This is a genomic window from Paraburkholderia sp. J67 (genome assembly GCF_905220265.1).
Lineage (GTDB): Bacteria > Pseudomonadota > Gammaproteobacteria > Burkholderiales > Burkholderiaceae > Paraburkholderia.
Genome location: NZ_CAJMZK010000002.1, coordinates 457,385 through 514,312, shown reverse-complemented (window position 1 = coordinate 514,312; position 56,928 = coordinate 457,385). Strand labels below are relative to the sequence as shown.

Genomic DNA, 56,928 nt, shown 5'->3' with positions numbered 1-56,928 from the left:
TTCGATGTGATCCTGCAGGTGCTGCGCGATGAGCTGGGCTACGACGTCCACTATCGCGTGATCGACGGGCGTCATTTCACGCCGCAGCATCGCGAGCGCATCATCATCGTCGGCTTTCGCGAGCCGGCGCCGTTCACATGGGATGCGCTCAGCCTGCCCGAAGAAGGCCCGCGCCTCGCCTCGATCCTGCATCGCACCGACGGCAGCGAGCCGCTCCTGCCGTGGGACGGCGATCGTTTCTTCGATCACACGGCGCGCCGCGTGCAGCCGAAATACACGCTCACGCCGGGTCTGTGGGCCTACTTGCAGCAATACGCCGAAAAGCATCGTGCGGCCGGCAATGGCTTCGGCTACGGCCTCGCGTTTCCGGAGAGTGTCACGCGCACGCTTTCGGCGCGCTATCACAAGGACGGCAGCGAAATTCTCGTGTATCAGGGCGAAGGCGTGCGCCCGCGCCGCCTCACGCCGCGCGAGTGCGCGCGCCTGATGGGCTTTCCCGACACCTTCCGCATTACCGTGAGCGACACCCAGGCGTACCGCCAGTTCGGCAACAGCGTGGTGATGCCGGTGATGCGCGAAGTGGCGCGCACGATGATGCCGCATCTCGATGCGGCGCTGGCCCGCGCCCCTGCCGCCACGAAAGCGAAAGCGGCAGGCAAGCGCCGTACGAGCGGCGCGAAGGCAGTAAAGACAGTGAAGGTCGAGAAAGTCGCCAAGGTCGAGAAAGTCGCCAAGGTCGCGAAAGTGACCAAGACGGCGAAAGTGGCCAAAACGGCCAAAGCGGCCAAAGACGAAGCGGCGCTCGCCGCCTGACACCTCATGGTCGACGTCGTCGACAGCGCGACCCGCAGCCGGATGATGTCCGGCATTCGCGGGCGCAACACGAAACCCGAGATCCTGATCCGCAGCCTGCTGCACCGTCGCGGGTTTCGTTTTCGCCTGGACGTGCGCGAGCTGCCTGGCCGCCCCGATATCGTGTTGCCGCGCTATCGCGCCGTGGTGTTCGTGCACGGCTGCTTCTGGCACGGCCACAACTGCGCGCTCTTCAAATGGCCGTCGACGCGGCCCGAATTCTGGCGCGCCAAGATCGGCCGCAATCGCACCAACGACGCGCGCGCGCTCGCCGCACTGGCCGCTCAGGGCTGGCGCGTCGCCGTGGTCTGGGAATGCGCTCTGCGCGGGGCGTCGCACGATCCGCAAGCCGTCGTCGACCGGCTCGCGACGTGGCTCAAGGACGATACGTCGGGCTGGTTCGAGGCCCGCGCGTGAAGGCGCCTGGGCCGATCGAACCGCTACCGTTCGCGCTTTGCCGGCCGGCCTGAGCGCGCTGCGCCACGGTGCTACACTCGATTGAGCCAATGAGCGTTGGCGGTGTGTTTCCCGCCTGACGCCTCCGTGCCAGAACGCATGAGAAAGGAGACAAGCGATGGCTGACTTTCGACTCTGGTCCGACGACTTTCCGGGTAACGGCTTCATGCCGAAGGCGCAGGAGTTCGATGATCGTGCCTTCGGCGTCGATGGCGAGAATCTCTCGCCCGCGCTCCAATGGGACGCGCCGCCGCCCGACACCCAAAGCCTCGCCCTGACCGTCTACGATCCGGACGCGCCCACGGGCAGCGGCTTCTGGCACTGGGTGGTCGTCAACATCTCGCCTGACGTGCGCGCGCTCGCGCGCAACGCCGGCCGCGCCGATGGCAGTCTGCTGCCGCCCGGCGCCGTGCAACTGCGCAACGACTACGGCACGGTGGGCTTCGGCGGCGCCGCGCCGCCGCGCGGGGACAAGCCGCATCGCTACATCTTCCGCCTTCACGCGCTCAAGGTGCCGCAACTGCCCGTCACACCGGACACCACTAACGCCGTTGCGCGCTTCATGACGCATCTGAACGAACTGGACTCGACCACCTACGTCGGGCTCTACGAACTCAAATAAGGACTGAACCCGCAACAACAGTCCGACCCGGCGACGCGCGTGGCAACACGACGCCACGCGCGCGCCAACTTCTCACCCGATCTATCCGACAGCGCGCCAGGAGATGCGCGCCGTCCCACTTTTCGATGCCCACACGCACGCTCTTCGCCACACCTTCCCCCGCCACGCCGACCGCCGATCCCAACGATCCCGACAGCGGCCTGCCCATCCCGCAACGCTATTACGCGATCCTCGTGCTCGCGCTCGGCATCACGCTCGCCGTGCTCGACGGCGCGATCGCCAACGTCGCGCTGCCGACCATCGCGCATCATCTGCACGCAAGCGCCGCCAACTCGATCTGGATCGTCAACGCCTACCAGCTATCGGTGACGATCTCGCTCTTGCCGCTCTCCTCGCTAGGCGACCGCATCGGCTACCGGCGCATCTATCTGTGGGGGCTCGCGCTCTTCACGGTGGCCTCGCTCGGCTGCGCGCTCGCGACCTCGCTGCCCGCGCTCGCCGTCGCGCGCATGGTGCAGGGCTTCGGCGGCGCGGGCGTGATGAGCGTCAACACCGCGCTCGTGCGCATGATCTATCCGCGCGCGATGCTCGGGCGCGGCGTCGCCATCAACGCGATGGTCGTGGCCGTGGCCTCGGCCGTCGGCCCGACGCTCGCCTCGGGCGTGCTGTCGATCGCGTCCTGGCCGTGGCTCTTCGCGATCAACGTGCCGATCGGCATCGCCGCAATTGCGCTAGGCCTGCGCGCGCTGCCCGTCAACGAGCGGCATCCCGCACCCTATGACTATCTGAGCGCGCTGCTCAACGCGCTGGTGTTCGGCCTGCTGATCTTCGCCGTCGATGGTCTTGGCCACGGCGAAAACCATGCATGGATCGCGCTCGAATTCGTCGGGGCGATCGTGATCGGCTGGTATTTCGTGCGCCGCCAGCTGAGCCAGAGCGCACCGCTGTTGCCCGTCGATCTGCTCGCGAATCCGCTGTTCGCGCTCTCGATCAGCACCTCGGTCTGCTCGTTCTGCGCGCAAATGCTTGCGTTCGTGGCGCTGCCCTTCCTCTTGCAGGACACCTACGGATTTTCGCAGGTGCAGACCGGCCTGCTGATGACGCCCTGGCCGCTCGTGATCGTCGTCGCCGCGCCCGTCTCGGGCGCGCTCTCCGACCGCTATCCTGCGGGGATCCTGGGCGGCGTGGGGCTCGCGCTGTTCGCGCTCGGTCTGCTGTCGCTCGCGACGTTGCACGGGCAGCCCACCGACCTGGATATCTGTTGGCGCATGGCTTTGTGCGGCGTGGGCTTCGGCATTTTCCAGTCGCCCAACAACCGGCAGATTCTCTCCTCGGCACCGCGCGAGCGCAGCGGCGGCGCGAGCGGGATGCTCGGCACCGCACGACTGTCGGGGCAGACGCTCGGCGCGGCGCTGGTCGCGCTGGTCTTTGGCGTGGCGCCCCAACATGGGCCGACCGTCGTGCTCTATGTGGCGACGGCGTTCGCGGCGGCCGCGGCGGTCGTGAGCCTGATGCGACTCGTGCCGGGCCGCGCCACCCGGGCGCGCGGCTGATCCCGATCCGTTCCCACCGACACGGGCCGCCTCGTTTTTGCGGCCCGCACGCACTACCATGGGTTAACGGCGTGCCGCCTTCAGTCCGCCTGCTCTGGCGGCTTACGTCTGAGCACGCGTCGATGGCGACGGCGCCGCTGTCCTGTTCTTCTGGCGAGCCAACCCTCGCAAAGGGGGATTCCCATGTCCCTGATCGTCGCTGGCCGGTTCACGACCTTTCCCGCCGCCGAAGCCGTTGCTGAGAAGCTGTTCTCGCGCGGTTTCGTCGAAGAAGACGTCAACCTCTTTTTCGTCAATCCGCGCGGCCAACACGCGCGCCATACGCCCCATCCCGTGCATAACGCCGTCGCACCGCCGCATCGCGTGCGCAATCTGACGGCGGGCGCGGTGGCCGGCGCTGTCGTGGGCGTGGCGTTGTTCGGCGCGCTGCTGTCCGCTTCGCTGCCCTCGATCGTGATCGCGGCCGGCGTAGGCGCATGGATTGGCGCACGTATCGGCGCGGGCTGGCAGCGGCCCGCCGAGCACGAGGCGCGTGTCCATCACGAAACGCGCCAGTCGGGCGTGCTGCTGGCCGTGCATGTGAGCGCGGAGAATCAGGCGCTCGCGGCCGACGTGCTGCGCGAATCCGGCGCCGATGACGTCGAACGCGCCTCGGGCCAATGGCACGCAGGCCACTGGGCCGATTTCGATCCGACCGAAGCGCCGCATCCCTACGCCGAAGCGGGCGTGCAACGCGCCTGAGGCGCGCGGCGCGGGCAAAAAAACGGCGACTCGAAAGTCGCCGGGGGGTGAATCGTTGCGTCTCGCGCGCGCTGCATGGTTGGCACCGCGCGCATCCTCGAAACAGACTCAACTCGCCTTGCTGGTCGTACTGGGCGCTTTGTTCGCCTCGTCTGCGTTCGTCACGGCGGGCTTATCGGCCTTGGCGGCGGGCGCGGCGCTGCGCGCCTTCGCGGTAACCGACGCGGCCGTCGCCACGCTGCGCAGATCCGCCAGGAACGTATCGCGCCAGATCGAAAGATTGTTCTCGCGCAGCGACGCCATCATGTCTTCGTAGCGCGAGCGACGCTCCGCATGCGGCATCGACAGTGCACGCTCCAGCGCTTCGGCGGTCTGGTTCAGATCGTAGGGATTCACGACGAGCGAGCCCGGCATCTGCTCGGCCGCGCCCGCGAACTGCGAGAGCACCAGCACGCCCGGATCGTCGGGATTTTGCGATGCCACGTATTCCTTCGCGACCAGATTCATGCCGTCGCGCAGCGGCGCGACGTAACCCACTTGCGCCTGACGGAATAACGCCATGAGCAGATTGCGCTCGTATTTGCGGTTGAGGTACTGAATCGGCGTCCAGTCGAGTTGCGCAAAGCGGCCATTGATGCGCCCGGCCTCCCCTTCGAGATTGCGGCGGATCGTCTGATACGTCTGCACGTCGGAGCGCGTCGGCGGCGCGATCTGCAGCAGCGAGACGCGGCCATGCCAGCCCGGCCCGTTTTGCAGCATGCGCTCGAACGCCTGGAAGCGCTCGGCGAGCCCCTTCGAGTAGTCGAGGCGGTCGACGCTCATGATGAGCTTGCGCCCGCGCATGGCGTCGCGCAGGCTGCGCACCGGCTTGCGGTCGGTGAACTGCGTGGCCGCTTTCGCAATGGCGTCGGGATAGATGCCGATCGGGTACGCGCCCACTTTCAGGAAGCGGTCCCACGCGTGGACCATGCCGTCGTCGCTCGACGTGCCGTGGCCGCCGCGCTCGATGTAGTCGAGAAAGGCCTGGCGGTCGGCATCGGTCTGGAAGCCCACCACGTCGTAGTGGCACAGGAACTTCATCAGTTCTTCGTGCGGCGGCACCGAGCGCATGACTTCGGGCACTGGCAGCGGAATGTGCAGGAAGAAGCCGATCGGGTTCTTCACGCCGAGGTCGCGCAGGCAGCGCGCGAACGGGATCAGGTGATAGTCGTGGACCCAGATGATGTCGTCGGGCTCGATCAGCGGCTGGAGCTGGCGCGCCAACGTGACGTTCACGCGCAGATAGCCGCCGTACTCCTGACGCTCATAGCGCGCGAGGTCGTTACGGTAGTGGAAAGTCGGCCAGAGCGTCGTATTTGAGAAGCCCTTGTAGTACTGGTCATAGTCACGTCGAGTCAAACCGACCGTCGCGTAAGTGACGCTGCCCTGCTGTTCGATGGTCGGCGCAGCCGGTTCCGCGACAGTCTCGCCGCTCCAGCCAAACCATACGCCACCGGTTTCCTTGAGCGCGTCCAGCACGCCGACTGCGAGCCCGCCAGCGGCGGGACGCCCTTCCTGGGTCGGTGCAACGCGATTCGATACCACGATCAGTCTGCCCATTGCGGGTCTACCTCCTGTTTCGTTGGGTCCGGGGACGGTGCACTGTCATGTCACGCAAGATGCATGCCTCGGCGTTCCGATCTGGAGCGAAAATTTGTTTTGCGCGGCGCGCAAGCGAGAAAAAACTTCGCGAAATCCGGCGGGAACCGGTTCAATCGCGTCGCCAATTTCCGGGCTGCAGGGTGCTACGCGAGACACGGCGCCATGACGAAATCAGGCGTCCTGCTCCGAGCCGAGATCGCGCTGATATTCGATTCCCTCGGCGCGCGCGCCGCCCTGGTTGTGCTCGCCATCGGGCGGCACACCGGGCGCTGGGCGATTCTGCCCGGCCGGGTCATGGGCGTGGGAACTGGGCAGACTGCCAGCGTCGGGGGCGAAGTCGGCCGGATCGCTGGCCGGATTGCTGCCCCTCGCTTCACCGTCGCGCGGGCCACGTTTGCTCGAATGACGGCCGGATCGGCGCAATGCGGGATGTCTCATGTCGATGCCTCCAGCGGCAAGGCCGCCACGCGGCGGTGGGGTTTTTATAGTCTAGGGTTCGCCGCGTGAATTTGCCGGTAAATATGGCCAGGCGTTTGTAACCCGTACATAAAAAACTCGGGGCTCAGGCGCGGGACAGGCGACGGGCGCCGCGAGGGTCGGATGCTGCGTCGCCGCACGAGCGCTGTCCCGGGATATCGGCGAGCAGTGACGCGGCGAAACCGCGGTGACACGCCCAGCCGACCCAGCGCGCCCATCGCGCCCAGGCAGCCCGGCCTGCGCGCTGGGCCGTTCGTGCGACGTGCGCCCATTCTTCGCGCGCCTGCGCATGGGCAGCGATGCGTATCGCCGGATACAGACGCGGATCGACCGAGCGCGGCACTTCGCCCGGCTGCGGCGGCGGATCGCCAACCGGTGGCACGTCGGGCGGCATGGGCTGATCGGGCGGCGGATCGTCGGGTTGCGGGGTATGCGCGAGCCAGGGCTTCACGCGCAACGGATCGGATTGACCGGATGGTTTGTTGCTCGGCATCGCTCGCTCCTCGAAAGAGTCCAGGGAGAACCATGCAAGCGACATACCAGCGTGCGCCGCCCGGCGCGCGAGGCACCCGGCGGAGACAGGAGAAAACAGCGAGGGAAAACAGACAGGTGCGATTTACATCGCATGCAAGCAAGCGCCGCAGGACGGGCGCAGGCTTGCTTTCGAACGATGGCCGTTGCGTCAGCCCGCCACACGCGCGGGCGCTTCGCCCTTGCCGCCGGGGCTGCCCGACTCGTTGCCGTACTCGACGAGACGGTTGTAGAGCGTCTTCAGACTGATGCCGAGGATCTCCGCCGCACGCGTCTTCACGCCGCCACACTGATCGAGCGTGGCGAGAATCAACTGACGGTCGGCGTCGGCGAGCGAAGTGCCGAACGGAATCGTCACCGCCGTGCCGGCCACCGGCTTCGACAGCGAAATCTGCAACGGCACCGCCGCCGTGAGATCGCCGTCGTTGCCGGCCATGATGTGCGCGCGCTGCACGTAGTTCTTCAGCTCGCGCACGTTGCCGGGCCACGGATAGGAAGCCAGCGTCTCGCGCACGGCGTTGGGGAATTGCTTCTTCGTGCCGTGACGCTCGTTGAGTTCGTCGAGGAAAGCCTGGGCGAGCAACTCCACGTCCTTGCCGCGCTCGCGCAGCGGCGGCAGGTTGATCGGGAACACGTTCAGGCGGTGATAGAGGTCCAGGCGCAGCTTGCCGTCGGCGACGGCCTGCTCCGGGTCGCGGTTGGTCGCCGCGATCAGGCGCACATCGGTCTCGATTTCCTTGGTCGTGCCCACGCGCATGAACATGCCGGTTTCGAGCACGCGCAGCAGTTTCACCTGTAGCTCGATCGGCATTTCGGTGATTTCGTCGAGGAACAGCGTGCCGCCGTTCGCGCGCTCGAAATAGCCCTTGTGCTGGCGATCCGCGCCGGTGAACGAACCGCGTTCGTGGCCGAACATTTCCGATTCGATCAGGTTGGGCGAGATCGCACCGCAGTTCACGGCGAGGAATTCGTGCTTGCGGCGCAGGCTCAACTGGTGGATGGTCTGCGCGGCCACTTCCTTGCCGGTGCCCGACTCGCCCACCAGCATCACCGAAGCGGGCGTGACCGCCACGCGGCTGATCTGGTCGTAGACGTCCTGCATGGCCGGCGAATTGCCGAGCATCAGGCCGAAGCGGCCCATGCGGCGCAATTCGCCGCGCAGCGTGCCGATTTCGGCCTTGAGATCGCCCGCGCGCGGCAGGCGGTTCAGGATCGCCTTGACGCGCTGGAGATTGATCGGCTTGACCAGATAGTCGATCGCACCGTTCTTGAGCGCGTCGACGGCCGTCTCGACGGTCGCATGGCCCGTGATGACGACGAGCTCCACGCCCGAGCGCGGATCGAGATCCTGGAACAGATCCGTGCCGCTGCCGTCGGGCAGCTTCAGGTCGGTGAAGACGACATCGGGCATCTGCCGGATCAGCTGGATACGCGCCTCGCGCAGATCGCCCGCCTGTGCGGTGGTGAGCCCGTCTTCGCCCACCACGGCGGCCAGCGCTTCGCGGGTTTCTGCGTCGTCATCGACAATCAATACATGTGGCATCGCGTCTCGTCAGCCCTGAAAGGTGAATGGCTCCCATGCGCGACACGCACCGCGCCGCGAGCATGAGGGATGCGCCGGACGATTTCGCCCGACGCCGCAAGCTGGCGGCGCAACCGATTGCGCAGTGGAGTACGAAACGGTCGGGTACGTTCAAGACGGTGAGCGCACGGTTTTAGCTGCACTATCGCAACAATCCAGCGATCAACACGCAACCCGAACCTCGATTGTTGTAAATATCACTATTATAGACTTATTCGAGATAGCCCGGCACGCCGTTTGGTTGGCACGCCTCGACCCGCGCGTCTCGATTCACCGCGCATGACACGCGCATCATGCCCGACGCCACCCGCGACGCTCGCGCATTCGGGCGAGCGTCGGGCGGCGCAGACGTCAATGCCGCGTGGCGGAATCCGCGTCGCTTTGCGGGAAGGGCCAGGCGCCGTTGGCGTCCTCGCTCGCGCCCGGTGCGCCACGCCCGTGCATCGCCGCCTCGTCCATCGGCTTGCCCGCCGCCGCGCCGAATGCGCCATTGGCGCTCTCCGACAGCGCCCCGCCCTCGTCCTCCCAGCGACTCAGGTCACGGTGCATATGCTGCCGCTGCGCGCGATGGCGCTGCGACCAGCGCAAGGCCAGCATGCCGGCCGTCGCGCCGAGCGCACCCACGGCCATCAGCGTTCCGAATAGTCCAGGCTTGCTCTTCGACATATCGACTCTCCCAGTTTCGTCGCCCGACCTGCCGCGCTCCAAGGCGCGGCGCGCCCGGCGTTCCGGTTCGGCGCGATGCGTCCACGTCGTGCGCCGGGTCCAGGACCCGCGGGACATCGCCAATGCCCCACCTTTCCCTGCGCTATAACATAGACGCTCGCGCGCTACGCGAGTTGCGCAGCACGAGGCGTGCCAGCTGCGCACAAAATCGTCCGGCCTCGGCGAGAAGGTCGCCAGACGCCCATCCGCATGGGTCGGCGGCCCCTGCGATCCGGGCACGTCCATTGCCCTGTGGTGCGTCGCAGTGGTTAAATGTTTACGAGATGGAAACACTGCGACCGGCGGCGCGGCATCGGCCACGCCAGTCTGACCGGCCGCCGCCCGTCCTGAGCCGATTTTGAAGCCCGCGCACGAAGGCTGGTGCGCGCAACACCGCCGTACGTGAGCGCGCAGGCAGCAAACCGCGCGCAGGCGTGACGGCCTCGGGCCACTTACTCACTTTGCAGGACGAATACGCTATGGCGTCAATCGAGCCGGGCTCGCCCGCCGCCGAACGAGATGAACCGCGCGCCACGCGTGACGAGGGCGTTGCGCGCCGCAACGAGAAGGCCACCGCAAAAGGTAACGCGAAAAGTCGTGAATCGAGCCCTCAGGCAAGCCATGAAGCCAGCGCAGAACCGCGCGTGCCCGGCTTGCAATCGTACGGTCTGCTGTACGGTTCGTCGGCGATCATGCAGGAGCTCTATGCGCAGATCGAGCGCGTGTCGGTCACCGACGCCACCGCGCTGATCGTCGGCGAATCGGGCACCGGCAAGGAGCTGGTGGCCCGCACGATCCACGATCGCAGCGAGCGCCGCGACGGTCCCTTCATCGCCGTGAACTGCGGCGCGATCCCCGACGAACTGATCGAGGCCGAGCTGTTCGGCCACGAGAAAGGCAGCTTCACGGGCGCCGTGCAAGCGCGCGCCGGCCACTTCGAGCACGCGCGCGGCGGCACGCTGTTCCTCGACGAGGTCACCGAGATGTCGCTGTTGCATCAGGTGAAACTCCTGCGCGCGCTCGAATCCGGCGAGTACTTCCCGGTCGGCAGCAACGAGGCGATTCGCGGCGACGTGCGCATCATCGCCGCGACCAATCGCGACCCGGTCGTGGCCGTGAAGGACAACGCACTGCGCGAGGATCTGATGTATCGCCTCGCCGTATTCCCCCTGCGCGCGCCGCCGCTGCGCGAGCGCGAGCGCGACCGCGAACTGCTCGCGCAACTCTTTCTCACCGAGCTCAACGACGAGAGCGGCACGCAGAAGGTGTTCAGCAAGCGCGCGCTCGAAACCGTGCGCAACTGGTCGTGGCCCGGCAATGTGCGCGAGCTGAAGAACGCCGTGTACCGCGCCTTCATCCTCGCCGAAAAGCACGTAGAGATCGCCCATCCGCAACTCGTGCCGAAGGTGAAGAAGCCGGTCACCCAGGGCGACGCGATGAGTGTATGGATCGGCACGCCGCTCGCCGATGCGCAAAAGCAGATCATTCTCGGCACGCTCAAATACTGCGGCGGCGACAAGCGGCTCGCGGCACGCACGCTCGGCGTGAGCCTGAAGACGCTCTATAACCGGCTCGGCAGTTATGGCGCGGAGGACGGTGCGCAGGACAACGAAGCGCCTCTCATCGACGATGGTGAGAACGACGCCGAAGCGCGCGACGCGAGTTGATCGGCGCACCTCGATCCCACGCGATTTACGCTAAAAATGCGCAAAAAGGTCGTGTGCGCAATCATGTAATACGGTGAGGCGCACGACCTTTTGCAATTTCTTGCATTTTCCCTATCCCCTTTGTAAAGCTCATCCTGCACAATCCGCAGCACGAAATAGCGCCTGAGGTCATCACTCGAAGGCGCATCAAAACGTGCTGGAGCGTCGCGCTGGGCGGCCTTCAGCCGCCAGCGGCAGGGAATGAACATGCAAGAACAATGTGCCTTGGCGTGCAATGCGCCATCGACGGCACCGCGCAGCGCGCCTTCCAACGGCGCGGCACGGTCCCGCGGAAACCTCGCGGCCGCAGGCTGGCGACGCAGCGCAGCGCTCACGCTGCTCGTGGCCGCCGCGAGCCTCGCCTGCTCCGCGTGCGGCTCGCTCTACTCCGAAGGCGCGACGACGGGTGCCGGTATCGCCGGCGCGGCGATCGCCTCGAAGGTCACCAGCAATGCCTCGGTCGCAACCGGCATCGGTCTGGGCGCCGTGGCCGCCGCCAAAGCCGGCGTGCAGTACTCCGAGCGCGTCGTGCACCGCAATACCCAGGACAGCATCGCCAAGGCCGCCGGCCCGCTCGATGTAGGCGGCGTTGCGCCCTGGTCCATCGTCCATTCGTTTCCGATCGAAGACGACGAACACGGTCGCGTGACCGTGAGCCGCGCAATCAGCACCGGCGAGCTGGACTGCAAGGAGATCGTGTTCTCCGTCGATCACGACGCAACCAAGGACAAGGCCGCGACCAGCGCGTTCTACGTGGCGTCGGTGTGCCGCGACGGTCAGACGTGGAAGTGGGCATCGGCCGAACCCGCGACCGACCGCTGGGGCGCGCTGCAATGAGCGGCACGCTGAGCACTGCCCCCATCGGCACGCGCTCGCCTCGTGCGCGCCTCTTTGCCTGCACGGCGCTCGCGGCATTGTGCGTAGGCGTTGCGCTGGGCTCGAGCGGCTGTACGTCGATTGGCGCCGCCAGCGGTGCGGCGGCGGCGGCCGCTACCGGCATCGTGACGGCGAATCCGGCCATCGGCGTGGGCGTCGGTATCGCCGTGCAGGCGGCCACCGACGAAGCCGTCGCCCGCTTCATGAAGAGCATGCACGCCGACCAGCAGGAGATGATCGCCGAGACCGCCGGACGCCTGCCCGTGGGCGGCACCGACAGCTGGCGCATCAAGCACAAGCTGCCGGTGGAGAACGGTCACGGCCAGGTGCGCGTGACGCGCGCGTTCGCATCGGCGCTCGCGTTGTGCAAGGACTTCGCGTTCTCGGTCCAGGACGGCGAAGCGGCCAACGCACCCGAGCAGTGGTACACGGCCAGCGCCTGCCAGGACGATGGCGGCTGGAAGTGGGCCACGGCCGAGCCTGCCGTGGAGCGCTGGGGCGCGCTGCAATAAGCCCCGCCCAGAAAAAACGGTCGCCAAGGCGACCGTTTTTCATTGCCGGCGCGTAAAAATCATCGCACCGATTCGACGAGTTAATCAGGACTCCACGTCTTCCAGGCTGAAGATTTCCGACTGGTCGTTGTACGAGAAGATCTCGCCATAACGGCCCCAGTCGATCACGGTGTCGAGCGTCTCTTCAGCCGCGCCGTCCGAGAGGAAGTCTTCCAGCTCCTGCTCGAAGCGCACGCGCGGCGCACGATGGCCCGGACGCTCGTTGAGCACCTTCTTGATCCGCGCGGCGAGCGGCACGTGGCGCAGCAGATGTTCCGCGAACATCATCTTGCGCTCCTGGGTGCCGAATTCCGCGAACACGCGCGCGGGCGGCGTGAGCAGCACATCGCCTTCGCGCACGTCCGCGAAACCGAGGTACTGGAGCACTTCCGCGATCGGGAACAGATCGTCCACTTCCAGATGCAGCGAGCGGGCGATTTCCGGCATGTCGGCGCGACCGTGGTACGGCGCGGTGGCGAGCGTTTCGATCAGACCGGCCATCAGGTTGGTCGAGACGCGCGGCAGCCAGCTACCCAGCTCCAGCCCCTTCTTCGTGGTCTCGCCGGTCTGACGCGCGGTCATCTTCGCGTAGATGTCGTCGACCAGCTTGCGGAACGCCGGGTCCAGACGATTGCGCGGATGCTTGAACGGCACCTTGATCTCGGCGACCACGCGGCCAGGATTGGACGACAGCACGAGGATGCGGTCGCACATGAACACCGCTTCCTCGATGTTGTGCGTGACGATCAGGATCGACTTGATCGGCAGGCGCCCTTGCGTCCAGAGGTCGAGCAGGTCGGTACGCAGCGTTTCGGCGGTCAGCACGTCGAGCGCCGAGAACGGCTCGTCCATCAGCATCAGGTTCGGATCGACAACCAGCGCGCGCGCGAAACCGACGCGCTGGCGCATGCCGCCCGAGAGTTCGCGCGGATAGGCGTTTTCGAAGCCGTCCAGACCGATCAGGTCGATCGCGGCCAGCGCTCGCTCGCGGCGCTCGCGCGCACCCACGCCCTGGGCTTCGAGGCCTGCTTCCACGTTTTGCAGCACCGTGAGCCAGGGGAACAGCGCGAAGGTCTGGAACACCATCGCCACGCCTTCGGCCGGGCCGTCGAGCGGCTTGCCGCGCCACGTCACTTCGCCCGCCGTCGGCTCGATCAGCCCGGCGATGATGCGCAACAGCGTGGACTTGCCGGAACCGGAGCGGCCCAGCAGGCCGACGATCTCACCTTCGCGCAGCGACAGATTGGCGTCGTCGAGCACCAGCAGTTCGCCCTGGTTCTTGTTGAAGCCCCGGCACACGTTCTGCACGCGCAGGAGTTCTTCGCCGATGCGCGGCGGATTCGGAGCCGTTTGCACGTCGCCGTGCGCGGTGCTGAGAGTCTTGGGGTTTTGCATCGCCATGCCTTCGAATTTTTGATCGGTTTCGCTCAATCCAGCCGCAGCCGCGACTCGGCATGCGTATAGAGCGGACGCCAGAGCACGCGGTTGAACAGCGTGACGAACAACGACATCACCGCGATGCCGAGAATGATCTTGGGATAGTCACCTGCGGCGGTCATCTGCGCGATATACGCACCGAGCCCGTGCGCGGCGACCTTGGTGTCGCCCCACTGCACGAACTCGGCGACGATGCTCGCGTTCCATGCGCCGCCCGACGCCGTGATCGCGCCCGTGATGTAGTACGGGAACACGCCCGGCAGCATGATCTGACGCCACCACTGCCAGCCACGGATGTGGAAGTTCTTCGCCGCCTCGCGGTAATCATTGGGGTAGGCGCTCGCCCCCGCGATCACGTTGAACAGGATATACCACTGCGTCCCCAGGACGATCAGCGGCGACAGCCAGATGTCAGGGTTGAGGTGAAAGCGCACGATCACGATCACGAACACCGGGAACAGCAGGTTCGCGGGGAACGCGGCGAGGAACTGCGCGAGCGGCTGGATCTTCTCGGCGAGCGCCGGACGCAGGCCGATCAGCACGCCCAGCGGCACCCAGATGACCGAGGCAATCGCGATCAGCAGCACCACGCGCAGCAGCGTGATCAGGCCGAGCACGAGCACGTGCCAGACTTCGTCGAGCGTCACGCCGGTGCGCACATAGACCGCCACGCGCCACACCACGTAGACCGTCAGCGCGATCACGAACACGGCCCAGAGCGCATCGCCGAGCTTCGCGCGCAGGCCGCCTTGACTACCCTTCGCGGGCGCGGCGCTCTGCACGACCGGGAACGAGGGCAGCGCAAACGGCAGACGCAACGGCACGCGGGCGGCCTTGGAGAAGAACCAGCCAAGCGGCACCAGCAACCGATGAATCAGGTGCGTGCGGCGGATCAGGTCGAGCAGCCACGATTCCGGCGCATCGCCCGAACTCGTGTTCTCCATGCGGAATTTGTCGGCCCAGGCGACCAGCGGGCGGAACAGCAACTGGTCGTAGGCCAGGATCACGACGATCATCGCCAGGATCACCCAACCGATCGCGTGCATGTTCTTTTCCGTGATGGCCTGGGCCAGATACGCGCCAATGCCCGGCAGCGTGATCGTGTTGTTGCCCACCGTGATCGCTTCGGAGGCCACCACGAAAAACCAGCCGCCCGACATCGACATCATCATGTTCCAGATGAGGCCCGGCATCGAGAACGGCACTTCGAGCTTCCAGAAGCGCTGCCAGCCGGTCAGGTGGAAGCCCTTCGAGACTTCGTCCAGATCGCGCGGCACCGTGCGCAGCGACTGGTAGAAGCTGAAAGTCATGTTCCAGGCCTGGCTCGTGAAGATCGCGAAGATCGCCGCGAGTTCGGCCCCCAGCACGCGCGAGGGGAACAGCGCGAGGAAGAACGTGACGGTGAACGAGATATAGCCCAGCACCGGCACCGACTGAAGGATGTCGAGGATCGGCACGAGCACGAGGCCCGCGCGGCGGCTCTTGGCCGCGAGCGTGCCGTAGCCCAGCGTGAAGATCAGCGAGGCGACCATCGCCGCCAGCATGCGCAGCGTCGTGCGCATCGCGTATTCGGGCAGGTTCGTCGGATCGAGCGAAATCGTCTGCGTCTTGAGCGTGGCAATGGGCGCCATCGTTTCGTGGAAACCGACGGCCGCCATCGCGATCAGGCAGATGATGAGCGGGAACGCGACGAAGTCCCAGCGATTGGGCAGCACACGCCACGCCGAGACGTTGGCCGTGCGATTGAGGTTGAAGCTGAAGTCCATTCAGGCGCCCTCACCGCGTTGCGGCAGACGAACACAACAAACAACGGCACTGCGCGAGCGCGCGCAGCGAGGAACGGCGAAGGGGAAAGGCAAGACGCATGGACTCGGTAATTCGTTAGCGTGGATGACGCGCCCAGGCCAGCGCCGCAGGCCTGGCTTGCTCAGGAACGGCACGACACTACTACAACAATCGTGACACATTCAACCTTGCACCCCGTTCTGTACAATCCGCCCGAAAGCCCCGCCAGACGGGGCTTTCGGGCGGCTTTCGACGGCATTCCTGCGACCTTCCAGCCCGGGATGCCCATTTCGTTGCGACCACCGCAATCCGGTATGCAAAGCGCACCAAAACAGCGCGCTGTCGCGCGTTGGCGCACCGTTTCCAGCTTCTCCCCCGGCATTCGGGAGTTAAAATCGTGTCGCGGCAAGGCTCGCTGACGTAAGACGCTCTCACAGGATGCCGCGCCACGACGCCGGGCTACCCGCCCGCCCACCATCGCACTCACCCACCAGAAGGCCGATGAACAGGAGACTCTTGCGTCAGGCTGCCGGACCCGTCGGGGTCGTGGTGGTCGCGCTCGTCTGCTGGTTGTGCGCGGGCTGGCTCGCCGACCGCATGGTGCGTCAGGAACTCGACGCCGCACTCGCCTCGCAGCGCCAGATGACCCGCTCGGTCGTCGACAACATGGCCGAGGTCATCGCCAGCGATCTGTCGATGTCGCGTGCCATCCCCGCGACGATGGCCGAAACCCACATCGTTCAGCAGGCGCTCACCACGGCCGCGCATTATGCCGCCTCGCGCGCCTCGACGGAACTGGCGCGGCGCGAAGAGCTGCAGCACGTGGGCGGCCTCGTCGACGTCAACCGCTTCCTGCATGACGCCCAGGGCTTCTCCGGGCTCGACGCCATCTGGCTCGTGAACGCCAACGGCATCTGCATCGCGTCGAGCAACGCGATGGAAAAGATCTCCTACGTGGGCGTGGACATGCGCCCGCGCGCCTATCTGAGCGACACGCTGCTGGGCGCCTTCTCCGAAACCTACGGCGTGGGCACCTCCAGCGGCGAGCCCGGTATCTTCGTGGCCGCGCCCGCCTACGACGACGGCCTGCTGGTGGGCGCCGTGGTCGCCAAGGTCAGCATCGCGCGGCTGCGGCACTGGGTCACGCATCCGGGCACTTTTGTGTCGGACAGCAACGGCGTGATCGTGATGGCGCACGATAGCGGCATCGAAGGGCTCGCGATGCCGGGCTCCCATGTCGAAGAGATGAACGCCGTCGATCGCGTGAACACCTATCTGCGCGAGCGCTTCAACGAGATTTCGCTACAGAGCGCCGCGCACGCGGCGACCACCCAGGCGCCGTGGATGCCCGAGCAGGCTGCGCAGTCGCTCGTCGATTTGCCTGGCCAGCGCGGGCCCTCGCTGTATGAGGAGCGCGGCGGGCTCAATTCGGGGCTGTCGGCCCATCTGGTCGATCCGCTCAGCGCGTGGCCCGAGTTGCTCGCCAATCATCGGCGCGACCGTCTGCTGATCTTCCTGACGCTCGCGGGCTCGGCGGCGCTCGCGGCCGTGATCTCGATTTCATGGGTGCGCGAGCGACGGCTGCACCGCGCGAGTCGCGATCTCGCCGGGCAGTTGCAGGCCGCCAATGCGCTGCTCGCTGCCGAGGCGCGCCATGACGCGCTCACGGGCGCACTCTCACGCCGCTATTTCCTCGACCTGCTGCGCCGCGAGATCGACACCGCCTACGCAAGCGGCAAGCCGCTGTGCATGGCGATCGCCGACCTCGACCACTTCAAGCAGATCAACGACCGTTTCGGCCACCCGGCCGGCGATCGCGCGCTCCAGCATTTCGTGGAGACGTGCCGCGCCGAACTGCGCTCGGACGACGCGGTCGGGCGTCTGGGCGGCGAAGAATTCGGCATCCTGCTGCCCGCCACCGCGCTGCAAACCGGCCACGATGTCATCGAACGGCTGCGCCGCGAAGTGAAGGCGAGCCGTTGCGCCGGGTTGCCGGCCGACGCCAACCTGAGCGTGAGTATCGGCATTACCGAGCTTGCGTCCTCCCAGGATCAGCCCGAGCGCCTGATGAGCCGCGCCGATCTCGCGCTCTATATGGCCAAAGCGGGCGGTCGCGATCGCTGCGAGGCGATGACCGCCGATGGCGCCGTGCCGCCGCGCACCGCCGCCGAGACGTGGTGAAAAAAGCGCTGATGCCGTAACACGCGGAAAGCCGCGGGGCATGGTGCAGTGCAGGACTCGGCCAGGGCTTTGGCCTCCAACGCGGTATCATCGGTCAAACGGGGTGCGCAAGCCGTCGACATTTGCGCGCGCTGCATCATGCGGCGCGCGTGCCGATGCACGTGAAGGCACGCGTGGATTCACGCATGAAGCGACACGTGCCGCGCACCGTAGTCACAGCACATTGAGGAGGCATGCATGAAGGGAAATCTGGTCATCGTCTGTCGCGATCAGGATGCTCTCGCGTTCGACCAGTTGATGGTCGAATACGGGGCGTTTCAAACGCGCCTGTCATCGACCGCGTGGTACCTGAAGCTCGAAGCCGCGCCCGAGTTGGTACAGGAAGAGATTCTGGCCCGCCTCGGCAAGTACACGACGCACTACATCTTCGAGGCCGGCAGCGTGACCTACAACACCGTGGACAACGAGGCCGCCGCGGCGCTCGATACGCTGTTTTCGGTTTGATACCGCGTTGATGCTGTATTGATTTGATGCTGCGCCCGCACGACGCGGGCGTTTCCAGCACCCTCTCCCCACCGGCGCTTCAGTCAGAAGCGACCTCTCCAGCAAAGCGCCGCGAGGCGCTCACCAGATCTGCGCCGCCTCGGCGACCGTGCGCTCGACGACTTCGAACGGAAACGTCATGCGTACCGCAAGGCCGCCGCTCTCGCCGTTGCCGATGACGATCTCGCCACCCGCGCGACGCACCAGCCGCTCGACGATCGCGAGCCCAAGGCCACTGTGGCCATTGCCGCCGCGCGCCGGATCGAGCCGCACGAACGGCCGGCTCGCCTGCGTGAGATCCTGATCGGAAATCCCTTTGCCGTGATCGCGCACGCACAGCGTGAAGCCGTCCGCGCCCCGCGACGTTTCGATCACCACGGGCGGCGCGCCGTAGGCGTGCGCGTTGTCGAGCAGATTCGACACCACGCGGTCGAGCGTGGCCGCGGGCAGCCGGAAATCGGGCCCCGCCTTGAATCGGCGCTCGATGGCGAGCGTTTCGCCGCCCACCGTGCGGTAATTACGCGCGATGCGCTCGCATTGGTCGTCCACCTCGCGCGGCTCGCTGCGGTCCGCGCCATCGTGCGCGAACACCAGGAACTGGTCGATGATGTGGGCCATCGAGTCGACGTCGCGCACCACGCCATCACGCACCTTCTGCTCGTCCATCATCTCGGCGCGCAAACGCAGACGTGCGAGCGGCGTCTTGAGGTCGTGCGCGACGCCCGCGAGCATCACGGCGCGATCCTTGTCGGTCTGCTCGACTTCCTTGACCATCGTGTTGAAACCGCGCGTGAGTTGACGCAGCTCGCGCGGCCCGCGTTCGGGCAGCGGCGGCACCGGCTGGCCGCGGCCAAAGCGCGCGACTCCGTTGGCGAGCGCCCGCAATGGCTTCTGCACCATCCACGCCGCCACCAGCGCAGCCGCCAACGCCGCCGTGAAGATGATGACGAACCACGGCGCGCGGTCCATTGGCCGCATCATGCGCAGCGGCTGGCCCGGCACCACGATCCAGCGGGCGTCGCCCGGCCCCTTGACCCACAGCGTGGGCGGACGGCCCGGCAGACCCGCGCGCACCTCGGTGCCCGGCGGCATGCGATCGCGCATGTCGTCGATGAAGCGACGCAGCGGCTCGGGATAGTCGCTGCGCAGCGCGGGCACGTCGGGGCTATCGGGTGCGATCACCTGCACGCGCGACGGCAGCGGCTGGTCGGGCTCGCGCTCGACGTGCTGACGCACCGCATCGACGAGGAACATGGCCTCTTCGACCGCGTAACGCGTTTGCATCTGGTCGCGCTCGAGGCGCATGAGCGCGAACCACGCAACGTGGGAGAGCAGCAAAACGCCGATAAAGAGCAGCGCGAGCCGCCCGAACAGCGAATCAACCGGCTGGCGCATGACTGCCCTGTTCACCGTCCGGCACGAACACATAGCCGCGGCCGCGTACGGTCTGAATAAAGCGCGGCGTGGACGGATCGGATTCGAGGATGCGGCGCAGACGCCACACCTGCACGTCGATGCCGCGGTCGGTGCCGTCGTACTCGGGACCGTGCAGCAGTTCGAGCAGGCGCTCGCGCGTGAGCGTGCGCATCGGATGATTGACGAAGATCTTCAGGAGCGCGAATTCGCTGCCCGACAGCATGATGGGCTTGCCTTCCTGCTGCAGCGTGCGCGACTGGAAGTCGAGCGTGAAGCGGCCGAACGAGAACGGCTCGCGCTGTTCGGGCGCGGCCGCCGACGGCACCGTGCGGCGCCGGCGCAGCACGGCCTGCACGCGGGCCAGCAGCTCGCGCGGGTTGAAGGGTTTGCCGAGGTAATCGTCGGCGCCGAGTTCGAGACCGACGATGCGATCCACGTCGTCCGCGCGCGCGGTCAGCATGATCACGGGAATGTCGTCGCCCGACGCGCGCAGCTTGCGCAGCGCCGTGAGCCCGTCCACGCCCGGCATCATCAGATCGAGCACGATCAGATCGGGACGCTCTCGCTCGAGGCGGCGCTCGAGCGAGCCCGCGTCGTGCAGCACCGACACTTCCATGCCTTGCCGAGCCAGATAGTCGCGCAGCAGATCGCGCAGTTCGACGTCGTCATCGACGACCAGAATTTGAGTAGCCATGGGACGAAGTTTAACGCGCGGGTGAGGGCCGTTTGCTTACACGGGGCGGCTTTGGGTTACGAGAAGTTACCGCGAAAGGCGCGTGTAATGTCGCGTAATCACAACGGGGCGAGCCGTAACACGCGGGGCGCGACCGGTCTATACGCTAGGGACACCGGTTGCGGACGCCCGCATCTTTCGCAAAGGCGCCGTGCCTTACCGGACCAAACCTTCAAGGATTTGTCAGGAGCATCACCATGTACAAGACCCCTTCGCGCCTTCTCGCGATCGCCGCTGCCTCGCTCGCTCTTACCATCGGCGCCACGGCGGCCCACGCCCAGACGCCTCCGCCGCCCCCGGGCGGTCCCGGCATGATGCACGGTCCGCATGGCGGCCCGGGCATGCACGGCGACTTCATGATGGGCGCCAAAAAGCTGCACGACAAGCTCAACCTGAACGCCGCGCAGGAAAAGCAATGGCAAGCCGCCGTCGACACGATGAAGCAAAACGGCGAAGCCATGCGCAAGAACCATGAGCAGGTCAAGCAGCAGTTCGATGCGATGAAGAACCAGCCGATCCTCGACCTGAACGCGATGCACAACACGCATCAGCAGATCGAACAGCAGGAAGCGCAACTGCGCGAGCAGACCGCGCAAGCCTGGCTCGCCTTCTACAACGGCCTGAACGATCAGCAGAAGACCACCGTGAGCTCGGCGCTCAAGGAGCACTTCGCGAAGATGGAGCAGCGTCACGAGAAGATGCACCAGCGCTGGGAACAGCATCGCAAGGGCCCGGCTTCGGCACCGGCTGCGCAATAAGCGGCAACACGCTGCAATGCGCCGCAATAAGCGTCTGACCGTTTGAGACGCGTTGAGCGGACGTTGGCGGACAAAAAAACCGCCGCGGGACTCACATCCCGCGGCGGTTTTTCTTTGGCGGCGCTTGTTGTTGCGCTCAGGCCGTGACGCTCAAGCTACGTCGAACAGCAGTACCTCGGCTTGCTCACCGTGTGCGAGCGTCACCGTCGCTTCGGCGTCGATCATCGCCGCGTCGCCGGCGTTCAGGCGCTCGCCGTTGATCTCCAGCGTGCCGCGCGCGACGTGCACATAGGCGCGCCGCCCAGCCGCCAGCGCGTAGTCCGCGCGCTCGTCGCCGTCGATCAACGCCGCGTGGATCGACGCGTCGGTCTGCACCGTCACCGAGCCGTCGCGCCCGTCGGGCGAGGCGATCACGCGCAGGCGGCCGCGCTTGTCGGCGTCGTCGAAACGCTTTTCCTCGTAGCCAGGCGCCCCACCTCGTTCGGTCGGCAAGAGCCAGATTTGCAGCAGGTGCGCTTCTTCGTCCTTCGAGGCGTTGAACTCGCTGTGCATCACGCCGGTTCCCGCACTCATGCGCTGCACGTCGCCGGGGCGGATGGTCGAGCCGTTGCCCATGCTGTCGCGGTGCGCGAGCGCGCCCGAGAGCACATAGGTGACGATCTCCATATCCCGATGGCCATGCGCGCCAAAGCCGCGCCCGCCCGCGATGCGGTCGTCGTTGAGCACGCGCAGCGCGCCGTAGTGAACGTGCGCTTCGTCGAAATAGTCCGCGAACGAGAAGCTGTGATACGAGTCGAGCCAGCCGTGGTTGGCATGGCCGCGTTCGTCGGCGCGTCGGATGGTGAGCATGGGGATTCTCCGGTCAATCATGTCGATGCCCCAAGGTAAGGGCGAAGTGCCGCCAGGACAATCCGCGGCAATGCACCGGATCGTTTCGCCAGCAACATCAATCGGGGCGCAATTGGCGCGATTGCGCCGGGATTGCGGCATTGACCCACCGGCGCGCGAGCGTCTGTCAGAGAGAAGCCACAGGCGATGGGAGAACGAACCGCGCGGGCGTGCGCTTCGGGTAAAATACCGCGCTTTTCGGCCGGCGCCACCGTCCGCGCCCTCGCGCGGCCCTACGCACCAGCCGGACGCATGCCGGTCGAGCGACACCACGCGTGTCCGACCCGCATTTTTGATCGCCTAGAATACGGCGGCGCCCGGTCAAGAGCCGGCCCGTGGGCGAGCAGCCCGCGCCGCGCCGGCATCGCTGCCGGCGCTCGCCAGACGGTTTCTTCGCCGCACCCACGCGAATAGCCGCGCCCGTATCAGCCATGCATGGGACCGAAGTGCGTGCTACAGCACGCGCCCGGGCTCGACAGGAGAAAGATGAAGAAGTTTGCAGTGGGCGTCGCGCTCGCCCTGGTTGCCGTGAGCGCCGCAGCCAAAGAGTGGAAAACTGTGCGCATCGGCGTCGACGCGAGCTATCCGCCGTTCGAATCCAAGGCCACCAACGGCCAGATCGTCGGTTTCGACGTCGATCTGACCAAGGCGCTGTGCGCGCGCATGAACGTGAAGTGCGTCTGGGTCGAAAACGACCTCGACGGCATCATTCCGGCGCTCAAGGCGCGCAAGTTCGACGCGATCATTTCGTCGCTGACGATCACGCCGCAGCGCCGCCAGCAGATCGACTACTCCGACAAGATGTTCGACGCGCCCGCGCGCATGATCGCGCGCACCGGCTCGCCGCTGCTGCCGACGCCCGAGTCGCTCAAGGGCAAGAACGTCGGCGTCGAACAGGGCTCGACCCAGGAAGCGTATGCGAAGGTTCACTGGGCGTCGAAGGGCGTGAACGTGGTCTCGTATGCGAACCAGGACCAGGTGTATCAGGATCTGATGTCGGGACGTCTGGACGCGACGCTGCAGGACGAAGTGCAGGCCGACTACGGTTTCCTCAAGACGCCGCGCGGCAAGGGCTTCGGCTGGGCCGGCCCGGAAGTCGAGGATCTCGCGACGATCGGCGACGGCACGGCCATCGGCCTGCGCAAGGACGACGCCGACCTGAAGGCGAAGTTCAACGTCGCACTCGCCTCGCTGCACAAGGACGGCACGTTCGACAAGATTGCGAAGCAGTACTTCGACTTCGACATCTACAAGGGTAAGTAAGCCGGGCGGAACGAAGGCAAGAGCAGGCAAACGCGGGCCAAAGCGCGCCAGCCGCATGCGTTCACGGGGGCCTGCCCCGATAGACCGCGCGAAGCCTTCGTATACAGTGGCAGCCACGCGCCCCCCGGGGCTTCGGACAGCACCACGCACTAACCAGCGCACCAACGGGAACGCGGCCAGCCATGCCGGCCGCGCATGAACGGCAATTGAACCGCGGCAGCGACTGCCGCGTCTTTCGCGGGACGCGCTCCACGTTTTCGAGGGCGCCCGTCAGGGACTCACCTATGTTTCTTCAAGGCTACGGCCCGCTGATCCTCGCCGGCACCTGGCAGACCGTCAAGCTCGCCGTCCTCTCGCTCGTGCTGTCGTTCGTGCTCGGTTTGCTCGGCGCGGCGGCGAAGCTCTCGAAAAACCGCATCGTGCACGGCGCGGGCACGGCCTACACCACGATCATTCGCGGCGTCCCCGATCTCGTGCTGATGCTGCTGCTGTTCTACAGCATCCAGATCTGGCTGAACATGGTCACCGACCACTTCGGCATGGACCAGATCGACATCGACCCGTTCCTCGCAGGCGTGATCGTGCTGGGCTTCATCTACGGCGCCTACTTCACCGAGACCTTCCGCGGCGCGTTTCTCTCGGTGCCGCGCGGCCAGCTCGAAGCGGGCCACGCCTACGGCATGACCAACTGGCAGGTGTTCACCCGCGTGATGTTCCCGCAGATGATGCGCTTCGCCCTGCCCGGCATCGGCAACAACTGGCAGGTGCTCGTGAAATCGACGGCGCTCGTCTCGATCATCGGTCTGGCCGATGTCGTGAAGGCCAGCCAGGACGCCGGCAAGGGCACGCTGCGGTTCTTCTTCTTCACGTTGCTCGCGGGCGCAATCTATCTCGTCATCACGACCGTCTCGAACTTCGTGCTCATCTATCTCGACAAGCGCTACTCCACCGGCGTGCGCAAAGCGGATCTCTGAAGCGACTCAGGCACAGGACAAGGCCAACGACAATGCAAGACCTGATCCAGCTGATCCAGCAATACTGGCGCAACTATCTCTACACCGACGGCTATCACTTCACCGGCGTCGCCATCACGGCGTGGCTGCTGGTGATTTCGATCGGCCTGGGCTTCTGCCTTTCGGTGCCGCTCGCCGTCGCGCGCGTCTCGAAGAAGAAGTGGCTCTCGGGCCTCGTGTGGCTCTACACGTATATCTTCCGCGGCACGCCGCTCTACGTGCAGTTGCTGCTCTGCTACACGGGCCTCTATAGCCTCGACATCATCCGCAATCACGAGCTGACGAGCGCGTTCTTCCGCAGCGGCATGAACTGCACGCTGCTCGCGTTCACGCTCAACACCTGCGCGTACACCACCGAGATCTTCGCGGGCGCCATCAAGGCCACGCCCTATGGCGAGATCGAGGCCGCGCGCGCCTACGGCATGTCGCCCTTCACGCTGTATCGACGCGTGATCCTGCCGTCGGCGCTGCGCCGCGCACTGCCCTACTACAGCAACGAAGTCATCCTGATGCTGCACGCGACCACCGTGGCGTTCACGGCTACCGTGCCCGACATCCTGAAGATCGCGCGCGACGTCAATTCGGCCACGTATCAGTCGTTTGGCGCCTTCGGCATCGCCGCCATGCTGTACCTGATCATTTCTTTCACGCTCGTGTGGCTGTTCCGCCAGGCCGAGCGCCGCTGGCTCGCATACCTGCGACCGCAAGGCAAGTGAGCCATCGAGGTCCTAGATGAATTCCCAGAAGCAAAAACTTTTCGTCGATTCCATCCACAAGCAATACGGCGACAACGAAGTCCTTAAAGGCGTTTCGCTCAAGGCGAACGCGGGCGACGTGATCAGCGTGATCGGCTCGTCCGGTTCGGGCAAGAGCACGATGCTGCGTTGCATCAACTTCCTCGAGCAGCCGAACTCGGGCCGCATCTTCGTCGATGGCGAAGAGGTGCGCACCAAGGCCGACAAGCGCACGGGCGCGCTCCAGGCCGCCGACGTCAAACAATTGCAGCGCGTGCGCACCAAGCTCGCCATGGTGTTTCAGCACTTCAACCTGTGGTCGCACATGAGCGTGCTCGAGAATGTGATCGAAGCGCCGGTGCATGTGCTCGGCCTCTCGCGCAAGGAAGCCGAAGACCGCGCGCGCGTCTATCTGGAGAAGGTCGGTCTCGCGCCGCGCGTGGAGAAGCAATATCCCTCGCACCTCTCGGGTGGTCAGCAGCAGCGCGTGGCGATTGCGCGCGCGCTCACGATGAACCCCGACGTGATGCTGTTCGACGAGCCCACCTCCGCGCTGGACCCGGAACTCGTGGGCGAAGTGCTCAAGGTGATGCAGAAGCTCGCCGAGGAAGGCCGCACCATGATCGTCGTCACGCACGAAATGGGTTTCGCGCGCAACGTGTCGAACCATGTGATGTTCCTGCATCAAGGCCGCGTGGAAGAGGAAGGCGTGCCCGCCGAGGTCTTCGCCAACCCGAGCAGCGACCGTCTGCGGCAGTTCCTTTCGGGCAGCCTCAAGTGACCCACCCATGAGCGGCTACGCCATGTAGTCGACTACATCCGCCAACTTGCGATGTAGTAAAAGTAGTATTTCAAGGCGCTTTCAGCGCCTTTTCTTTTGCCCTTCAATACCATCGTCAAAGCCCGGTTTTTGACGCCGAAATCACGCTTTTCGCATTACTCCTCCCTGTACCGCCCGTCAATAGTGGCAATCCTGAATCGGCCCCATCAAGATCCATGTGTGCCTTGTCCTACAAGGATTTAGACATACTTTTCAGATTGCCCTGACCACCATCCAGGAAGCACGTATGGCAATTTGACGACACCCGCCAAGCCGCGCGCGATTTCGTTCGCCAGCACGGACCTTTTTTGCTAAATTAGTAACCAAAGTAGCAAAACAAAGTTCATTAAAAGTAGTTTCACTTCAAATAAGAACGGGAGATGCCAGTCAACCAGGGGATCTGCATGACGACTCGAACAGGTTGTCCTGCTCGCATCGTTCCGTAATGCCGATCCCTCGGGTCACACTCCCTTACGCGACTATTTCTGTCCGCAGCACCCCGAAGGCGCGCGGACGTCTTTCGCAGTACTAAGGTTGACTCTTTGACAGGGTATGGAGGAGAAGATGAAGAAAGCATTGCTCGCCGCAGCACTGATGTCGGCTGGCGTCCTCGCGCATGCGCAAAGCAGCGTGACGCTCTATGGCCGCCTCGACGCGGGTATCGCATACATGAATGGCGTTGGCACGGGCGGCGGCACGGGCGCTGCGACCAGCGGCAAGAGCCAGGTTCAGCTCGAAAGCGGCTACTGGGGCACCAGCCTCTGGGGCATGAAGGGCGTTGAAGACCTCGGTGGCGGCAACAAGGCGCTCTTCCAGTTGGAAGGCAGCTTCAGCACGGCAACGGGTCAAGGCCCGGGTAACGGCGGTCTCTTCAATCGTTGGGCAACCGTCGGTATGGCCAACGACAACTTCGGTACCCTGCTGCTGGGTCGCGAACTGTTCATCTCGAACGGCATTTGGGACTTCGACCCGTTCGGTCAGTCGAACTGGTCGTCGGCGTCGCTCGTGCGTGGCCGCAACTGGCCGCAGTCGAGCAACAACATTTCGTACCAGTCGCCGAAGTTCTACGGCTTCGACGTGTACGGCCAATACTCGTTCTCGAACGCCACGAGCTGGAACGGCAACGGCACGACCACGCAAGGTCGTGAAGACGGTATCCAGCTGACCTACACGAACTCGCTGTTCCAGGTTCGCGGCCTGTACGACGAAATCCGCAACCCGAACAACGGCACGCTCGGCGGCGCTTACGATCCGACCGGCGTGAACTCGGGCAACACCGGACAAGGCGTGTTCGCGTTCTCGCGTGACTACATGGCGATGGTCAACGTGTTCCTCGGACCGTTCAAGGTTCAAGGCGGCTACGAAGCGGTTCGCTCGGCCGGCATGACGGGTCAGCTGATCGGCCAGCCGACCACGCTCGATCACGAATGGGGCGGTGTGACGTGGCAAGCCACGCCGGCAGCCGCGCTGATCGCGGCGGTCTACCACGTCAACGCGAACAACGGCGGCGGCAACGCCACGCTGTACACGGTTGGCGGCTCGTACAACCTGTCCAAGCGCACGCTGCTCGACCTGCAGGTTGCCACGGTGCAGAACAGCAAGACGGCCAACTTTGGTCTGAATGCCAACAACTACGGTACGTCGGCTGCAACGGGCAACCCGCTCGTCGGCCACAGCCAGACCGGCGTGTACGCAGGCATTCAGCACTCGTTCTAAGCGTCTGCCTGGTGTAGATGCTTCAACGAGTGTAGACAGAACAGCTACATCGACGTTTTCACGCTGCTGCGAGAGGCGCGTATCGGTGCGGTGTCCGAAAGGATATCGCACCGTTTTTTATTGTGGGGACGGGCCGTGCGAGCGGTGCCGTCCCCTTCTTTCATTTGAGCTTCCTGAACGACGGCTTAGACCGCCGCTTCGTTCTCTTCGCCGGTACGGATGCGGATCACGCGCTCGACGTCAGTGACGAAAATCTTGCCGTCGCCGATCTTGCCGGTACGGGCCGCGCCGATGATCGCGTCGATCACCTGGTCGCTCTGGTCGTTCGCGACCACCACTTCGATCTTCACCTTGGGCAGGAAGTCCACCACGTATTCGGCGCCACGGTAGAGCTCCGTGTGGCCCTTCTGGCGGCCGAAGCCCTTGACTTCCGTGACGGTCAGGCCCGTGAGGCCCACTTCGGCGAGCGCCTCGCGCACTTCGTCGAGCTTGAACGGTTTGATGACGGCGGTAATGCGTTTCATGGCGATCCTCGTCTGGTATCGGGTTATCTGCGTGAATAAGTAAAAGCGGCTATGGCGTCATTCTACGCTGTGCGCGCGAGCGTCCCGGCGCGCGTCAAGCCGCCGGCTCCTGCGAGGGCACGCGATCGAGATCGGCGAGCCACACCGCGCTCTCCGAATCGCTCGGCGCGCGCCAGTCGCCGCGCGGCGAAAGCGAGCCGCCCGAACCCACCTTCGGCGCATTCGGAATGCAGGTGCGCTTGAACTGGCTGGTACGGAAAAAGCGGTCGAGGAAAATGCGCAGATTGCGCTTGATCGCCGCGAGGTCGTACGCGTTGCGCGCGACCTTGGCGTTCTCGGGCCATGCGCCCGCCTCGCGATCGCCCCACGCATGACGCGCGAGGAAGGCGACCTTGGTCGGCGCGAACCCGAAGCGCAGCGTGTAGTAGAGATTGAAGTCCTGCAGCTCGTACGGCCCGATGGTGCTTTCGGTCTTCTGCTCGGGCGCGCCGTCGGTCTTGCCGGGAATCAGTTCCGGGCTGATGTCGGTGGCGAGGATCGCTTCGAGCACGTCCGCGCCACTTTCGCCGTTCTGGCCGATCTGACCGGTTTCCGCGACCCAGCGCACGAGATGCGTGATGAGCGTCTTGGGCACGCTGGCGTTCACGTTGTAGTGCGACATGTGATCGCCCACGCCATAGGTGCACCAGCCCAGCGCCAGCTCGGACAGATCGCCCGTGCCGATCACGATCGCGTGATTGAAGTTGGCGAGGCGGAACAGGTGATTCGTGCGCTCGCCGGCCTGCACGTTCTCGAAGGTGATGTCGTAGGTTTCCTGCCCTGCCGAATACGGATGGCCGAGGTCTTCGAGCATCTGCATGCAGCTCTGGCGGATGTCGATCTCGCGCGCCGTGCAGCCAACCAGATTCATCAGCTCGCGCGCCTGGCGCAGCGTGCGCTCGCTGGTCGCGAAGCCCGGCATGGTGTACGCAAGGATATTGGCGCGCGGCAGCCCGAGGCGGTCCATCGCCTTCGCGCAGACGAGCAGCGCATGCGTCGAGTCGAGTCCGCCCGACACGCCGATCACCACCTTCTTGATGCCCGCCTGTTGCAGGCGCTGCACCAGCGCCTGGACCTGGATGTTGTAGACCTCATTGCAGCGTTCGTCGCGGCGCTTCGGATCGGCCGGCACGTACGGGAAACGCTCCACGCGCCGCTCGAGCGCGAGCGTCTCGCGGGTCCACGCACCCTGCCCCGCCAGCTCGCAACGGATCACGCGGAACTTCCCGATTTCATCGGCATAGCGGCGGATCGAATCGCCGAACGTGGTCTGGCGGATACGCTCCTGCTGGAGCCGTTCGAGATCGACGTCGGCGAAGATCAGGTGCGAATCGTCGAGAAAACGCTCGGACTGCTTGAGCAGTTCGCCGTTCTCGTAGACCAGCGCCTGGCCGTCCCATGCCATATCGGTGGTCGATTCGCCCTGACCCGCCGAGGTATAGAGATAAGCGGCCAGACAGCGCGCCGATTGCTGCGACACCAGTTGATGGCGATAGCCAGCCTTGCCCACCACCACATTCGAAGCCGAGAGATTCACGAGCACCGACGCGCCCGCGAGCGCCGCGAACGACGACGGCGGAATCGGCACCCAGACGTCCTCACAGATCTCGACGTGAAAGCGCAGCCCCGGAATCTGCGCGGCCTCGAACAGCAGCGAGGCGCCAAACGGCACTTCCGCGCCCGCGATGCGCACGCTGTCGACGCTTGCGCTATCGGCGGCGCTGAACTGGCGCGGCTCGTAGAACTCGCCGTAGTTCGGCAGGAAGCTCTTCGGCACGATGCCCGCGACACGACCGCCCGACACCACGGCGGCGCAATTGAAGAGCGCATGCCCCACGCGCACCGGCAAGCCGACGATCATCACGAGCGGCAGTTCGGCCGACGCTTCCACGATCTGCGCGAGTGCGCGCTCGCAGGCATCGAGCAGCGCCTGCTGATGGAAAAGATCGTCGCAGCTGTAGGCCGACAGACCCAACTCGGGGAACGCGACCAGCGCCGCGCCCTTCGCCGCGGCTTCGCGCGCGAGTGCGAGCGTCTGTTCGGCGTTGAAGGCCGGATCGGCCACGCGGCAACGCGGCACGCCCACGGCCACGCGTGCGAAACCGTGCGAGTAGAGATTGAAGAAGCGCTCTTTCATTTCGATAACCGATAAGCGTTAGCTCGAAGGCGTGGCGGCATAGGCGCCCACACGGAAGATCAGGGCAAGGGCGGCGATGCGGCGGCCCTCACCCGTTCGGGTCGTTTGCTTTACCATGACCGTTTGCCGCGGCGCCGTTCAATTCGTTCAGCGAGTTCGAAGCTGATGCGAGCCATGCGCCGCGCACAGACCGCAACATCGGTCGCAGCATCGGTCAATTCGCACAGAATCCGCACAGCCAGGCAAACACGGGCACGCCAGTTGGACAAGGAACATTTCGATTATCGCACGGGCATTATCGGCTCACCGTCCGAGCTGGACGCAGCCGAATGGAACGCCCTGCTCGCGCGCCAGGCCCAGCCGACGCCGTTTCTGCGCCATGAATTCCTCACGGCGCTCGACGCGACCCGCTGCGCCGCGCCCGAAGCGGGCTGGGCGCCGCAGTTCGTCACCCTGACCGACTCGCGCACGGGGCGCCTCGCCGCCGCCGCGCCCGTCTACCTCAAGGGCCACTCATACGGCGAATACGTGTTCGACTGGGCCTGGGCGGACGCCTACAAGCGCAACGGCCTCGAGTACTACCCGAAGCTGCTGTGCGCGGTGCCGTTCACGCCGGTCCAGGGCACGCGCCTACTGGCCGCCGACGAGACCGCGCGCCGTCACCTGGCCGCCACGCTGCTCGCCTTCGCTGAGCAGGCCGATGTGTCGTCGCTGCACGTTCTCTTTCCGACCGAAGACGAAGCGAGCGCGCTCACTGAGCTTGGCATGATGCAGCGCGAAGGCGTGCAGTTTCACTGGCTCAACGACGGCTATCGCGATTTCGAGGACTTCCTGTCGACGCTCGAGCAAAAGAAGCGCAAGAACATCCGCGCCGAGCGCCGCAAGGTGCGCGACGCGGGCGTCACGCTCAGGCGCATTCGCGGCGAGGACATCCGCGACGAGGACTGGCGCTTTTTCAGCCGCTGCTACCGGCAGACCTACCGCGAGCATTTTTCGTCGCCGTACCTGAATCTCGACTTTTTCCGCATGATCGGTGCGAGCATGCCGGAGAACCTGCTGCTCGTGATCGCCGAGTACGAAGGCAAGCCGATCGCCAGTTCGCTCGTGGTCTATCAACGCGGCGCGAACGGCACGGGCGGCACGCTCTACGGCCGCTATTGGGGCGCGCTCGAACACGTGCCCTGCCTGCACTTCGAGACCGCGTACTACCAGCCGCTGGAATTCTGCATCGAGGAAAAGCTCGACGTGTTCGAAGGCGGCGCACAGGGCGAACACAAGATGGCGCGCGGCTTCATGCCGACGCCTACGCGCTCGGCGCACTGGCTCGCGCATCCGGCGTTTTCCGATGCGGTCGCGCGTTTCCTGGAAAGCGAGACCAACCAGATTCACGCCTATATGCACGAGCTCAACGAACACAACCCGTTCCGTAGCTGACCCGCTCGCGGGATAATCCACGCCTCTTTTTAGGCAACGACCATCATCGCGACCCGAAACATGCCGTGGTTCCTCTATCTGCTCGAATGCGCCGACGGCAGCGTCTATACGGGCATCGCCGTCGATGTTCAAGCGCGCTTCGCGCAGCATGCGAACGGCACGGGCGCGCGCTACACGCGTTCGCGCAAACCGGTGCAAGTGCTCGCGCAGTTCGAGCTGGCCGACCGCGCGAGCGCTTCGCGCGCCGAATACTGGGTCAAGCGGCTGCGTCCGCACGAAAAGCGCGCGCTCGCGGTGGGCGATCGCTCGCTCGATTCGGTGCTGCCGCCACCGCCGCCGCCTGAGCCAGCCGAGCCGCCCGAGAGCGCTCAGCCCGAAGCGCAAACGCCCGCCGCCTGAATCGCACACGCATAAAAAAACCGCACGGCCTTGCGGCGCGTGCGGTTTTTTCGTGGCGAAACTCGCGAAAGCTTACTTCTGCGCGTTCGCAACGCCTTCGGTGATTTCCTTGTGAGCGGCTTCGATACCTGCCCAGCCGTCGACCTTGACCCACTTGCCCTTTTCGAGCGCCTTGTATTGCTCGAAGAAGTGCTTGATCTGGTCCTTCAGGTACTCGGGCACGTCGTCCAGCGACTTGATGTTGGCCGTCATCGGGCAAACCTTGTCGTGCGGCACGGCGATCAGCTTGGCGTCGACGCCCGACTCGTCGGTCATCTGCAGCATGCCCAGCGCGCGCGAACGCACGACCGAACCTGCCAGCAGCGGGAACGGCGTGATCACCAGCACGTCGACGGGGTCGCCGTCGCCCGACAGCGTCTGCGGGATGAAACCGTAGTTGACCGGGTAACGCATGCCGGTGCCGACGAAACGGTCGACGACGAGCACGCCCATTTCCTTGTCGGCTTCGTACTTGACCGGATCGCTTTGCGCCGGAATCTCGATGATGACGTTGAAGTCGTGCGGCAGATCCTTGCCGGCGGGCACGTTTGCGAAGCTCATGAGCGTTCTCTGTTGAAAAGGGAAATAAGCGACGGTTTGCACGCCAGGCGGCGCGCGCAAGGCAGACCCGCGCGCGGCGCGCCGGCACGAAACCGGACGTTGAAGGTTGGCGCCCATTATAGCCAATCGGCCAGGGCATTCCGATGATGCCCCTCGCCTGTTCCGCTGTGCGGGATGTAGCGTTTCCTGAATTGCGGCACGCCCCCGCCGCGTTTGGCGCGATAATCGACTGGCCGGCCCGCCAGTCCGATCACGCGCTTGCCCGCCCGGCGCGCAGCATCTTTGCCTTCTTGCGCGGTTTTCGCGCATTGCTCATCGCATTGCTCGTGTTTCCCTCCCTGGTTTCTCCAACCCTTGACGAGGCGCATGCATGGAAGAAGCGAAGCATTTCATCGGCGGAGAGTGGTCCCCGCCCGCCAGCGGCGAGACCCTCGCCGCGCTCGATCCCTCCACTGGCCAGCCTTTCGCGCAGATCGCGCGCGGCAACGCCGCCGACATCGACGCGGCGGTCACAGCCGCACGCTCGGCCTATGAAGGCGCCTGGGGCGCGCTGTCCGCCACCGAACGCGGACGCTTGCTGTTCGCGCTCTCGGGTCTCGTGGCGCGCGACAAGGAAACCCTCGCGCAGATCGAAGCCCAGGACACCGGCAAGCCCCTCAAGCAGGCCCGCGCCGACGCCGCCGCACTGGCTCGCTACTTCGAGTTCTACGCAGGCGCCGCCGACAAGTTGCACGGCGAGACCTTGCCCTACCAGGCCGGCTACACCGTGCTGACGATCCGCGAGCCGCACGGCGTGACGGGCCATATCGTGCCGTGGAACTACCCGATGCAGATCTTCGGGCGCAGCGTCGGCGCGGCGCTCGCGGCGGGCAACGCTTGCGTGGTGAAGCCCGCGGAGGACGCCTGCGTCTCGCTCTTGCACGTGGCGGCGCTCGCGCGCGAAGCCGGTTTGCCGCCGGGCGCGCTCAATATCGTCACGGGCCTCGGCCACGAGGCGGGCGCCGCGCTCGCGGCTCACGCGGGCATCGACCACATCTCGTTCACCGGCTCGCCGCTCACGGGCAAGCACGTCGCACAGATGGCCGCCGAACATCACGTGCCGGTCACGCTCGAACTGGGTGGCAAGTCGCCGCAAATCGTCTTCGCCGATGCCGACCTCGACGCCGCCCTGCCGGTGCTGATCGCCGCGATCGTGCAGAACGCCGGGCAGACCTGCTCGGCGGGCAGCCGCGTACTGATCGAGCGCAGCGCGTATGAACCGCTGCTCGACCGGCTCGCCGCGGCGTTCGACGCATTGCGCGTCGGCCCGGCAAGCGCCGATCTGGACTGCGGCCCGCTCATCAGCGACAAACAGCGCCGCCGCGTGCGCGATTTCCTCGATGAAGCGCAGCGCGGTGGCATCGCTACGGCAGCGCAAGGCAAGCTCGACGCCCGCGCGCCCGATGGCGGCTTCTACGCCCTCCCGACGCTGCTACGCGACGTGCCGTCGCAAAGCCGCCTCGCGCAGGAAGAGGTATTCGGCCCGGTACTCGCCGCGATGCCCTTCGATGACGAAGCCCAGGCGCTCGCACTCGCCAACGGCACGCCGTACGGCCTGGTCGCGGGCATCTGGACGCGCGACGGCGCGCGCCAGCTACGCATCGCGCGGCGTGTGCGCGCGGGCCAGGTGTTCGTCAACAACTATGGCGCGGGCGGCGGCGTCGAGTTGCCGTTCGGCGGCACGCGCCAGTCGGGCCACGGTCGCGAGAAAGGTTTCGAAGCGCTCTACGGCTTCACCGTGCTCAAGACCATCGCGATCCGCCACGGCTGAAGCTCACCGCGACATCACAAAAAACGGAGACACCATGCGACTCAAAGGCAAGACCGCCGTGGTCACGGGCGCCGGTTCGGGCTTCGGTGAAGGCATCGCCAAGACCTTCGCGCGCGAAGGCGCCAACGTCGTCATCAACGATCTGAACGCCGAAGCGGCGCAGCGCGTGGCGAGCGAGATCGCCCTCGCGGGCGGCAAGGCCATCGCCGTGCAGGGCGACATCACGCGCGAAGCCGACTGGCACGCACTACGCGAAGCGGCCGTCGACGACTTCGGCAGCGTGGAAATCGTCGTCAACAACGCGGGCACCACGCATCGCAACAAGCCGGTGATGGAAGTCAGCGAAGCCGAATTCGACCGCGTCTACGCCGTCAATGTGAAGGGCCTCTACTGGAGCGTGCGCGCGTTCGTGCCGCACTTTCGCGAGCGCGGCGGCGGCGCGTTCGTCAACATCGCCTCGACCGCGGGCATCCGGCCGCGCCCCGGACTCGTCTGGTACAACGGCAGCAAAGGCGCGATGATCGTCGCCAGCAAGGCGCTCGCCGCCGAACTCGGCCCCGACCGGATTCGCGTGAACTGCGTGAATCCGGTGATCGGCGATACGGGCCTGACCGCCGAATTCATGGGCGTGCCCGACACGCCCGAGAACCGCCAGCGCTTCATCGCGACGATTCCGCTCGGGCGCTTTTCCACCCCGCAGGACGTGGCCAACGCCTGCCTCTACCTGGCCTCGGACGAAGCGGCCTTCATCACCGGCACCTGCCTCGAAGTGGACGGCGGACGCTGCGTCTGAGCCTGACTAACGCGTCGTAAGTGCTTGACGCATTGGTGTTTTCCCGCGCCGTCCGGGCCTGGCGGCGCGTATAGAATGGTCGTGCTTTGTCCACGAATAGCCGCCATAACAAGACGGCAACAACGCGGGCCAAACCAGCGGCCCGCACGGAGACATCATGGCCAGTCCAGCGAATCACCTGCCGCACGCGGGCGCGGGTGCGCCCCTGCCCGCCTTCGAGGAAGCCACCTACCGCAAGGTCGCGTGGCGTCTGATCCCGCTTCTCATGCTCTGCTATGTGGTCGCGTACCTCGATCGCGTGAACGTGGGCTTCGCCAAGCTACAAATGAGCACGGCGCTAAATCTCTCCGATGCGGTCTATGGCTTCGGCGCGGGCATCTTCTTCATCGGCTATTTTCTGTTCGAAGTGCCAAGCAATGTGATCCTGCATCGAGTGGGCGCACGCGTGTGGATCGCGCGCATCATGGTCACGTGGGGCCTCGTGTCGATCCTGACGATGTTCGTCACCACGCCCACCATGTTCTACGTGATGCGCTTTCTGCTGGGCCTGTGCGAGGCGGGCTTCTTCCCCGGCATCATCCTCTACCTCACCTACTGGTATCCGGCGCATCGGCGCGGACGCATGACGACGTGGTTCATGACGGCCATCGCGCTCTCGGGTGTGATCGGCGGCCCGGTTTCCGGCTGGATCCTCAAGTCCTTCGACGGCGCGAACGGCTGGCAGGGCTGGCAATGGCTGTTTCTGCTCGAAGGGCTGCCTTCGGTGATCGTCGGCGTGCTGGTGTTCTTCGTGCTGGACGACCGCATCGGCGACGCCAAATGGCTCACGGCCGAAGAACGCGCGCTGCTCCAACGCAATATCGCCGCCGAGGACGCCACCAAGGAAGATCCGCCCCTGCGCACGGTGCTCACGAGCCCGCGCGTGCTGCTGATGAGCCTCACCTACTTCTCGTTCGTGATGGGGCTCTACGGCGTGAGTTTCTGGCTGCCCACCATCATCAAGGCGACGGGCGTGAAGGATGCGCTCTCGATCGGGTTGCTTTCGGCGATTCCGTTTGGGGCGGCGGTGATCGGCATGGTGCTGGTCGCGCGCAGCGCCGACCGGATGCGCGAGCGGCGCTGGCATATCGCGATTCCGGCCGCGCTGGGCGCGCTCGGTCTCGTGCTGTCGGTGACGTGGGCGCACGATACGGTGCTCGCGATGGCCGCACTCACGCTCGCGACCATCGGCATCCTCACCACGCTGCCGCTGTTCTGGAGCTTGCCCACGGCATGGCTCGCGGGCACGGGCGCCGCGGCGGGCATCGCGCTCATCAACTCGATCGGCAATCTCGCGGGCTTTCTGAGCCCGTATGCGGTGGGCTGGCTCAAGCAGGCCACCTCGGCCAATGACTCGGGCATGTATCTGCTCGCGGCCTGTTTGATCGTGGGCGGATTACTCGCGCTTTGTGCGCCGGCGAAGCTGGTGAATCGCTGAGCGCTTCCTCAGCTCCCAAAAGAAAATGGCCGCTTTTCAGCGGCCATTTGTCATTGCGGCATGGTCGACAGAAGCATCAAACGACGTTCATCGCCAGCGCGCTTTCGCGATAGTGCGTAGCCGCCTTGCCAGCATCGCCCAGCTCCTCGTGCAAACGCGCAAGCGCGCGGTGCGAGCGGATCTTGAGCGGCTCGTTGTGGTTCGCGTTGGCCGACTTGAGCGCCGCTTCGAGGAACGACTGCGCCTTGCCCCAGAGCTGCTGCTTCAGGCACAAACGGCCCAATGCGAACAACAGGTCGCCGTCTTCGGGACGCTCCTTGCGCCACGCTTCGGCCTTCTGGATAAGCGGCAACGCGTCGCTGCCCGCCGTGTCCGGATAACGACGCAGCAAACGCGCGTCCCAGTTCTGTGCGAGCGCTTCCTCGACGATCTTGCGCGCGTCGTTCTGGCGCTCCAGCGCGATCAGCAGTTCGGCTGCGCAATCGGCCAGACGCGGCGAATGACGCTCGACCGGCGTGAGCGCATGCCACAGTTCGAGCAGCGCGTCGGCGTTATGACGACGCTCGCGCAGCAGGTTCTCCGCCGCGAGCTGGCGCAGGCGCACCGCCACGGCCGGATGCAGCGCCTCGCGCTTTTCCAGCGTCTTCACGAGCTTGAGCACTTCGCTCCAGTTCTTGAGCTGCTGCTGCGCGCGCAGTGCGATCTGCTGCGCGTGGATGCGACGCCCGCCCTGGGTGCGCATCTCGGTGAGCGCGGCGAGCGCGCCGTCCGCGTCGCGGCCATCGGCGCGCATGTCGGCGGTGGCCAACAGGCGCGCTTCCTGAAGCTCAGGATCTTCGACCTGGGTGAGCCATTCGTCACGGCGCGCGTACTCATGCAGACGATGCGCGGCGTTCGCGGCGATCAGCCCGGCGGCGCCCTTGTTGTTCTCGTCGGCGAGCGAGTCGCGCGCGGCCTTTTCGGCACGCGAGAAACGGCCCGCATAGAGATTGCCCACAGCGTCACGCAGCGCCGAATGGGCCTTTTCCTTGCGCGCACGCGCCCGATAGGCGGCCACGCGGCGCGGCATCGTCACGATATTGCGCACGAAACGCAGGATCGCGTAAAGCAGCAAAAACGCCACGACGATGCCGACCACGAACAGGTTCAGCGAGACATCGACGCGATACGGCGGATAGACGAGCAGCACCTGCCCCGCGTCGAAGCGCCCCACCGTCGCGAGCGCGACGGCCACCGCAAAAAGAAGCGCGAGCCAGAGAAGTCCACGGATCGCCATGTCTTACCCCCGGCTCTGATATTGCTGGATCGCCTTCAGGCTCTCGTCGAGCGTGGGCAGTGCAACCGCGCTCGAGCCGGCATCCACCTGCTTGAGCAGATCGCGCACGTTCTGCGTCTCCTTCGCGTTGGCGTCGAAGTAATGCGCGAGCGCCGTGTCGGCGGCAGCGAGGTCGGACTTGAGCGTGGCTTCGTTGCGCGAGAGCAGCGACAGGCGTGCCGACAGCAGGCGCAGTTTCACGTTTTCGCGCACGAAGTAGCCCTGGTCGGGCGACGCGAGCATGGCGTCGGCGTTGTCGATGCGGCGCACCTGCACGAGGCTGCCGATCTGCTGGCCGATGCCGGTCACGAACGTGTCGAGCCAGGCCTTCCAGCGCGGCTCGCCGGTTGCGGCGGCGGTCGCGGCGACGTCGGCAGGCGCGGCGGCTTCGGGTTTCGTGTGCGCGACGATCGCTTCGCCCGCGAGCGGCAGTTTGTCGATCGCGGCGAGCGCGGTGTCGAGCTTGATCGCCATGCCCGCGAGATCGGTGGACGGCGCGGCCTTGAGCTTGTCGGTGTCCTGCGCGATGGCCTTGCGCACCGCGAGCGCCTGCGGGCTGGCCGAGGCGGCGAGGCGCGTGTCGGCGCTTTGCAGCGCGAACAGCGCGAGCTGCGTGTTGCCGGTCAGTTGAAGCTGCTCGCTCGCGCTCGACAGCATCTGGCCGACTTCGGCGAGCGTCCAGTCGTCGCGATTCTTGGCGAGATCGGCGTATTGCTGAGCTAGCGCCTGCTGCGAGGTCTGCGCGTCGGCGATCTTGCCTTCGAGCTGCGACATCTGCTTGTCGATCTGCTGGGCGCCGCTCACGGCCTGATCGGCGCGCGCGCGCAGCGCGGCGGTCTGCTGGTCGGCGGCCTGCTGGCGCTGCGCGAGCGCCGCATCCATGCGGTCGAGCTTGCGGTTGAGCGCGTAGCCGCCCGCACCCGCGCCCGCCGCGACGAGCACCACCACGAGCCAGAGGATCGCGGAGCCCGCGCCGCTGCGGCGCGTGTTCGAGCCGCCGGGCGGCGTAGTCGGCGCGGAGGAATAAGACGATGCTGGCCGCGCCGTGGACTGCGAGGAGGTCACCGCAGACGCGGAAGACGAAGCCGACGAGGCGCCTGGATTGGGAACGTGGCTGGAATCGTTCTGATCAGTCATGCGTGGTTGTGCCGGCGGCGAGGCCGGGGTGTTCTGAGCCGGTTGAGCCGCGGACTGCGCGGCCGAAAAAACATCGGGAGAAACCGAGGATGCCGACAGGGACGATGCGAGTCCGGTCAGCGTATCGACGATGCGTTCGTCGCCCGCGCCGGACACCGTAATCCTATCAAAACCCAATGAGCGCGCCGTCTCGGCGATGCGCGGATGCGGCGCGACCAGCCGGGCGTGGCGCAGCTCGACGATTTCGCCCGCCGTGAGGTGCTCGCGTGCGAGTTCGTCGAGATTGCGCACACCCTCGGAGCTGGTCACGAGCCAGGCGTGCGGCGCGCCTTCGAGCAGCGCATGCACCGACGCCCATGCGCCGATCGGCGGCTCGGGGACGATACGGCGATAGGCGGCGACGGCCTCGACTTCGGCGCCCGCTTCGCGCAGGCGGTCGGCGAGCCATTCTCGCCCGCCGTCGCCGCGCACGATCAGCACGCGCTTGCCCGCGAAGGCGTTCGCGCCGAGCGTCTTTTCGAGCGCTGCGTACAGCGATTCGGAGTCGAAGCGGGCCGGTTCCTCGTCGGCGGCGCCAGCCGGGCTGATGACGCGGTGTTCGGGCGCGGCCACGCCCCGGCGCGCGAGCGCGGCGACGCTGGCCGGCCCGACTACGGCCACTGGCAGCGCATGTGGCCAGATCGACGAGATCGCGCTGTAGCAATCGAACGCGCGGTCGACAGCGTTGGGCGAGACGAAGACCACCAGCGCATAGCGGTCGAGCGCGCCAAGCGCCTCGCGCAGCGCAGCATCGTCGCGCACGGGCGCGATGGCGATAAGCGGGAAATCGAGCGGCTTGAGGCCGCGTGCGGCGAGCTGCGCAGCGAGCGTGTCCGATTGACCGGCCGGCCGGGTAATGACGACCGTGAACGGCTCGCCAGCGTGGCCGCTGCGACCCATCTGGTCCGTCTGGCCCGTCGGGTCATCAGGCTGCGCGCCATCGGCCGGACCACCCCACTCGTCGGGTTGGGCCGAACCGGGAGCGCCGCCGCGGCGCGACTGCCAGGGGCTCGTCATCGTCCGTCCGCGTCGCTGTTCGAACCGCTGGCGCCCGACGCCGACGGAGGGGCATTCGGCACGCGCTGCTCGTCGGGACCGGCTTCGGCGAGCGCGCGCACGATGTCGAGCGCGCCCTGGGCGATCAGGTCGTCGGCGACCTTGCGCCCGAGTGCGACGGCCTCTTCCACCGTGGCGGGCGCGGTGGCTTCCTCGGCGGCCAGCACGCGGCTCGCGTCGGGCGTGGCGATGGTGCCGCGCAGCGCGAGCTTGCCGTCCTGCCACTGCGCGTAGGCCGCGAGCGGCACCGAGCAACTGCCGCCCAATGCGCGCGAGACCATGCGTTCGGCTTCTACGGCCTTTGCCGTGGCGTCGTCGTGCAACGGCGCAAGCCATGCAGCGACATCGGCGCGGTCGGCGCGGATCTCGATGCCGAGCGCGCCCTGCCCCGCTGCCGGGAGACTATCCTCGGGCGCCAACAGTGCGCGGATGCGCGCGCCGAGGCCCAGACGCTTGAGGCCCGCCGCCGCGAGGATGATGGCCGCGTAATCGCCGCGATCGAGCTTGGACAGACGCGTATCGAGATTGCCGCGCAGCGGTTTCACATCCAGATGCGGATAGCGCGCGCGAATCATCGACTCGCGACGCAGGCTGGAGGTGCCGACCACGGCGCCCGGCGGCAGCGCCGCGAGCGAGTCGTAGTCGTTGGAAACGAAGGCGTCGCGCGGGTCTTCGCGCTCCATGATGGCCGTGAGCGCGAAGCCCTCGGGCAGCTCCATGGGCACATCCTTGAGCGAATGCACGGCGAGATCGGCACGACCTTCGGCCAGCGCCTGCTCCAGTTCCTTCACGAAAAGACCCTTACCGCCGACTTTCGACAGCGTGCGATCGAGAATTTGATCGCCACGGGTGGTCATTCCGAGGATTTTCACCTCGCAGGATGGATATAATTTGTGCAGCGCAGCTTGCACATGTTCGGCCTGCCACATCGCGAGGCGGCTCTCTCGCGAAGCGATGACCAGCGTGCGCGGTGTGGCCGACATGGGCGCGGATAACGTCTCGGAATTCATGGCAAGCACATCGAATGACGGGTTCGAAAAACAGAATCGGATAACAGGCAATGTTAGCACGCGCCCCTTTTTCGGCATCCCCGATAAGCGGTGAGCAAGGCGCGTGCGGCGGCAAGGAAGAGACGAGGCTCGAACAGGAGCCGTGTGCGCCCGCGCGTTTTACGCGCGCGACAGGCGCATCGGCCATTCTCCCCTTTTCCGCCATGCGGTCCACTTTAAGCGACCGCTTCCCAGCAAAGCCTGCGCCCGATACGCTCCACGTTTTCTTCGACGTTTGCAGACAGATTGCAATGTGCTTCGTTCGATCAGATTGATCCCTTTAAACCGCACGTGCGGCAGGGCGAAATGATCAGACGATGAGCGCACGAGATTCAGGCAATAAGCGCAGCAAAAAGCGCGGCACAATGCAGCGCAGCTAGCACAGGATGGCGTGCCCATCCGCTCCAGGCAACACCCGAAGTACCTGAGTCGCGGTCCCCGCCGCGGCCATGCAGTTGGCAGTCCCCAAACAACCTGTCCACCCTCTGTTGGCCTGAGTTGGGACTTTCGCGCCCGACTTCGGCCCATCGAGGGCAATTGCTGGCTAGTCTTAAGGAAAACATCGTGAAGTCTTCCGGATCGGCGCGCGCAGAGCGCCGCAACAACGCACCGCAGAACGCATCTTCCGCCGCCGAGGCGCAGGCGGAAAAATCCACCGTCACGAAGACCACGAAAAAAACGACCCAGACCGTGACAAAAGCTGCGACGCGCAGCGCAAGCGAGTCCGCCAGCGCGCCCAAGGCTGCGAAGGCGAGCAAGGCCGTGAAGGCTGAGAAGGCCGCAAAAGCGCCGAAGGCCAGCAAGGTCGCGAAGTCGGCATCGCAATCCGCCCCGAAAGCCGCCGGTGCCTCGCGCAACGGCCGCGCGCGCGACGACAAGGACCAGCCCCTCTTCGAAGACATCCGCTATCTGGGCCGCCTGCTCGGCGAAGTGCTGCGCGAGCAGGAAGGCGACGCCGTGTTCGACGTGGTGGAAACGATCCGCCAGACCGCCGTGCGCTTTCGCCGCGAAGACGACAACGCCGCCGCGCTCGCGCTGGAGAAGCAGCTTCGCGCGCTCTCGCCCGAGCAGACCGTGAGCGTCGTGCGCGCCTTCAGCTACTTCTCGCATCTTGCGAATATCGCCGAAGACCGCCATCGCAATCGCCGCCGCCGCATTCACGACCTGCAAGGCTCGGCACCCCAAGCCGGCACCATCGCGCATTCGCTCGAACGTCTCGCGCAGGCCGGTTCGGCCGCTACGCCCGTGCTCCAGCAGTTCTTCAACGACGCGCTGATCGTGCCCGTGCTCACCGCGCACCCGACCGAAGTGCAGCGCAAGAGCACGCTCGATTCGCAACACGATGTCGCGCGCCTGCTGGCCGAGCGCGACCAGCCGCTCACGCATCGCGAACTCGAACAGAACGAAGCGCTGCTGCGCGCGCGCGTGACCTCGCTGTGGCAGACGCGCATGCTGCGCGACGCACGCCTGACCGTGGGCGACGAAATCGAGAACGCGCTCTCGTACTACCACACGACCTTCCTCACCGAAATCCCCGCGCTGTACGGCGAGATCGAAACGCAGCTCAAGGAACACGGCCTGTCCGCGCGCCTGCCCGCGTTCTTCCAGATGGGCAGCTGGATTGGCGGCGACCGCGACGGCAATCCGAACGTCACGTCGGCCACGCTCGAAGAAGCGAGCGAGCGCCAGGCGCAGGTGATCCTGCAGCACTATCTCGACGAAGTGCACAAGCTGGGCGCGGAGCTGTCCGTGTCGAACCTGCTGGCCGGCGCGAGCGACGAACTGAAGGAGCTGGCCGACGCCTCGCCCGACCAGTCGCCGCATCGCGTGGACGAACCGTATCGCCGCGCGCTGATCGGCGTCTATACGCGCCTCGCTGCGAGCGCGCGCGTGCGTCTGGGCGAAGGCGTGGTGGCCGTGCGCAGCGCGGGCCGCGGCGCAGCCCCCGTGCGTGCAACACCTTATGCCGATGCGGCGGAGTTTTCGCGCGATCTGCGCGTGCTGATGGACTCGCTCGCCGAGCATCACGGCGCGTCGCTCGCGACGCCGCGTCTCGCCCCGCTATTGCGCGCAGTCGAAGTATTCGGCTTCCATCTGGCCTCGATCGATCTGCGCCAGAGCTCGGACATCCACGAAGCCGTGATCACCGAACTGCTCGCACGCGCAGGCGTCGAAGCCGACTATGCTTCGCTCTCCGAAGAAGACAAGCAGATCCTGCTGCTCGCGCAACTGGCCGATCCGCGCACGCTGCGCTCGCCGTATCTCGACTACTCGGACCTCGTGAAGAGCGAGCTGGGCGTGCTGGAAATGGCGCGCGTGACGCGCGAGAAGTTCGGCGCGCGCGCGGTGCGCAACTACATCATCTCGCACACCGAAACGGTCTCCGACCTGCTCGAAGTGATGCTGCTGCAAAAGGAAACCGGCCTGCTGACCGGTCGCCTCGGCCATGCGGAAGATCCCGCCAAGGCCGCGCTGATGGTGATTCCGCTCTTCGAGACGATTCCCGACTTGCGCCATGCCTCGGGCATCATGCGCGACCTGCTCGCGCTGCCGGGCATCGACGGCATCGTCGAGCATCAGGGCAACGAGCAGGAAATCATGCTCGGCTACTCGGACAGCAACAAGGACGGCGGCTTCCTCACCTCGAACTGGGAGCTGTACCGCGCCGAGCTGGCGCTCGTCGCGCTCTACAAGCAGCGCGGCATCACCCTGCGCCTGTTCCACGGCCGCGGCGGCACGGTGGGTCGCGGGGGTGGTCCGACCTACAACGCCATCCTCTCGCAGCCGCCGGGCACGGTCGAAGGCCAGATCCGCCTGACCGAGCAGGGCGAAGTCATCGCCAGCAAGTTCGGCAATCCGGAGATCGGCCGCCGCAATCTGGAAACGGTGATTGCCGCGACGCTGGAAGCCACGCTGCTGCCGCACGGCAACTCGCCGGAGCAACTGCCCGTGTTCGAAGAGACGATGCAAAAGCTCTCCGACGATGCGATGGCGGCGTACCGTTCGCTCGTCTACGAGACGCCGGGCTTCACGGACTACTTCTTCGCCTCGACGCCGATCACGGAAATCGCCGAACTCAACATCGGCAGCCGTCCGGCTTCGCGCAAGCTGCAAGACGCGAAAAACCGCAAGATCGACGATCTGCGCGCGATTCCCTGGGGCTTCTCGTGGGGCCAGTGCCGCCTGCTGCTGACGGGCTGGTACGGTTTCGGCAGCGCGGTGTCGTCATATCTCGACGACGCGGGCAGCGATGCCGAACGCGCACGGCGCCTCGCGCTGTTCAAGAAGATGTACAAGAGCTGGCCGTTCTTCGCGAACCTGCTCTCGAACATGGACATGACGCTCGCCAAGACCGACCTCGCGGTGGCGTCGCGCTACGCGCAGCTCGTGACCGACAAGAAGCTGCGCAAGCACGTGTTCGAGCGCATCGTCGCCGAGTGGGAACGCACGACCAAGGTGCTCGACGAGATCACGGGTTCGAACGGGCGTCTCGCCGATAACCCGCTGCTCGCGCGCTCGATCAAGAACCGCTTCCCGTACCTCGATCCGCTCAATCACTTGCAGGTCGAGCTGATCAAGCGTTATCGCGCAGGCGACCCGAGCCCGCGCGTGCGACGCGGGATTCACCTGACGATCAACGGGATCGCGGCCGGGTTGCGCAATACGGGTTAAGTTGCGACGCGTCGGATTCGCGCTTAAAGCCCCGCTGGTTGCCCGCCAGCGGGGTTTTGCTTTTAAGGCACGGGCAAGCTGATCTCGCATATGAAAAAACTGATAACGGGAACGACTGTATTCGCACTTTTGTTCGTGGCGGGCATGGCCCATGCCGATGAAGGCTCCGTTGGCCTTGGCAGCGCCTTGGGCCCGCTGATTCTGATCGTGCTGGTGGGCTGGCTGCTGAGCGTCGCCGCGGTCTACTTTGTTTTCAGAAGCATCCGGCGCGGCTGGGGCCTCCCCGCCACTGTGATTTATCTCTTTTCACCAGCCCTTTTCTTCGCCGCGCACTCGCTCTGGGCGGATGCCTTCGGATCAAAGAACGACATGACAACCGAAACCGCGGCCCGTCCTGTTGTCATCGCGGGCGCAACGTTTCCGGCCGGCAGCGAGATCGACTATCTCCAGGCGGGATTCGGGCGCTGGTCCCGCACACCGGTCTTCGCCCGCAGTGAGCGCCCCGTGAAGTGGGGAGCGGTAGAAATCCGGGAACTTCAGATCGACGGATATGCGGCACACACCGTGAACGTCACGCTCACGCACGATCAAACGGTCGCAACACGCTGGACCTGCACAGACGACGAAAGGTCGACCCATTTCGATGTCGCTTCGCAGCCGCCACAGTTGCTGGGTTGCTCGCTCGCCGCGAGTCTGACGCTCGGCGGCATGCGCTGGCCCGCCGGAAGCACGTTGCGGAATCAGGCCAACGACTGGGTGCTGTACTGGGAAGCCCGCTCAAACGGAGGCGGCGGAGACACCACCGTCGCCTCGTTCGGCTTCCCCCTCTTCAGGATGAAAGCCCACTATGGCCCGGCGCTCGACCTCAAGTCATGGTCGGGCGAGACGCTGGGCGAGACTAGCGAGGATCTGGACATGGGGGGTTACCGGTTCCCGAAATCGTCGATGGAACTCATCACGCGGATGGCAGATGGCGCGCTGCGCGTCGAAGGTCCGTCGACGGACTTGAAGACCGGCTTGACGCGTCAATGCGTGATGATGCGTGGCAAGTCGGTCGCGCCTTGCACGGAAGCCGAAGTGAACCAGGCGCGTGACGAGCCGAATCCCTTTTTCTGAGTCCGCCGAGGGCGCTCCGCCTACGCGTGCGCCCTCGCACGGCGCGTCGCCTCAATCCCGCCGCGTCGCCTCGATCATCAACGCATCGAGCTTGAAGGACTGATCGGCCTGCACGTCGAAATACTGACGCACCTCGTCGGGCGCGCTCGTCCACATCGAGCGGATCGCCGTGACGCGTTCGGTCGGCGTGCGCATGCGCGCCACCCACGTATCGAAGTCGATCGCGATGCGCCAGCGCTCGGTCACCGTCGCATCGAAACCCGCGCCGTCGAGCATCGCGACCCACTCGTCCGCGCGATAGTCGCGGATATGCGAAGCGTCGCGCAGCACTTCCACGGCCTGGATATGCGTGTCGTAGAGCGGATCGTCGATACCCGCAATGTCGATGAACTTGAGGCGGCCGCCCGGCTTGAGCACGCGATGCACTTCGCCGAGCGCACGCGGCACGTCGCGCCAGTGATGCGCGCTCATGCGACTGATCGCCCAGTTAAAAGAGCCGTCCGCGAACGGGAGCGTTTCAGCGGCGCCCTGTTGCGTGCGGATGCGGGTGAGGCCGCGCTCTTTGGCGGCCGCCTCGACAGTCGCGAGCATCGGCGGCGCGATGTCGTAAGCCACCACTTCGCGCACGTGCGGCGCCACGGCGAAGCTCGCGTGACCCGCGCCGCAGCCCATGTCCAGCACCGTCGCATTGCCGCAGGTCGCCGCGAAGGTGGCGGCGAGGTTCTCCAGATCCGCGCCGCTCGCGTGGACCTGGCTCGTGAGATAGGCGGCGGCGGTCGAGCCGAAGGCGTCGGCGACCTGATCGTGATGCTTCATCGCATGCTCCTGTTTTTGCGGGGTGTGCACACGCCTTGAACGCCCTGGGTGTTGGGCGTGCTGCGCGCGTGTCGTGTCTTCATGGTGCGCCGCGCCGCCATCGAGCCTGGCGGCACGGCGCCTGGGGTTCCCCGGGCGGTTGACGCGGCGGCCCGGCGTCGCGTCTGCCGTTACAATAGAGCCCCTTCTGTACCAGTACAAGTTAAGCAATTATTCTGGTATCAACAGCACCTGCCCCGGTTTCCTGTCTTCATGAGTATCGATACCCGCGCCGCGTCTACGGACGCCGGTTCCGCCAAGACCCTCGACGCCACGCCCGCGCGCGCGCTGGGCGAATTCATCCGCGCCCATCGCGAGCGGCTTTCGCCCGAGGCCGTCGGCCTGCCGCCGGGCCCGCGCCGCCGCACGCCCGGCCTGCGCCGCGAGGAAGTCGCCCAACTATGCGGCGTGAGCCCGACCTGGTACACGTGGATCGAGCAGGGCCGGCCGGTGTCGGCCTCGGCGGATGCACTTGCGCGCATCGCCGTGGCGCTGCAGCTCTCGCGCGCCGAGCGCGCCTATCTGTTCGAGCTGGCCGCGCAGCGCGACCCCGCCGAGCCCGATGCGCCCGGCGCCGCCGACGCGCCCGCCACGCTGCTGCAAACCGTGCAGCTGGTGGACGCGCCCGCCTACGTGCTCGACCGCCAGTGGACCGCGATCGCCTGGAACACCCATGCCGCCGATCTCTTTACCGGCTGGCTCGACGGCGAGCACGACCGCAACCTGCTGCGCTTCACCTTCACCGAAGCGCTTGGCCAGGAGTTGATCGTCGACTGGGAGACTCGCGCGCGCCGTCTGGCCGCCGAGTTCCGCGCCGATTCGATCCGCCATCTGAATGACGCGCCCACGCGCGCGCTGATCGATTCGCTGCTGGCTTCGAGCGACGCGTTCGCGCGCTACTGGGCCTCGCAGGACGTGTTCGAGCGCGAGGGCGGGCGGCGCGAGTTCAACCATCCGCGCCACGGCCGCGTCGCCTACGACCAGATCACCCTCAAGCCCGCGCACCGCGAAGACCTCAAGCTGGTCGTCCTCGTGCGGCTCTGAGCCAGCGCGCCGCGCCCGCTCCCCCGGGAAGCGGTGCGCGCCGATGGTAAAATCGATAACTTTCCCGCTGCGCGCGGCGCGAGGCTGCGATTCGATCCGCTTCAATCCGCCTCTAGCGCCCTGCCGCGCAGCACGCTTTCTCACCGCTCGTTCACGCCCCATCACCATGACGTCCCAACTGCACAAAAAAGGCGAAGCCTGGTCGGCTCGCTTCTCCGAGCCCATGTCGGAGCTGGTCAAACGCTATACGTCGTCGGTTTTCTTCGACAAGCGACTTGGCCTCGTCGATATCGAGGGCTCGCTCGCGCACGCGTCGATGCTGGCCGCGCAGAAGATCATCTCCGCCGACGACCTCGCCGCAATCCAGGGCGGCATGGCGCAGATCAAGGGTGAGATCGAGCGCGGCGAGTTCGAGTGGAAGCTCGACCTCGAAGACGTGCACCTGAACATCGAAGCACGCCTCACGGCCCTGATCGGCGACGCCGGCAAGCGCCTGCACACGGGCCGCTCGCGTAACGACCAGGTCGCGACCGACATCCGCCTGTGGCTGCGCGGCGAAATCGATCGCATCGGCGGCCTGCTGGGCGACCTGCGCGGCGCGCTGCTCGACCTGGCCGAACAGCATTCGGGCACGATCATGCCCGGCTTCACCCACCTGCAAGTGGCGCAGCCGGTCACCTTCGGCCATCACCTGCTCGCCTACGTGGAAATGTTCACGCGCGACGCCGAGCGCATGGTCGACTGCCGCAAGCGCGTGAACCGCCTGCCGCTGGGCGCGGCCGCACTCGCGGGCACGAGCTACCCGATCGACCGTCACGCCGTGGCGAAGACGCTGGGCTTCGACGGCATCTGCGCGAACTCGCTCGACGCGGTGTCCGACCGCGACTTCGCGATCGAATTCACGGCGGCTGCTGCGCTCGTGATGACGCACGTGTCGCGCTTCTCGGAAGAACTCGTGCTGTGGATGAGCCCGCGCGTGGGCTTCATCGACATCGCCGACCGCTTCTGCACCGGCTCGTCGATCATGCCGCAGAAGAAGAACCCGGACGTGCCCGAACTCGCGCGCGGCAAGACCGGCCGCGTGAACGGCCATCTGATGGGCCTGCTCACGCTGATGAAGGGCCAGCCGCTCGCGTACAACAAGGACAACCAGGAAGACAAGGAGCCGCTGTTCGACACCGTCGATACGGTCGCGGACACGCTGCGCATCTTCGCGGAAATGGTCGCGGGCATCACGGTCAAGGAACAGGCGATGCGCGCCGCCGCGCTGCAAGGCTTCTCGACGGCCACCGATCTCGCCGACTACCTCGTCAAGAAGGGTCTGCCGTTCCGCGACGCGCACGAAGCCGTGGCGCACGCGGTGCGTATCTGCGTCGATCGCGACTGCGATCTGGCCGACCTCACGCTCGACGAAATGCGCCGCGAACTGCCGGCGGTGGCAGATCTGCTGGCTGAAGACGTGTTCGAAGTGCTCACGCTCGAAGGCTCGGTCTCGGCGCGCAATCACCCGGGCGGCACCGCGCCCGAGCAAGTTCGTGCAGCTATCGCGGTAGCTCGCGCGGCGCTCAAGTAAGCGCACAGCAGGCGGTATGCCTTGAAACGGGGCGCGCGACGGACATCGTCGCGCGCCCCGTTTTTTTCGTCTGGATGTCTTCGTTACGCGTTGTGTTGCGCTGTACCCGCTGCAAACCGCGCGAAGTGTGCGCCTCGTCCGGGCTCACGCCAGCCTACGATCGAGGGTTGATCGAAAAAAACGAACGGTTGGATCCGCTTGTGATCCGCCGCCCTGGCATCGTATCGTTGCAGGGTTGCCCGTTCGGCCCAGACCTGCACGCACTCATGATCGTCCGCCCTCACCTCAACTGGTTCCGCATGCTGCTCGCGTGGCGCGGCTCCGTCCTGCCGCAACTGCTGCCGCGCCTCGCTATCGTGCTGTGTCTGTCGATCGTCGCCGTGGCCGCGCACGATCACATCCTGCGCGTGACGGTGAACATGAGCACCGTGCCGTTCTCGCTGATCGGCATCGCATTGGCCGTGTTCCTCGGCTTTCGCAACAACGCGAGCTACGACCGCTACTGGGAAGGCCGCAAGCTCTGGGGGCAAATGCTCAACGAGACGCGCTCGCTCGCGCGCCAGTCGCTCGCCCTGGTGCAAGGCCCGCAAAGCGACAGCACGAACGCGCAGGCCCGCCCATTCGTCGAACTGCTCTGCGCGCTGCCCCATGCGCTGCGCCACCAACTGCGCAACACCGACCCGCGCGCGGATCTCGAAGCGCGTCTGCCGCGCGAAGTGTTCGAGCGCGTCATGGCCTCGCGCTACCGCCCCATGACGATCGTGCTGTGCGCGTCGGAATGGCTGCGCGGCGAAGTGCGCGCGGGCCGTGTCGACGGCTACGCCGTGCTCGCCTTCGAGCGCAATCTCAACGGGCTGTCCGATGTGATCGGCGGCTGCGAGCGCATCGTCTCCACGCCGCTGCCGTTCGCCTATACGGTGATGATCCACCGCACCGTCTACTTCTTCTGCGCGCTGCTGCCCTTCGGTCTGGTGGACAGCATCGGCGCGCTCACGCCGGTCTTTGCCGTATTCGTGGCCTACGCGTTTATGGCGCACGAGGCGATCGCCTCGCAGATCGAAGATCCGTTCGGCACCGAGGATAACGACCTCGCGCTCAATACGATGTCGATTGGCATCGAGGCCGCGCTGCACGATCTGCTCGGCGACCCAACCACGCTGCCGCAGCCCGCGCCGGGGCAATGCGTGCTCGATTGAGGCCGCCGCGCATCGAAGCCGCAGCCGCAAAGTAAAACAGGCGTGAATCGCAAGGATTCACGCCTGTTTTTTCATGGGATCGGGCAGCGGCTCAACGGTTATTGACCGTCTCCGACAAACGCTTGAGCGTCGCCAGCCGCGCGCCCAGCAGATCGAGCCGCGCATGCTCGTCGATGAGTGGCGTGGTCGCGTCGCGATACGCGCGCCATGCGCTCTGCGCGCGCGCCACGGCGGGCCGCGCGTGCTTCGGCATGCGTGCGTAGAGCTGACGGTAGTAGCGGTTCAGATCGAAGCTGACGTGTTCGCAGCGCGCATCGGCGCTACAGGCGCGGGCACGCACGGGCTGGCCCGATGCTGTGGCCGCCGCGCCGCGCAGCGCGAGCGCGCGGTCACGCACCGGTTGCAGGCGCATGTCCGCCTCGTAGATCTGATACGACGAGCCGCTCGTGGTCGCAAAGGCGGCGCCGAGCATGGTGTCCTCGGCGTCGCGCCAGGCGACCCACTTCTGCTGGCTCGCCCGCCAGCGCCGCTGCTGCGCGGGCGGCAGTTTCGCCAGCAGTTGCACGAACGCGGCGTCGGCGGCGCTGCGCCAGGCCGTGCGTGCGTCGTCCATACACTGCACCTGCCCCGCCGTCGACGAACGGTCCGCGCGCGCGAGACACGCGCGCATGCCCGCGTCGATCGGATCGGCCGCCGAGACTTCGGCGTGCGCCGTCGGCGTTACCACGCCAGCCGCGAAAAGCGCCGCCAGCGTGCACGCCGTCGCGAACGAACGCAGGAACCGCACCGTCATGCCGCGTGTCACCGTGCTCAGGCGCGCACGCAATCCACGAAGTACTCGACGCGGCCGTTGATGGTCTCGCCCACGAGCCCGTGGATATCGGTGTGGAAGCCCGGGAAGCGCTCGTTGAATTCGCGCGCGAACTTCAGGTAGTTCACGATCGTCTTGTTGAAGCGCTCGCCCGGAATCAGCAGCGGAATGCCCGGCGGGTACGGCGTGAGCAGGATCGACGTGACACGGCCTTCGAGTTCGTCGATGGCCACGCGGTCGATCTCGCGGTGCGCGAGCTTGGCGAACGCGTCGGACGGCTTCATCGCCGGTTCCATCGTCGACAGATACATCTCGGTCGTCAGGCGCGCGATGTCGTTGGCGCGGTAGACGCTGTGGATCTGCTGACACAGATCGCGCAGGCCCACGCGCTCGTACATCGGGTGCTGCGCGACGAACTCGGGCAGCACGCGCCACAGCGGCTGGTTGTTGTCGTAGTCGTCCTTGAACTGTTGCAGCTCGGTCACCATCGAGTTCCAGCGGCCCTTCGTGATGCCGATCGTGAACATGATGAAGAACGAGTACAGGCCGGTCTTCTCGACGATGATGCCGTGCTCGGCCAGGTACTTCGTGACGATAGCGGCCGGAATGCCGGTCTCGCCGAATTCGCCGTCCACGTCCAGACCCGGCGTGACGATGGTCGCCTTGATCGGGTCGAGCATGTTGAAGCCTTCGGCGAGGTTGCCGAAGCCGTGCCAGTGGTCGTTCGGGCGCAGGATCCAGTCTTCGCGCGAGCCGATGCCTTCCTCGGCCAGATCCTCCGGACCCCAGACCTGGAAGAACCAGTCGTCGCCGTATTCGGCGTCGACCTTGCGCATGGCGCGGCGGAAGTCGAGCGCTTCGGCGATCGACTCTTCCACCAGCGCCGGGCCGCCCGGCGCTTCCATCATGGCCGCGGCCACGTCGCACGACGCGATGATCGCGTACTGCGGCGAGGTGGACGTGTGCATCAGATACGCTTCGTTGAAGCGGTGACGGTCGAACGCGCTGTCTTCCGAATCCTGCACGACGATCTGCGAGGCCTGCGAGATGCCGGCGAGCAGCTTGTGCGTGGAGTGCGTCGCGAACACCAGCGCCTTCGTACGCGGACGGCCCGCGCCAATCGCGTGCATGTCCTGGTAGAACTCGTGGAATTCGGCGTGCGGCAGCCAGGCTTCGTCGAAGTGCAGCGTGTCGAGCATGTCGCCGAGCAGGTCCTTGATCATCTCGACGTTGTAGACCACGCCGTCGTACGTGCTCTGCGTGATCGTGAGAATGCGCGGCTTGACGTTCGGGTTCTTCTCGAGCGCTTCACGGGCGAACGGGTTCGCCTCGATCTTCTTGCGGATGTTTTCCGGCTTGAACTCGTCGCGCGGAATCGGGCCGATGATGCCGAAGTTGTTGCGCGTCGGCGTGAGGAACACGGGGATCGCGCCCGTCATCGTGATCGCGTGCAGGATCGACTTGTGGCAGTTGCGGTCCACCAGCACGATGTCGCCGGGAGCTACCGTTGCGTGCCAGACGATCTTGTTCGACGTGGACGTGCCGTTGGTCACGAAGAACACGTGGTCGGCGCTGAAGATGCGCGCGGCGTTGCGCTCCGAAGCCGCGACCGGGCCGGTGTGATCGAGCAGCTGGCCGAGTTCCTCGACCGCGTTGCAGACGTCGGCGCGCAGCATGTTTTCGCCGAAGAACTGGTGGAACATCTGGCCGAGCGGGTTCTTCAGGAACGCCACGCCGCCCGAGTGACCCGGGCAGTGCCACGAGTACGAGCCTTCGTCGGCGTACTTGACGAGTTCCTTGAAGAACGGCGGCGACAGCGCGTCGAGATACACCTTCGCTTCACGAATGACGTGACGCGCGACGAACTCCGGCGTGTCCTCGAACATGTGAATGAAGCCGTGCAGCTCGCGCAGGATGTCGTTGGGCAGATGGCGCGAGGTGCGCGTTTCGCCGTACAGGAAGATGGGGATGTCGGCGTTGCGCTTGCGCACCGCTTCCATGAACGCGCGCAGCGCGACGATCGCGGGCGCGTGCTCCGGCGCTTCGCCGTCCGCGCCTTCCACGTAGGGCAGCAGCTCGTCGTCGTCGATCGACAGGATGAAGCAGGCCGCGCGGCTCGATTGCTGCGCGAACGACGTGAGGTCGCCGTAGCTCGTCAGCCCGAGGACTTCCGCGCCCTCTTTCTCGATGGCTTCGGCCAGTGCCCGGATGCCGGAACCCGAGATGTTCTCGGAGCGAAAGTCTTCGTCGATGATGACGACGGGAAAACGAAACTTCATGGGGCGATTCTCCAAAAGAAACGACCGCTGCATGTAACGCGCAGCGGCCCCCGTATGTCGTGTAACCAGTGGGTTAAGTGCGCTCGAACGTCAGGTCTTCGGCAGCGTGACGCCGTGCTGGCCTTGATACTTGCCGCCGCGATCCGCGTAAGACACTTCGCAGACCTCGTCGCTCTCGAAGAAGAGCACCTGGGCTACGCCTTCGTTCGCGTAGATTTTGGCAGGCAAAGGTGTCGTATTCGAGAATTCGAGCGTGACGTAGCCTTCCCACTCGGGTTCGAACGGCGTCACGTTCACGATGATGCCGCAACGCGCATAGGTCGACTTGCCGAGGCACACCGTCAGGACGCTGCGCGGGATGCGGAAGTATTCGACCGTGCGGGCCAGCGCGAACGAGTTCGGCGGGATGATGCAGACGTCGCCCTTGAAGTCCACGAACGACTTTTCGTCGAAGTTCTTCGGGTCGACGATGGTCGAATTGATGTTCGTGAAGATCTTGAATTCGTCGGCGCAGCGAATGTCGTAGCCGTAGCTCGACGTGCCGTAGCTGACGATCTTGCGACCGTCTTCCGACGTGCGGATCTGGTCGCGCACGAACGGCTCGATCATCTTCTGCTCTTCGGCCATGCGCCGGATCCACTTGTCGGATTTGATTGCCATGTTGCTCGCTGCGGTCCAGTAGAAAAACGGGGAACGAAAAGGAAAACGTCGCGTCAGGCCCGCCCCGCGCCCATTGGGCCGGCCGGTGCCTCGCGAAAGGCGCCTATTTTACGCGATGTGAGTCGGTGTGCCTGAATTGCGCTCGCGTGCCGCTTTGGCATCGCTTTCGCGGACGTTCAGAGCGTGTTGCCAGCGCCTTACTGCGCCTTGATCACGCCGCACGCGAGCGCCGCGCCGGTGCCGCGCTGCGGGTAGGCATACGGGTCGATGGCGTCGTGATGCACGATCACGGCGCGCTGTAGCACCGAGCGCACGCCGTCGAGCGACACGTCCGTCGCGACGATGAAACCGGTGGCGACGCCGTTCGAGTCCGCATGAATGTTGCCGAGGTCGCCCGCCACGCGCGCGCCGGGCTTCAGGTGTTCGGAGCCGGGGGCGAAGACCGCGCCGGCGCTCGATGCGTCGGTCGCGTTGCAGTCGCCGCGCTCGTGCACTTGCAGCGCATGGTCGGAGTCGGGCGGCAGACCGGCGAGGTTGTAGCTCACCTGCACGCCGTCCGAATGCTCGACGAACGACACGGTGCCGCGCACCTGGCTGCCGACGGTGGGCTGAAGCTGCGTGCCCGCACGCTTGTCCTGCTGGCCCATGAAGCTCGTGCAGCCGCCCAGCAGCATGCCCGTCATCACGACCAGTACGACTGCGTTCCCCGCCTGCCTGTCGTTTCCTTTACCCATGCGATCCTCTTGCCGGCGCACGGCCGCCCCTTGCGGCCGTCGATCCGGACCCATGAATCCCACATGATACCGCGCAGGCGAGCGTCCGCGCGCCCGCTGTGCGCGCAAGGCCGCACGCCGCGGGCCTGGGCTGTCCCGGGCGCACGCGGCGTGCCTTCGCAGGCAGGCTCGACGCGGCCCGCGGGCTCAGGTGTTCTGCACGACGATGGTCGGGAATTTCGAGCTCATGTCGCGCGAGCGCTCGGCGATCTGGATCGCGATGCGGCGCGCGATCGCCTTGTAGGTGCCGGCGACGGCGCTGTCTGGGGCGGCCACGACCGTGGGCGCGCCCGAGTCGGCCTGCTCGCGGATCGAAATATCGAGCGGCAGGCTGCCGAGCACCTCGACGCCATATTCCTTCGCCATGCGCTCGCCACCGCCCGCGCCGAAGATATGCTCGGCATGACCGCAGTTCGAGCAGACGTGCACGGCCATGTTCTCGACGATGCCGAGAATCGGAATGCCCACCTTCTCGAACATCTTGAGGCCCTTCTTCGCGTCGAGCAGCGCGATGTCCTGCGGCGTCGTCACGATCACGGCGCCCGTGACGGGCACGCGCTGCGAGAGCGTGAGCTGGATGTCGCCGGTGCCCGGCGGCATGTCGACCACAAGGTAGTCGAGTTCGCGCCAGTTCGTCTGCCGCAGCAGCTGTTCGAGCGCGGAGGTGGCCATCGGGCCGCGCCAGACCATCGGGTTGTCCTGGTCGACCAGGAAGCCGATCGAGTTGGCCTGCACGCCATGACCTTCGAGCGGGTTCATCGACTGGCCGTCGGGCGATTCCGGGCGGCCGGCGATGCCGAGCATCATCGGCAGCGAGGGGCCGTAGATGTCCGCATCGAGGATGCCGACCGACGCGCCTTCGGCGGCCAGCGCAAGCGCCAGGTTCACGGCGGTCGTGCTCTTGCCGACGCCGCCCTTGCCCGAGGCCACGGCCACGATGTTCTTGACGTTAGGCAAGAGTTTCACGCCGCGCTGCACCGTATGCGCGGCGACTTCATGACGCACCGTCACGCGGCTCGCCTTGACGCCCGGCACCGCGGCGAGCGCGCCGGCCACGTGGGCGCGGATCGCCTCGTACTGGCTCTTCGCCGGATAGCCGAGCACGATCTCGACGTCAACCGTTTCGCCGTCGATCGCGACGTTGCGCACGCCCTTGGACGTCGCGTAGGGGCGTCCCGTATTCGGATCCGCGAGGGCCGCCAGCGTGGCGTCCACCAATGCCCGATCAATGCTCATTGAAACTCCGTGGGGAAGACGAATCCGGCGCGCGGGGCGGCTTCTTCATAGGCCGTCTGGACGCCGGAAATCGAAAGAAATTGTTAAGCTGGATTGCGCAATTACCTGCGGCAAGGCACGCTTCGCGGCAGCCGCCTTTTCGCGCCAGGCCAGTGCTTGTCAAGCGCTCGTCGAGCAACTATGAACTAGATGCGGGACGAATCGCACAGGCGCTCAAGCCGTCATTGTAGTAGCTGCCGCCTCACGTCGTCCGAAGACCCTGACCGCAGTCGGGGCCGCCGGGCGGCACGTTGCAGCCTTCCCGTTTCACTCAAGAGAGGATTG

At 65.8% G+C, this 56,928-nt stretch carries 49 protein-coding genes (1 of these 49 running past the window's edge); 26 read left to right on the top strand and 23 right to left on the bottom strand.

Annotated features, from left to right (window positions below; genetic code table 11):
* The 5 genes from dcm to U5782_RS06155 form a co-directional block, all read left to right on the top strand.
* Window positions 1-813, top strand: the 3' portion of a protein-coding gene (dcm, locus tag U5782_RS06175; RefSeq protein ID WP_322042934.1) for a DNA (cytosine-5-)-methyltransferase. The gene continues 669 nt to the left of window position 1, outside the view; 813 of the gene's 1,482 nt are visible here — the last part of the coding sequence; its start codon lies beyond the left edge, outside the window; its stop codon occupies window positions 811-813.
* 6 nt (window positions 814-819) lie between these two features.
* Window positions 820-1,269, top strand: a complete 450-nt coding sequence (locus U5782_RS06170; RefSeq protein ID WP_322042933.1) for a very short patch repair endonuclease — start codon at window positions 820-822, stop codon at window positions 1,267-1,269.
* Window positions 1,270-1,426: 157 nt separating this feature from the next.
* Window positions 1,427-1,930 carry a YbhB/YbcL family Raf kinase inhibitor-like protein gene (locus U5782_RS06165; RefSeq protein WP_322042932.1) on the top strand — a complete coding sequence of 168 codons (504 nt, stop codon included), beginning with the start codon at window positions 1,427-1,429 and terminating at the stop codon, window positions 1,928-1,930.
* Window positions 1,931-2,055: 125 nt separating this feature from the next.
* Complete coding sequence (locus tag U5782_RS06160) at window positions 2,056-3,483, top strand: MFS transporter (RefSeq protein ID WP_322042931.1); 1,428 nt, start codon at window positions 2,056-2,058, stop codon at window positions 3,481-3,483.
* A 183-nt stretch (window positions 3,484-3,666) separates the two neighbouring features.
* On the top strand, window positions 3,667-4,224 hold the full coding sequence (locus U5782_RS06155) for a hypothetical protein (protein ID WP_322042930.1): 558 nt from the start codon (window positions 3,667-3,669) through the stop codon (window positions 4,222-4,224).
* 108 nt (window positions 4,225-4,332) lie between these two features.
* Here U5782_RS06155 and otsA read toward each other — a convergent pair whose 3' ends face one another.
* The 5 genes from otsA to U5782_RS06130 form a co-directional block, all read right to left on the bottom strand.
* The gene (gene otsA / locus U5782_RS06150) at window positions 4,333-5,823 is read right to left on the bottom strand and encodes an alpha,alpha-trehalose-phosphate synthase (UDP-forming) (protein WP_322042929.1); all 1,491 of its coding nucleotides are present in this window, start codon (window positions 5,821-5,823) and stop codon (window positions 4,333-4,335) included.
* Window positions 5,824-6,036: 213 nt separating this feature from the next.
* On the bottom strand, window positions 6,037-6,303 hold the full coding sequence (locus U5782_RS06145; protein WP_322042928.1) for a hypothetical protein: 267 nt from the start codon (window positions 6,301-6,303) through the stop codon (window positions 6,037-6,039).
* Between the two features lie 124 nt (window positions 6,304-6,427).
* On the bottom strand, window positions 6,428-6,835 hold the full coding sequence (locus U5782_RS06140) for a hypothetical protein (RefSeq protein WP_322042927.1): 408 nt from the start codon (window positions 6,833-6,835) through the stop codon (window positions 6,428-6,430).
* Window positions 6,836-7,024: 189 nt separating this feature from the next.
* Window positions 7,025-8,416 carry a sigma-54 dependent transcriptional regulator gene (locus tag U5782_RS06135; RefSeq protein WP_322042926.1) on the bottom strand — a complete coding sequence of 464 codons (1,392 nt, stop codon included), beginning with the start codon at window positions 8,414-8,416 and terminating at the stop codon, window positions 7,025-7,027.
* A gap of 390 nt (window positions 8,417-8,806) precedes the next feature.
* Complete coding sequence (locus U5782_RS06130) at window positions 8,807-9,121, bottom strand: hypothetical protein (protein WP_322042925.1); 315 nt, start codon at window positions 9,119-9,121, stop codon at window positions 8,807-8,809.
* A 518-nt stretch (window positions 9,122-9,639) separates the two neighbouring features.
* Between U5782_RS06130 and U5782_RS06125 the strand changes: the two genes are divergently transcribed.
* The 3 genes from U5782_RS06125 to U5782_RS06115 all read left to right on the top strand — a co-directional run bounded on the left by U5782_RS06125 (window position 9,640) and on the right by U5782_RS06115 (window position 12,254).
* Window positions 9,640-10,827: a sigma-54 dependent transcriptional regulator gene (locus tag U5782_RS06125; RefSeq protein WP_322042924.1), complete on the top strand. Its 1,188-nt coding sequence runs from the start codon at window positions 9,640-9,642 to the stop codon at window positions 10,825-10,827.
* Between the two features lie 240 nt (window positions 10,828-11,067).
* A complete protein-coding gene (locus tag U5782_RS06120; RefSeq protein ID WP_415914255.1) occupies window positions 11,068-11,703 on the top strand; it encodes a hypothetical protein in 636 nt (211 codons plus the stop codon).
* A complete protein-coding gene (locus tag U5782_RS06115; protein ID WP_322042922.1) occupies window positions 11,700-12,254 on the top strand; it encodes a hypothetical protein in 555 nt (184 codons plus the stop codon). Before U5782_RS06120 ends, U5782_RS06115 begins: the two co-directional genes overlap by 4 nt.
* Before the next feature lie 84 nt (window positions 12,255-12,338).
* On the opposite strand, the gene U5782_RS06110 is transcribed toward U5782_RS06115, so the two are convergent.
* Together U5782_RS06110 and U5782_RS06105 are read right to left on the bottom strand one after the other, a co-directional pair.
* Window positions 12,339-13,688: a nitrate/sulfonate/bicarbonate ABC transporter ATP-binding protein gene (locus U5782_RS06110; RefSeq protein ID WP_322042921.1), complete on the bottom strand. Its 1,350-nt coding sequence runs from the start codon at window positions 13,686-13,688 to the stop codon at window positions 12,339-12,341.
* 32 nt (window positions 13,689-13,720) lie between these two features.
* Window positions 13,721-15,496 (bottom strand): ABC transporter permease subunit, encoded by a 1,776-nt coding sequence (locus U5782_RS06105; RefSeq protein WP_322042920.1) that lies wholly within the window; start codon window positions 15,494-15,496, stop codon window positions 13,721-13,723.
* A gap of 520 nt (window positions 15,497-16,016) precedes the next feature.
* Between U5782_RS06105 and U5782_RS06100 the strand changes: the two genes are divergently transcribed.
* Both U5782_RS06100 and U5782_RS06095 read left to right on the top strand, forming a co-directional pair.
* Window positions 16,017-17,696: a diguanylate cyclase gene (locus tag U5782_RS06100; RefSeq protein WP_322042919.1), complete on the top strand. Its 1,680-nt coding sequence runs from the start codon at window positions 16,017-16,019 to the stop codon at window positions 17,694-17,696.
* A gap of 237 nt (window positions 17,697-17,933) precedes the next feature.
* A complete protein-coding gene (locus tag U5782_RS06095) occupies window positions 17,934-18,200 on the top strand; it encodes a hypothetical protein (RefSeq protein ID WP_027816578.1) in 267 nt (88 codons plus the stop codon).
* A 120-nt stretch (window positions 18,201-18,320) separates the two neighbouring features.
* Here U5782_RS06095 and U5782_RS06090 read toward each other — a convergent pair whose 3' ends face one another.
* Window positions 18,321-19,634, bottom strand: coding sequence for an ATP-binding protein (locus U5782_RS06090; protein WP_322042918.1), 1,314 nt, complete (start codon window positions 19,632-19,634; stop codon window positions 18,321-18,323).
* On the bottom strand, window positions 19,618-20,349 hold the full coding sequence (locus U5782_RS06085; protein WP_027816580.1) for a response regulator: 732 nt from the start codon (window positions 20,347-20,349) through the stop codon (window positions 19,618-19,620). The genes U5782_RS06090 and U5782_RS06085 overlap by 17 nt, the downstream gene beginning before the upstream one ends.
* 236 nt (window positions 20,350-20,585) lie before the next feature.
* Here U5782_RS06085 and U5782_RS06080 point away from each other — a divergent pair, with 236 nt between their 5' ends.
* Window positions 20,586-21,146 carry a periplasmic heavy metal sensor gene (locus tag U5782_RS06080; protein WP_322042917.1) on the top strand — a complete coding sequence of 187 codons (561 nt, stop codon included), beginning with the start codon at window positions 20,586-20,588 and terminating at the stop codon, window positions 21,144-21,146.
* A gap of 150 nt (window positions 21,147-21,296) precedes the next feature.
* On the opposite strand, the gene U5782_RS06075 is transcribed toward U5782_RS06080, so the two are convergent.
* Window positions 21,297-21,995, bottom strand: coding sequence for a pirin family protein (locus U5782_RS06075; protein WP_322042916.1), 699 nt, complete (start codon window positions 21,993-21,995; stop codon window positions 21,297-21,299).
* Window positions 21,996-22,520: 525 nt separating this feature from the next.
* Here U5782_RS06075 and U5782_RS06070 point away from each other — a divergent pair.
* The 5 genes from U5782_RS06070 (at window position 22,521) to U5782_RS06050 (ending at window position 27,580) form a co-directional block, all read left to right on the top strand.
* Window positions 22,521-23,297: an ABC transporter substrate-binding protein gene (locus tag U5782_RS06070; RefSeq protein WP_322042915.1), complete on the top strand. Its 777-nt coding sequence runs from the start codon at window positions 22,521-22,523 to the stop codon at window positions 23,295-23,297.
* A 284-nt stretch (window positions 23,298-23,581) separates the two neighbouring features.
* Window positions 23,582-24,271 (top strand): histidine ABC transporter permease HisQ, encoded by a 690-nt coding sequence (locus tag U5782_RS06065; protein WP_322042914.1) that lies wholly within the window; start codon window positions 23,582-23,584, stop codon window positions 24,269-24,271.
* A gap of 41 nt (window positions 24,272-24,312) precedes the next feature.
* Window positions 24,313-25,026: an ABC transporter permease gene (locus U5782_RS06060; RefSeq protein ID WP_322043088.1), complete on the top strand. Its 714-nt coding sequence runs from the start codon at window positions 24,313-24,315 to the stop codon at window positions 25,024-25,026.
* Between the two features lie 16 nt (window positions 25,027-25,042).
* The gene (locus tag U5782_RS06055; protein WP_322042913.1) at window positions 25,043-25,825 is read left to right on the top strand and encodes an ABC transporter ATP-binding protein; all 783 of its coding nucleotides are present in this window, start codon (window positions 25,043-25,045) and stop codon (window positions 25,823-25,825) included.
* 603 nt (window positions 25,826-26,428) lie between these two features.
* Window positions 26,429-27,580: a porin gene (locus U5782_RS06050; RefSeq protein WP_322042912.1), complete on the top strand. Its 1,152-nt coding sequence runs from the start codon at window positions 26,429-26,431 to the stop codon at window positions 27,578-27,580.
* Between the two features lie 185 nt (window positions 27,581-27,765).
* On the opposite strand, the gene U5782_RS06045 is transcribed toward U5782_RS06050, so the two are convergent.
* Together U5782_RS06045 and U5782_RS06040 are read right to left on the bottom strand one after the other, a co-directional pair.
* Window positions 27,766-28,104 carry a P-II family nitrogen regulator gene (locus tag U5782_RS06045; RefSeq protein WP_027816588.1) on the bottom strand — a complete coding sequence of 113 codons (339 nt, stop codon included), beginning with the start codon at window positions 28,102-28,104 and terminating at the stop codon, window positions 27,766-27,768.
* 94 nt (window positions 28,105-28,198) lie between these two features.
* Window positions 28,199-30,280, bottom strand: a complete 2,082-nt coding sequence (locus tag U5782_RS06040) for an NAD(+) synthase (protein WP_322042911.1) — start codon at window positions 30,278-30,280, stop codon at window positions 28,199-28,201.
* 261 nt (window positions 30,281-30,541) lie between these two features.
* On the opposite strand from U5782_RS06040, the gene U5782_RS06035 reads away from it, so the two are divergent.
* Together U5782_RS06035 and U5782_RS06030 are read left to right on the top strand one after the other, a co-directional pair.
* Window positions 30,542-31,714 (top strand): GNAT family N-acetyltransferase, encoded by a 1,173-nt coding sequence (locus U5782_RS06035; protein ID WP_322042910.1) that lies wholly within the window; start codon window positions 30,542-30,544, stop codon window positions 31,712-31,714.
* A gap of 60 nt (window positions 31,715-31,774) precedes the next feature.
* The gene (locus tag U5782_RS06030) at window positions 31,775-32,113 is read left to right on the top strand and encodes a GIY-YIG nuclease family protein (RefSeq protein ID WP_322042909.1); all 339 of its coding nucleotides are present in this window, start codon (window positions 31,775-31,777) and stop codon (window positions 32,111-32,113) included.
* Window positions 32,114-32,185: 72 nt separating this feature from the next.
* Here the strand turns inward: U5782_RS06030 and ppa are convergent, their stop codons facing one another.
* Both ppa and U5782_RS06020 read right to left on the bottom strand, forming a co-directional pair.
* Entirely contained in the window at window positions 32,186-32,713 is a 528-nt protein-coding gene (ppa, locus tag U5782_RS06025) for an inorganic diphosphatase (protein WP_322042908.1), read from the bottom strand.
* A gap of 116 nt (window positions 32,714-32,829) precedes the next feature.
* Window positions 32,830-33,081, bottom strand: coding sequence for a hypothetical protein (locus tag U5782_RS06020; RefSeq protein WP_322042907.1), 252 nt, complete (start codon window positions 33,079-33,081; stop codon window positions 32,830-32,832).
* A 2-nt stretch (window positions 33,082-33,083) separates the two neighbouring features.
* On the opposite strand from U5782_RS06020, the gene U5782_RS06015 reads away from it, so the two are divergent.
* The 3 genes from U5782_RS06015 to U5782_RS06005 all read left to right on the top strand — a co-directional run bounded on the left by U5782_RS06015 (window position 33,084) and on the right by U5782_RS06005 (window position 36,793).
* Window positions 33,084-34,523: an aldehyde dehydrogenase family protein gene (locus U5782_RS06015; RefSeq protein ID WP_322042906.1), complete on the top strand. Its 1,440-nt coding sequence runs from the start codon at window positions 33,084-33,086 to the stop codon at window positions 34,521-34,523.
* 34 nt (window positions 34,524-34,557) lie between these two features.
* Window positions 34,558-35,316: an SDR family oxidoreductase gene (locus tag U5782_RS06010; RefSeq protein WP_322042905.1), complete on the top strand. Its 759-nt coding sequence runs from the start codon at window positions 34,558-34,560 to the stop codon at window positions 35,314-35,316.
* 157 nt (window positions 35,317-35,473) lie between these two features.
* Window positions 35,474-36,793 (top strand): MFS transporter, encoded by a 1,320-nt coding sequence (locus tag U5782_RS06005; RefSeq protein ID WP_322042904.1) that lies wholly within the window; start codon window positions 35,474-35,476, stop codon window positions 36,791-36,793.
* A gap of 76 nt (window positions 36,794-36,869) precedes the next feature.
* Here U5782_RS06005 and U5782_RS06000 read toward each other — a convergent pair whose 3' ends face one another.
* The 3 genes from U5782_RS06000 to hemC all read right to left on the bottom strand — a co-directional run bounded on the left by U5782_RS06000 (window position 36,870) and on the right by hemC (window position 41,350).
* The gene (locus U5782_RS06000) at window positions 36,870-38,069 is read right to left on the bottom strand and encodes a heme biosynthesis protein HemY (protein WP_322042903.1); all 1,200 of its coding nucleotides are present in this window, start codon (window positions 38,067-38,069) and stop codon (window positions 36,870-36,872) included.
* Between the two features lie 3 nt (window positions 38,070-38,072).
* Entirely contained in the window at window positions 38,073-40,184 is a 2,112-nt protein-coding gene (gene hemDX / locus U5782_RS05995) for a fused uroporphyrinogen-III synthase HemD/membrane protein HemX (RefSeq protein WP_322043087.1), read from the bottom strand.
* 113 nt (window positions 40,185-40,297) lie between these two features.
* On the bottom strand, window positions 40,298-41,350 hold the full coding sequence (hemC, locus tag U5782_RS05990) for a hydroxymethylbilane synthase (protein ID WP_322042902.1): 1,053 nt from the start codon (window positions 41,348-41,350) through the stop codon (window positions 40,298-40,300).
* A 603-nt stretch (window positions 41,351-41,953) separates the two neighbouring features.
* On the opposite strand from hemC, the gene ppc reads away from it, so the two are divergent.
* Window positions 41,954-45,061, top strand: coding sequence for a phosphoenolpyruvate carboxylase (gene ppc / locus U5782_RS05985; RefSeq protein WP_322042901.1), 3,108 nt, complete (start codon window positions 41,954-41,956; stop codon window positions 45,059-45,061).
* 90 nt (window positions 45,062-45,151) lie between these two features.
* On the top strand, window positions 45,152-46,177 hold the full coding sequence (locus tag U5782_RS05980) for a hypothetical protein (protein ID WP_322042900.1): 1,026 nt from the start codon (window positions 45,152-45,154) through the stop codon (window positions 46,175-46,177).
* Between the two features lie 51 nt (window positions 46,178-46,228).
* On the opposite strand, the gene U5782_RS05975 is transcribed toward U5782_RS05980, so the two are convergent.
* Complete coding sequence (locus U5782_RS05975; protein WP_322042899.1) at window positions 46,229-46,993, bottom strand: class I SAM-dependent methyltransferase; 765 nt, start codon at window positions 46,991-46,993, stop codon at window positions 46,229-46,231.
* Between the two features lie 252 nt (window positions 46,994-47,245).
* On the opposite strand from U5782_RS05975, the gene U5782_RS05970 reads away from it, so the two are divergent.
* From U5782_RS05970 to U5782_RS05960, 3 genes are all read left to right on the top strand, one after another.
* A complete protein-coding gene (locus U5782_RS05970; RefSeq protein ID WP_322042898.1) occupies window positions 47,246-48,076 on the top strand; it encodes a helix-turn-helix transcriptional regulator in 831 nt (276 codons plus the stop codon).
* Window positions 48,077-48,242: 166 nt separating this feature from the next.
* Window positions 48,243-49,649, top strand: a complete 1,407-nt coding sequence (argH, locus tag U5782_RS05965) for an argininosuccinate lyase (RefSeq protein WP_322042897.1) — start codon at window positions 48,243-48,245, stop codon at window positions 49,647-49,649.
* A gap of 266 nt (window positions 49,650-49,915) precedes the next feature.
* Window positions 49,916-50,845, top strand: coding sequence for a bestrophin family protein (locus U5782_RS05960; RefSeq protein ID WP_322042896.1), 930 nt, complete (start codon window positions 49,916-49,918; stop codon window positions 50,843-50,845).
* A 91-nt stretch (window positions 50,846-50,936) separates the two neighbouring features.
* Here the strand turns inward: U5782_RS05960 and U5782_RS05955 are convergent, their stop codons facing one another.
* From U5782_RS05955 to apbC, 5 genes are all read right to left on the bottom strand, one after another.
* Window positions 50,937-51,638 (bottom strand): lysozyme inhibitor LprI family protein, encoded by a 702-nt coding sequence (locus tag U5782_RS05955; protein WP_322042895.1) that lies wholly within the window; start codon window positions 51,636-51,638, stop codon window positions 50,937-50,939.
* A 17-nt stretch (window positions 51,639-51,655) separates the two neighbouring features.
* Window positions 51,656-53,935: an arginine/lysine/ornithine decarboxylase gene (locus tag U5782_RS05950; protein ID WP_322042894.1), complete on the bottom strand. Its 2,280-nt coding sequence runs from the start codon at window positions 53,933-53,935 to the stop codon at window positions 51,656-51,658.
* Between the two features lie 90 nt (window positions 53,936-54,025).
* Window positions 54,026-54,595: a dCTP deaminase gene (gene dcd, locus U5782_RS05945; protein ID WP_322042893.1), complete on the bottom strand. Its 570-nt coding sequence runs from the start codon at window positions 54,593-54,595 to the stop codon at window positions 54,026-54,028.
* Window positions 54,596-54,792: 197 nt separating this feature from the next.
* Window positions 54,793-55,329, bottom strand: coding sequence for a superoxide dismutase family protein (locus U5782_RS05940; protein WP_322042892.1), 537 nt, complete (start codon window positions 55,327-55,329; stop codon window positions 54,793-54,795).
* A gap of 186 nt (window positions 55,330-55,515) precedes the next feature.
* Entirely contained in the window at window positions 55,516-56,604 is a 1,089-nt protein-coding gene (apbC, locus tag U5782_RS05935; RefSeq protein WP_322042891.1) for an iron-sulfur cluster carrier protein ApbC, read from the bottom strand.
* Window positions 56,605-56,928: the final 324 nt, after the last annotated feature.

Excerpts from the sequence above, each read along its gene's own strand:
- U5782_RS06010 (WP_322042905.1), top strand. The coding sequence starts at position 34,558 with ATGCGACTCAAAGGCAAGACCGCCGTGGTCACGGGCGCCGGTTCGGGC.
- U5782_RS06020 (WP_322042907.1), bottom strand. The coding sequence starts at position 33,081 with ATGCGCCTCGTCAAGGGTTGGAGAAACCAGGGAGGGAAACACGAGCAA.
- dcd (WP_322042893.1), bottom strand. The coding sequence starts at position 54,595 with ATGGCAATCAAATCCGACAAGTGGATCCGGCGCATGGCCGAAGAGCAG.
- U5782_RS06015 (WP_322042906.1), top strand. The coding sequence starts at position 33,084 with ATGGAAGAAGCGAAGCATTTCATCGGCGGAGAGTGGTCCCCGCCCGCC.
- U5782_RS06085 (WP_027816580.1), bottom strand. The coding sequence starts at position 20,349 with ATGGCTACTCAAATTCTGGTCGTCGATGACGACGTCGAACTGCGCGAT.
- U5782_RS06130 (WP_322042925.1), bottom strand. The coding sequence starts at position 9,121 with ATGTCGAAGAGCAAGCCTGGACTATTCGGAACGCTGATGGCCGTGGGT.
- U5782_RS06100 (WP_322042919.1), top strand. The coding sequence starts at position 16,017 with ATGAACAGGAGACTCTTGCGTCAGGCTGCCGGACCCGTCGGGGTCGTG.
- U5782_RS06095 (WP_027816578.1), top strand. The coding sequence starts at position 17,934 with ATGAAGGGAAATCTGGTCATCGTCTGTCGCGATCAGGATGCTCTCGCG.
- U5782_RS05970 (WP_322042898.1), top strand. The coding sequence starts at position 47,246 with ATGAGTATCGATACCCGCGCCGCGTCTACGGACGCCGGTTCCGCCAAG.
- U5782_RS05960 (WP_322042896.1), top strand. The coding sequence starts at position 49,916 with ATGATCGTCCGCCCTCACCTCAACTGGTTCCGCATGCTGCTCGCGTGG.
- U5782_RS06125 (WP_322042924.1), top strand. The coding sequence starts at position 9,640 with ATGGCGTCAATCGAGCCGGGCTCGCCCGCCGCCGAACGAGATGAACCG.
- U5782_RS05980 (WP_322042900.1), top strand. The coding sequence starts at position 45,152 with ATGAAAAAACTGATAACGGGAACGACTGTATTCGCACTTTTGTTCGTG.
- U5782_RS06045 (WP_027816588.1), bottom strand. The coding sequence starts at position 28,104 with ATGAAACGCATTACCGCCGTCATCAAACCGTTCAAGCTCGACGAAGTG.
- U5782_RS06120 (WP_415914255.1), top strand. The coding sequence starts at position 11,068 with ATGAACATGCAAGAACAATGTGCCTTGGCGTGCAATGCGCCATCGACG.
- U5782_RS06135 (WP_322042926.1), bottom strand. The coding sequence starts at position 8,416 with ATGCCACATGTATTGATTGTCGATGACGACGCAGAAACCCGCGAAGCG.
- U5782_RS06005 (WP_322042904.1), top strand. The coding sequence starts at position 35,474 with ATGGCCAGTCCAGCGAATCACCTGCCGCACGCGGGCGCGGGTGCGCCC.
- U5782_RS05975 (WP_322042899.1), bottom strand. The coding sequence starts at position 46,993 with ATGAAGCATCACGATCAGGTCGCCGACGCCTTCGGCTCGACCGCCGCC.
- U5782_RS06090 (WP_322042918.1), bottom strand. The coding sequence starts at position 19,634 with ATGCGCCAGCCGGTTGATTCGCTGTTCGGGCGGCTCGCGCTGCTCTTT.
- U5782_RS06040 (WP_322042911.1), bottom strand. The coding sequence starts at position 30,280 with ATGAAAGAGCGCTTCTTCAATCTCTACTCGCACGGTTTCGCACGCGTG.
- U5782_RS06105 (WP_322042920.1), bottom strand. The coding sequence starts at position 15,496 with ATGGACTTCAGCTTCAACCTCAATCGCACGGCCAACGTCTCGGCGTGG.
- hemC (WP_322042902.1), bottom strand. The coding sequence starts at position 41,350 with ATGAATTCCGAGACGTTATCCGCGCCCATGTCGGCCACACCGCGCACG.
- U5782_RS05950 (WP_322042894.1), bottom strand. The coding sequence starts at position 53,935 with ATGAAGTTTCGTTTTCCCGTCGTCATCATCGACGAAGACTTTCGCTCC.
- U5782_RS06165 (WP_322042932.1), top strand. The coding sequence starts at position 1,427 with ATGGCTGACTTTCGACTCTGGTCCGACGACTTTCCGGGTAACGGCTTC.
- U5782_RS06080 (WP_322042917.1), top strand. The coding sequence starts at position 20,586 with ATGTACAAGACCCCTTCGCGCCTTCTCGCGATCGCCGCTGCCTCGCTC.
- U5782_RS06055 (WP_322042913.1), top strand. The coding sequence starts at position 25,043 with ATGAATTCCCAGAAGCAAAAACTTTTCGTCGATTCCATCCACAAGCAA.
- argH (WP_322042897.1), top strand. The coding sequence starts at position 48,243 with ATGACGTCCCAACTGCACAAAAAAGGCGAAGCCTGGTCGGCTCGCTTC.
- U5782_RS05955 (WP_322042895.1), bottom strand. The coding sequence starts at position 51,638 with ATGACGGTGCGGTTCCTGCGTTCGTTCGCGACGGCGTGCACGCTGGCG.
- U5782_RS06140 (WP_322042927.1), bottom strand. The coding sequence starts at position 6,835 with ATGCCGAGCAACAAACCATCCGGTCAATCCGATCCGTTGCGCGTGAAG.
- ppa (WP_322042908.1), bottom strand. The coding sequence starts at position 32,713 with ATGAGCTTCGCAAACGTGCCCGCCGGCAAGGATCTGCCGCACGACTTC.
- U5782_RS06170 (WP_322042933.1), top strand. The coding sequence starts at position 820 with ATGGTCGACGTCGTCGACAGCGCGACCCGCAGCCGGATGATGTCCGGC.
- apbC (WP_322042891.1), bottom strand. The coding sequence starts at position 56,604 with ATGAGCATTGATCGGGCATTGGTGGACGCCACGCTGGCGGCCCTCGCG.
- U5782_RS06000 (WP_322042903.1), bottom strand. The coding sequence starts at position 38,069 with ATGGCGATCCGTGGACTTCTCTGGCTCGCGCTTCTTTTTGCGGTGGCC.
- U5782_RS05940 (WP_322042892.1), bottom strand. The coding sequence starts at position 55,329 with ATGGGTAAAGGAAACGACAGGCAGGCGGGGAACGCAGTCGTACTGGTC.
- U5782_RS06115 (WP_322042922.1), top strand. The coding sequence starts at position 11,700 with ATGAGCGGCACGCTGAGCACTGCCCCCATCGGCACGCGCTCGCCTCGT.
- U5782_RS06050 (WP_322042912.1), top strand. The coding sequence starts at position 26,429 with ATGAAGAAAGCATTGCTCGCCGCAGCACTGATGTCGGCTGGCGTCCTC.
- U5782_RS06110 (WP_322042921.1), bottom strand. The coding sequence starts at position 13,688 with ATGCAAAACCCCAAGACTCTCAGCACCGCGCACGGCGACGTGCAAACG.
- U5782_RS06065 (WP_322042914.1), top strand. The coding sequence starts at position 23,582 with ATGTTTCTTCAAGGCTACGGCCCGCTGATCCTCGCCGGCACCTGGCAG.
- U5782_RS06075 (WP_322042916.1), bottom strand. The coding sequence starts at position 21,995 with ATGCTCACCATCCGACGCGCCGACGAACGCGGCCATGCCAACCACGGC.
- U5782_RS06030 (WP_322042909.1), top strand. The coding sequence starts at position 31,775 with ATGCCGTGGTTCCTCTATCTGCTCGAATGCGCCGACGGCAGCGTCTAT.
- U5782_RS06160 (WP_322042931.1), top strand. The coding sequence starts at position 2,056 with ATGCCCACACGCACGCTCTTCGCCACACCTTCCCCCGCCACGCCGACC.
- U5782_RS06145 (WP_322042928.1), bottom strand. The coding sequence starts at position 6,303 with ATGAGACATCCCGCATTGCGCCGATCCGGCCGTCATTCGAGCAAACGT.
- hemDX (WP_322043087.1), bottom strand. The coding sequence starts at position 40,184 with ATGGGTCGCAGCGGCCACGCTGGCGAGCCGTTCACGGTCGTCATTACC.
- otsA (WP_322042929.1), bottom strand. The coding sequence starts at position 5,823 with ATGGGCAGACTGATCGTGGTATCGAATCGCGTTGCACCGACCCAGGAA.
- U5782_RS06155 (WP_322042930.1), top strand. The coding sequence starts at position 3,667 with ATGTCCCTGATCGTCGCTGGCCGGTTCACGACCTTTCCCGCCGCCGAA.
- U5782_RS06070 (WP_322042915.1), top strand. The coding sequence starts at position 22,521 with ATGAAGAAGTTTGCAGTGGGCGTCGCGCTCGCCCTGGTTGCCGTGAGC.